Origin of the sequence: Alcaligenes endophyticus (assembly GCF_026344035.1) — a bacterium.
GTDB classification, from domain to species: domain Bacteria; phylum Pseudomonadota; class Gammaproteobacteria; order Burkholderiales; family Burkholderiaceae_B; genus Alcaligenes; species Alcaligenes endophyticus.
Genome location: NZ_JAPKND010000010.1, coordinates 1 through 57428, shown reverse-complemented (window position 1 = coordinate 57428; position 57428 = coordinate 1). Strand labels below are relative to the sequence as shown.

Below are 57428 nucleotides of genomic sequence, written 5' to 3'. Positions count from 1 at the left end.
GGGTTCGATACGCTCTACAGATAGGCTTGCAATAGCGTCCACAATGGCATTGAACACGCAAAATGCGAGCAATAAAGGAGGTTCACCTACCGCTTTGGACCGATGAATAGAGTCCATCCGATTGCGGTTTTTATATAAGGCCACATGGAACTGAGTAGGGCAGTCACTGACGGCGGGGATCTTATACGTAGAGGGGGCGTTTGTACTTAGTCGACCTTGGTCGGTCCAGACTAGTTCTTCAGTGGTTAGCCAACCCATACCTTGGATAAAAGCTCCTTCTACTTGGCCTAGATCTAAGTCTGGGTTAATGGATTGGCCCACATCATGCAGTAGGTCGGCGCGCAATAGTTTGTGCTCGCCTGTTAGGGTGTCCACCACGACTTCGGCTACCGCCGCACCATACGAAAAATAGAAGAACGGATGTCCTTTCATGCTTTGGGCATCCCAATGCAAGCCAGGGGTAGCGTAAAAACCGTCGGACCATAACTGAATCCGAGCTTGGTAAGCCATTTCCACTACCTCTGCAAAGCTAAAGGTTTGCTCACCCACCTGAACTTGTGCATTGGCAAAGACTTGCTGTTCTGGCGCGACGTGAAAGCGCTCACTGAGCATTTCTTGTAAGCGTGCCCGAATTTGTGCAGCAGCGTTTTGTGCCGCTTTACCGTTGAGGTCGGTACCCGTTGAGGCTGCCGTAGCAGAGGTGTTAGCCACTTTACTGGTATCAGTAGCGCTTACTTGTATGTGGCTTAAGGGCAGGCCGAGTTCGTGCGCCACCACTTGTGCCACCTTAGTATTTAAGCCTTGGCCCATTTCCGTACCACCGTGATTGACCAGTACGGTTCCATCGCGGTAAGTGTGAACGAGGGCGCCGGCTTGATTAAATGAGGGCATGTTGAAAGAGATGCCGAACTTAACCGGTGTAAGCGCTAGGCCTTTCTTTAAAATAGGGCTATGCCGATTAAAATCCTCAATCTGCGCTCTGCGCTCGCGGTATTGACTGCTTGCCTCTAGTTCGGCTACCAACTCATGAATCACGTTATCGCTGACCACCTGGTCATAGGGCGTGAGGTTTCTATCTTCGGTGCCGTAGAAGTTGATTTTACGCACATCCAAAGGGTCCAGCTTGAGATAGCGAGCAATGCGGTCGAGCACGACTTCCATGAGTAGTGCGCCCTGAGGGCCCCCGAAACCGCGGAAGGCGGTATTGGACTGCTGATTAGTACGTCCGCACAGAGCACGTAGATCGGCGTGCGCCAGGTAATAGGCGTTATCGAAATGGCAAATTGCACGGGTGGCGACAGGGCCGGAAAGGTCAGCGGAGTAGCCAGAGTTCAGGGTCATGTCTACGTCTGCGCCCAATAATCGACCTTGCTCATCAAAGGCAATGTCGTACTCGTAGTAAAAGCCATGACGTTTGCCAGTGATCATGAAGTCGTCTTCACGATCAAGACGCAACTTAACGGGGCGTTGCAGTTTCGAGGCAGCAATACTGCTTAGGCAGGCGTACAGAGCAGATTGTGATTCTTTACCACCGAAGCCACCGCCCATTCTGCGGCATTCAACAAGTACTTTATGTACACCAATGCCTAATGCGCGTGCCACTAAAGTCTGCATTTCACTGGGGTGTTGAGTGGAGCTCCAGACGTGTAGGGTGCCTTCGTTAGGGATGGCGTAGGCGATTTGCCCTTCCAAGTAAAACTGCTCTTGGCCGTTACACTCAAACTGTCCTTGTAGACGATGAGGGGCTTGTGCTAGGGCAGCCGCCGCATCACCTTGAACTAAACGCATGGGGGGCAGTACGGCAGTGTTTGCTTGTTTGGCTGCTCGTGGGCCAAGGATAGGCGGGAGAGGCTCGTACTCGATGCTTCCCAAGCGGGCTGCTCGACGCGCCTGTTCGTGACTTTGTGCAATAACCGCGAAAATGGGCTGCCCCATATAATGCACCATGCCGTCAGCCAAAATAGGGTCGTCCTTAAGAACCGGGCCGCAGTTGTTGTCGGCTGGTATGTCAGCGCAGGTGAGAACCGCGACTACTCCCTCGGCTTGGCGCACTGCGTCAAGATTCATCGCTAAGATACGTGCATGAGCGTGCGATGAGAGCCCCAGCGCTGCATGTAGGGTGCCTTGCCGCTCGGGTATGTCATCCGTGTAATGGGCCTGCCCCGTGACATGTAGGCGTGCAGATTCGTGCAGCGCGGTTATGCCTACTTGACGAAATGAGTTAGGCATGGAGGGTTGAGGACGGGTCGTGCTCATGCTTGCCCCTCTTGGTGAAATGATACGTTTTGCTTGGCAAGACTAAATACATTTAGCTGGTGGGCGGCCAGTGGTGCGTCTGGCCGCGTCTCCAAATAAAAGCGATACAGGAGGTTTTGTGCGCTCAGCAGGCGATAGGGGGCCGATGCGCGCATATCGCTTAAAGGTTGAAAGTCTTGTTCTAATGCTTGCATTCCAAATTGGGCAGTGGCTTCGTTCCAATGTTGACCTTGGAGAGTGGCTTCGCAGGCGTGCGCTCGTTTTGGCGTGGCAGCCATCCCGCCATACGCGACACGCGCCTGTTCGATATTACCTTGCGCATCGAGCTTGACGGCATAAGCGGCACAGACGGCAGAAATATCTTGGTCATGCCGTTTAGACAGCTTATAAGTGCGGAAACGCCAGTGCTCGCGGTCAAGCGGAATGAGCAGGCCTTGTACAAACTCGCCAACTTCTAGCGCTGTCTTTTGATAAGCGAGGTAATAGTCCTCTAGGGGCATTTGTCGTAGTCGTGCGCCTTGGCGTAATACGATTTGAGCACGTAGAGCAATGAGCCAAGGCATGGAGTCACCAATCGGGGAGCCATTGGCTACGTTACCGCCTAAGGTGCCGGCGTTACGGATAGGATAGGACGCAAAACGATGACGCAGTTCGTGTAGCTCTGGAAAGTACTCAAGCAATGCATCGTAGGCGTGATTAAGCAGTGCCGCTGCGCCAATGTATAGCTCAGATCCTTGTTGCTCGATGCGGTGCAGTTCAGCGACGCGTCCGGTATAAATTAAATGGGGCAGTTCGCGAAACTGACGCGTCACCCAAAGTCCTATATCGGTGCTGCCCGCAAGCAGACGTGCGGCGGGATAATCAGCACGTAGCTGGGCAAGCTCAGTGAGCGTTTGGGGGGCGTGGAAGGTTTGTCCTTGATACTCGTAAGCTAAGGGGCCCGCTGCTTGCAATGCCTTTAGTTGCTCCGTCACGGTGGTCTGGTCAAATTCAGTGCAAGGATATTGATGCATGCGTAAAGCAGCATCAATAAGGGGGCGATAGCCGGTACAACGACACAAATTTCCACTGAGCACATCATCTATTTCTTGACGTGTGGGTATAGTTGCTTGTGCTTGGTGACGCAGGTAAAGCCCCCATAAGGACATGAGGAATCCTGGAGTACAAAATCCACATTGTGCGCCATGCGCGTCCATCATGGCCTGTTGTACAGGATGCAGTGTACCGTCAGCCGCAGCCAGGTCTTCAACCGTGTATAGCGCTTTTCCGTCTAAGGTAGGGAGTAATTGAATACAGGAGTTGACGGCCCTTAGGGCAAGGTGACCGTGTTCGTCTAATTCCCCCAGCATGACGGTGCATGCACCGCAGTCCCCCTCGGCACAACCTTCTTTAGTTCCAGTGCAACGGACATCTTCGCGCAAATACTGCAAAATAGTGCGCGTGGTTGGGCTGTGCTGGACTTCTTGAGGCTGGCCGCGAAAAATAAAACGTATGGCTCTTTTTTTCATGGCATGACTCTTATGTTTTTGATCTATGATGAAGATAGCATTGCAGTGGCCAGAGTGTATTCACGGTGGGTGATGAGCATTATTCGCCCCAAACAGGGTAAATAGGCCAATTTGTATACTGCAATGTATAACATGACAAAAACAGCACGAAAACACATCGATATACATTTATTGCGTGTCCTACACACTTTGCTGCAATGCCAAAGTGTGTCTCGCACCGCGATTCGTCTGGATATGTCGCAACCGGCAGTAAGCAATGCTTTACGGCGGTTACGTGACATTACCCAGGATCCGATTTTATTACGCGCCAAGCATGGCATGGTGCCGACTGAGCGCGGGCAAGGCTTATTGGCTTATGCTGAGCAAGCGCTTCAAGCAATTAGCCAGATTGAGTCTGTGCCAAAAGAATTCGATGCTTTGCAGACGCAACGTATTTTTCATCTTGGAGCACCAGATTATTTAGATGCCACTTTTATTCCTGAAATTATAGAGCGCATGGTGCGTCTGGCCCCCGAGGCAAAACTCATCGTGCATCCTTTAGGGCCTGGTTATGACTATGAGCAGGCCTTAGAGTCGGGCCAGCTCGACGTGGTGATAGCTAACTGGCCCGCACCACCTGTGCGATTGCATAGGGGACGATTATTTGACGATGAAATTGTTTGTTTAGTGGGTAAGCAGCACCCCTTAGCTGAGCGGGGGATGAGCCTGCAACACTATGCTCAAGTGCAACACTTAGTGCCTTTTTTGCATGCCCAAGGCCAGCAAAGCATTATTGACCAAACGTTGGCTCAACATGGCATACATAGGCAAGGGCAAATTAGCGTACCGTATTTTGGCTTAGTGCCTTATATATTGATGCGTACGGATTTGGTCTTTACAACGGGGCGGCAGTTTGCCGAACATTATGCTCGCTTGATGCCGTTACGTGTATTGGCCCCTCCTCTTGTGTTTCCTAGTATGAGCTTTTATCAATTGTGGCATCCGCGTACGCATACTGCCGATGCCTGCATATGGTTTCGACGTTTAATCAGCAGCACCGCATCGGCTCTGCACAGAGATTAATTTTTTGGTGGAGTAAAAAAGTGAGTAAACAGGTAGACCTTAATTGCGATATGGGCGAGAGCTTCGGGGCTTGGCGTATGGGTCAAGATGAAGCCGTGATGGGGCTGGTTAGCTCGGCCAATATTGCCTGCGGTTTTCATGCGGGAGACCCTGGCACGATGAGGGAGACGGTGAGTTTGGCGTGTAAACACGGTGTCAATATTGGTGCGCATCCAGGCTTACCTGATTTAATGGGCTTTGGACGTAGGGAAATGCAGATTACTCCGCAACAGGCATACGATTTAATGGTGGTACAAATTGGTGCTTTGCAAGCAGTCGCTCGTAGTCAAGCAAGCCAGATACATCATGTTAAAGCGCACGGCGCCTTGTACAACATGGCTGCGCGCGATCTTAAGCTAGCGCGGGCTATCGCCCAAAGTGTGAAAGACGTCGATCCCAGCTTGCAGTTGTATGGCTTGGCAGGAAGTGCGCTTGTGGAGGCGGGCGCACAGGTGGGTGTTCGAGTGGTGCAAGAAGTTTTTGCCGATCGAGCTTACCAGCCCGATGGGGCTTTGGTTGGGCGTCAGCATGCTCAAGCAATGATAGAGTCCCGCGAAGCTGCCTTGGAGCAGGTGTTAAATATGGTGCTCGATAAACGAGTAAGGGCGATTGATGGCTCATGGCTGACCGTGCAGGCAGACACTATTTGTTTGCATGGCGATCAGCCAGGAGCGTTAGAGTTTGCGCAGTTCTTACACCAAGGCCTAACCCATGCAGGAGTTAGGATTTCCCCCCCTGCTCCGTAGCGCTATGCTTAGGAAGTTGTTTTAACGATTTTCCAGGGGGCGTGCGAGCGAGCTCTTCTAGCTCCCTTTCGCTCATACTGCGGTACATCTCCAGTGCCGCACCATACAGCTTTTTCACGGGCGCCTGACGACGCTTTGCTGCAAGGGCTGCACCGGCGGCTTTTTGCTGTGATTGCGATTGAGCAGGCATAGTCAACTCCCACTAAGAATGTATATCTTTGAGTGTCAAGGAATATGTCATTTAGTGCAGTGAGGAAGTTTATGTAAATGTTGCCAATCACGATATTGTCTATTGTAGCTAGTCTGTTTTCAGAGATTTTTTCTTTGGCGCCAACGATCTAGGTAATAGATTGCTAAGCCTAGAATTAGGCCCCAGAAGGCACTACCTATACCCAGTAAGCTCATGCCCGATGCCGTACATAAAAAGGTCACCATGGCGGCTTCTTGTTGGGCGCTTTCTGCCAAGGCGCTTTGAATACTGGTAGTGATAGTGCCCAACAGCGCTAAGCCAGCGATGGCGGCAATTAGTTCTTGAGGGAAGGCAATAAACAAAGCGACCACGCTAGCGCCAAAGATACCCGCTAAAAGATAAAAAACGCCGCCCCACATTGCTGCCTTATAACGTTGCTGTGGGTCCGGGTCTACCTCTGCACTCATGCATAAGGCAGCGGAAATTGCAGCTAGGTTGTAAGCAAAGCCGCCAAAGGGGGCCAGTAGCACACCGACTAAACCGGTCCAGCTAATAAGAGGGCTAGTGGGAATATGGTAGTTATGAGCTTGTAATACGGCTACGCCCGGTACATTTTGCGAGGTCATCGTCACAAGAAATAACGGCAGACCTATACCTAGCAGTGCAGTCCATGAAAATTCGGGCGCATCAAATACGGGCGTGGTAATTTGCCAACTAAGGCTTTCTGGATGCAGCAGACCTTGAGCAGCCGATAAAGCGATGCCGCTTAGTAGTGCTAAAGGAATGGCATAGCGGGGGAAGTAGCGCCGACCCAGCAGAAACACAAACAGCATGCCCAAGCATAGTAACCACTGGCTTTGAATGGAGCTAAATAGGTTCATGCCAAAACGCAGTAGTATTCCAGCGAGCATGGCTGCCGCTATGCTACGAGGCACATACGCCATAATTTTTTGAAATCCCCCGGTTAGGCCACACAGTAGTGTCAGCACAGAGGAAAATAAAAAAACACCATAGGCTTGGGGGATGCTGAGCCCTTCAAGGCTCACGGCCAGTAAGGCGGCACCTGGTGTAGACCAAGCGATTAAAACAGGAACCTTATAGCGCCACGACAGGCCAATGGATAACACGCCTAGGCCTAGGCCTAGGGCCCACATCCAAGAACTTATTTGTGCCTGAGTTGCACCTGCTAGTGCCGCTGCTTGAAAAATAATCGCTACTGAGCTCGTGTAGCCGACTAAAACAGCAATGAATCCGGCAGAAATATGAGACAACTGCAAGTGTGTAAATAGAGATTTCTTTTTGGCCTGTATAGTCACGACGTGGTTCACTCTGTGCGAAGATGCCACTGCGTGAAAGAGACGGAGTGACGTGTAGTAGTTATATGTACCTTAGCGTAAGCTGGCTAAAGGTAGCGGTAAAGCGTTAATCGTTAGCGTGTTCAGCACGCGCTCGTTGCTTGGTTGTATAACGGCGACGCGCCACGATAAGAGTGCGTACTTTGTCATATATCAAGTTGTAGATAAAGGTGTAGGGTAGGAAAAATAACACTAAACCTATATCCAATATCAAAGCTTGCCATAAACTGCTATTAATCCACCAGGCAACCACGGGTACAACCAGAACAATAAGACCCAGTTCAAAACTGCAAGCATGAATGAGGCGCACCATCATCGTGCGCTCAAAGCCCATACGTTGTTGCAAGCGGTCAAAAACCCAGTTGAAAATCATATTCCATAAGGTTGCCATGCCCGAAATAACTGCAGACAGGGCAGCCATGGAGCCGGCTGATTTTCCTGTAAGCCACATGGCTAAAGGAGTGGCAAACGCAATACCCAATATTTCAAATAACACAGCATGAAAAAGTCGTTCTTTGACGCTGCGTTGGTAAGCGGATAAGTGCGTGTTTTGGGTACTATTGACTGGTTGATCAAGGCTAGGGGTGTGGGAAGGGGGCATGATAGCAATAAGAAACAAATACAAGCGTTAGCGCAATGATAAAGGACTTGTGGTGCTTATGTGGCGGGCTAATAAAGAGCTGAACCCTTCATGCGTTTTAACGAGTAGGCATGGATAATCAAACCACCCAGAGCCAAGCAAGCACCTACCCAAGCGGTAGAGGTCCAGCCTAAGCCGGCGCTAATGGTCAGCCCACCTAGCCATGCACCCAAAGCGTTCGCAACGTTAAAGGCAGAGTGATTGAGTGCGGCAGCCAGTGTTTGAGCATCGCCGGCCACATCCATAAGGCGAGTCTGCAAAGCAGGGCCTAGAGCCACTATCATGCCTACTAACAGTAGGGTGAAGGAACCCAAATAAGCATGGTGCGCGCTCCAAAGGAAAAACAGCATGGTGACCATGGCGTACACGAGTAAACCACGTATGGTGAGCTCAAGGTTTTTATCAGCCAAACGGGAACCCAGTACGTTACCTAGGATAGTGCCCAAGCCGAACATAGCCAAAATAAGTGGGATGCGCACTTCGGGAACATGCGCCAGGTTCATCATCGTGGGCTTAATGTAGCTGAAGATGGAGAACATGCCGCCAAAACCAATAGCGCCTATGCCTAGGGTTAGCCAAACCTGGCTCCGCTTGAGGGCGGAGAGTTCACGCAAAGGGCTGGCTTTCGGGTTGCCTGGAGTATAGGCTAAGCCTAGTTGAAGCAACATCATGGCGAGCACCGCAAACCCACTTACTAGTACAAAAGCCCAACGCCAGCCCGCCCATTGGCCCAGGGCTGCGGCCAATGGAACGCCTACCAAGGTCGCTACGGATAGGCCTAGCATTACCATAGCCACAGCTTGCGTGCGCTTGTGGTAGGGGACTAAGTCCGCAGCTACCAGTGAAGCAACGCCGAAATACGTGCCGTGGGGCAAACCTGAGAAAAATCTAGCGCCCATGATGCCCGCATAGCTAGGCACTAGCGTACTGATGATATTGCCCAATGCATATGCAAACATTAAAACGAGTAACATGCGTTTGCGTGGCCAGCGAGCGCCCAGCACAGCCAGCACAGGAGCGCCAACCACTACCCCAAGTGCATAAGCACTGATTAAGTGACCTGCTGAAGGGATACTTATTTTTAAGTCTGTGGCAACATCAGGTAATAGCCCCATGATAACGAATTCGCCGGTGCCAATAGAGAAGCCACCCGTGGCTAGGGCGAATAGTGCCAGTGGCGCGGTCCAGGGAGAGCTGACTAAGGAAGGGGAACGGGAGGTAGCAGGGCTAGGCATGAAGACAACAACACAAAGAAGCCGGTTTTACGTACGGGCTAAAGGCAAAGCGTAGCAGATGTTAGCCTGGCTGTCGCCCCGTTAGTGGGGCCATTGTTTTAGCAAGCCATGGATCTAAGCAGTTCAAGACGGTTGCCATCATGGCGCAACGTTGTTGCACTAAGCCTCTTGGAGGCCTGTTAAGCTCAGGGCTACAGGCTTATCATGTCGGGAAGTTTTTAACATGTTGTATGACCCTTTTTTCTATTTCTGCGCGGTTCCTGCTATTTTGTTAATGGGCCTTTCTAAGGGAGGTTTTGGGGGTGGTCTCGGAGGTTTTAGCCTACCCTTATTATTGCTGGTTATGCCTCCATTACAAGCTGCGGCGATTATGTTGCCCTTGTTGTGTCTAGCTGATCTAACGGGGTTTAAAGCCTACTACGGTAAGTGGAGTTGGCGCATTCTACGGATTATTTTGCCTGGGGCCGTAGTGGGTACTTTGATAGGCTGGGTATTATTTGAGTATTTGCCGGCGGCGTTGATGTTAGTACTTATCGGTTTGATTTCCGCTGGCTACGCTCTTTATCAGTTATTCGGACTTAGTAAACGAACAGCAGAAAAAAGTCGTGGCAGCCAATGGCAGGGTTGGTTTTGGTCAGGGGTGTCAGGCGTCACCAGTTTTGTCGCCCATGCTGGGGGCCCCCCTTTGCAGATTTACATGCTGCCATTACGCTTACCCAAAGAGACGTTCATTGCGACCACCAATCTTTTTTTTCTGTTGGTCAATCTGATTAAGTTGGGGCCTTACTTCCTATTGGGGCAGTTCAGCAGCAGTAATTTGTGGCTGTGTGTGGTGTTAGCACCTTGCGTGCCGATTGGTGTATACAGTGGCATTTATTTGCAACGACGGGTAGATATCAACACCTTTTATATGCTGTTGCAGGTGTTTTTATTCTTAACAGGTAGTTTATTGATTTATCAAGGGTTACGCAGCCTTTGAGCATCAACTGGCCAGCGCCGTCGTTTTCTATTAAAGGGGTGGTATGAAAGTAGCTTTAGGACAGTTTGCCGTAGAGATAGAGTCTGAGAAAAATTTATTAACTTGCTTGGATTTGATGCAAAAAAGCCAACAAGCAGGGGCGGACTTACTTGTTTTACCAGAGGGTATTTGCTCGCGGAATATAGCCGACCCGGAACTCGTGTTGAAAGCTGCTCAAGCCATCGATGGCCCTTTCATTACCCGCCTGGCCGAGGCAACGGTTCACAATGCCCTAACAGTTGTGTTTTGTATGCATGTTCCCGTTCCTGATAAACACAACAAGGTTTGGAATGTGCAGGTGGTATTGGCGGGAGGGAAAGTGGCTGCAGCGTATAAGAAATTGCATTTGTATGACGCTTTTGCCACACGTGAGTCCGACTATGTAGAGCCCGGCTCAGACGTTCCACCATTGCTAACTATAGCCGGCTTTAAAGTAGGCTTAATGACCTGTTACGACTTGCGTTTTCCTGAGCTGGCACGACGTTTATGTAGCGATGGCGCAGAGGTATTGTTATGTCCTTCTGCTTGGCTTAAAGGGCCTTTGAAGGAACATCACTGGCACGTGTTAAATACTGCTAGAGCCTTAGAAAACACGGCTTATGTGGTGTCCGCAGGGGAGTGTGGCCCGCGCAATATTGGCATGAGCATGGTGGTTGATCCTTTGGGAGTAGTGGTGGCTCAAGCAGCAGAAAATCCGGCTTTATTATTTTGTGAGCTTGATAAGGCGAGGGTGGAGCACGCACGACGTGTACTTCCCGTGCTTCAAAACCGTCGGTTTATTCGTCCAGAATTACAAACCAAAAAAACAGCCTAAGCCAGCGTGGCTAGCTAGGGGGGCTTAAGCAAACGCCCCCTGATATATAAGGTTCCGGTTTTTAGGCCGGAATGCTCAGGCCCTTTTGTACCGCAGGGCGGGCTAGAAAACGTTCTAAAGTAGCAATCACTGTTGGATAGGCGTCTAGTCCAACGAGCTCACCTGCGGCATAAAAGTCACGCAAGGTGTTGACCCAAGGAAAAATGGCAATATCAGCGATGGTGTATTCATCGCCGAGCATCCATGTTTTGCCTTGCAGGTGGCGCTCAAGCACGCCGAGCAATCGTTTGGCTTCATTGACATAACGCTCTTTGGGCCGCGGGTCGTCAATTTCTTTGCCGGCAAATTTATGAAAAAAGCCTAGCTGGCCAAACATAGGCCCAATGCCACCCATTTGAAACATGATCCATTGCAAAGTTTCGTAGCGACGAGCTGGGTTTTGGGGTAATAAGCGCCCAGTTTTCTCGGCTAAGTAAATAAGTATCGCTCCGGACTCAAAGAGCGGCAAGGGCTGGTTGTCAGGGCCGTGAGGATCCAGTATGGCAGGAATTTTATTGTTAGCGCTGAGTGAAATGAACTCAGGGCTAAGCTGATCTTGTGTGCTGAAACTGACTGTATGGGCTTGGTACCGTAGACCGACTTCCTCCAGCATGATAGATACCTTAACGCCGTTGGGTGTAGGCAAGGAATACAGTTGTATTGCCTGGGTGTCAGTGGCAGGCCATTTGCGAGTAATGGGGAAAGCATCGAGTCCGGACATGCGCCACTCCTTAATAAAAAAATAGTGTAAGGAACATTCTCGCATAGCGGCGCGACACTGTCTTGGATGCACCCAGAACGAGCTACGTCGTGTTAACGGGAAAGAAAAGGCGGCGGGGCGACAGGCTCGACGGGGCGTTGAGGTTTGATAGAGTGCCCTAGGTTGTTTCCCATACGGTTACTTAAGGTGGCAGGAGTAGGCATGCCTAATCGGTTCGGCGCTTGCTCAATAATACTTTCAGAATTGCCTCCTCGGGGGCGCATCGCCTCTTGTTGTGCTTTTTCTTGTAGTTTTTCTTGCAGACATGCGTAAGACATCGTGCGCTGCCCATCTACCTCCACATCGACACAACTTGAACTTGCTTTAGGAGCTTGAGCGAGAGCTGTTGCGACGTTCATAAATAAAACTGGATAAAGTAATAGAACTGTCAATGATTTCATAAGGCGTTTTTTCTGCAAGAGGGTGAGAGATATTTTGAATGTTCGGGAGCTTTATTAACAGTATTGAAAAACTTTTCCAATAGCATGATTGGATATTTTACTGGTTTCGCAGCAACCAGTCTTCAAATGTAGGCTTGGTTTGAAGCAGTACGTACGGTTTTCTTAATGTCGGTGTGCATAGCATGCAAATTACTGAAAAATAAAGACAGTAGTATGACAACTGAATCGAATGTTCTGAATTGAGCTCAACGCATCCTTGGTTTTGGGATTAATACATGAGTAATCTAGTCAAACGCGTTTCGATGCAGGAATTAGATACGCGCTTATCAAAAATTGTAGACGAGGCGCGGGAGCGCCCCGTTGCCGTCACACGATATAACGCACCGTGGGTTTGGATAGTCGCCCATAACGTGTGGGTTGATATAGAAAAATTAAAAAATGTGGTACCTGAAGATCATCCAATGGCTGAGGTACGCCGCATAACGGACAACATCATTCAACAATATAATCGCGCTTTCGAAGAACCTGACGCCAGCATAGATAGTTATATGAACGGCGAGAGCATGTTCCGCTGCTTGTTGTTGCAGAGCTTATTTCCCATGAGCAATGAAGACAGAGTGTTCGAAGAGCTACGTTTCAATCTGTTGTATCGCTGGTTCATCGGTATAGAAACGTTCCGCGAACCTTTAGATGCGAGGCCTCGATTTATTAGTCGACTGAGAAATATAAAAAAAGATCCACTAGTGATTGGTTTGTTATTGAGATGTTTGGATGAAATAAAAAAATATCCAGTATTAAATGAAAAATTTCCAGTGGATCAGGAAAGGATAAATGAATGGAAGTCGTACTTATTGGAAAGTAAAGAGGTAAAAAAATAGTCACCTATTAAGTGACATTTTTTGAGAATATGTTTTTGCTGTTTGTTCGTTGTTTTAAAAAGAAAAAGCTCATGAGCTTTTTTAATAATGCGGACGTATTTCTTCTCTACCATAGCATCTTGTTTAGATCTGTTAGATCTGCTTTCATTTTTCTTGGCAACGGTGCCAAAACTGTTTTAGCTATCCTGCGAGCCCTTTCATGCAGCCATTTAACTGTATTAAGCATTATTTTTTGCCGCCTGCTAGTTTAGGTTCCATACTTGAGCCGCGGGCAGTGGTAGCCAGTGTGCTGCTTACCTTATCAGCGTGGTCTGCTCCAGCTCAGGCACAGCAAACGGTCACTATTAACGAATATATCGTGCGTGGAAACACGGTCCTAGACCAACGCTTGATAGAACAAGCTGTTTATCCCCATCTAGGCGAGGGGCGCACCCTAGATAACATCGAGCAGGCACGGGATGCCTTGCAGCAAGCCTATCAAGAAGCCGGTTATCAGTCTGTTTATGTGGATTTGCCTGAACAGCAGGTAGAGCACGGTATCGTAATCCTCCAAGTAACCGAGGCAAAAGTCGGTCGCTTACGTGTAGAAGGGGCGCAATACAATTCGCCATTGGCAATACGCGATGCAGTGCCGGCTTTGGCGGAAGGTCAGGTGCCAGACTTCGAACAGGCCCAAAGCCAATTGGCTGATTTGAATCGCGGTTCGCGCCAAGTGATGCCTTTGGTGCGCGAGGGTGCTTTGCCTGGCACTCTAGATGTAGACCTACGGGTAGAAGATAAAATGCCTTGGAATGGGTCCGTGGCATTTAACAATGACTACAGTGCTGATACCACTAAAACTCGTGCCATTGTTTCTTTAGGACACGATAACCTTTGGCAGTTAGGCCACTCCGCCTCCTTAACTTACTTTACCGCCCCCGAACGCAAGGGCGATGCTAGCGTTATTTCAGGCTCCTATACCTTACCCACCTCTAAACATTGGGATTTGCAGTTATCTGGCTATAACTCCAATAGTGACATAGCCACCATAGGGGGCACTAATGTGTTAGGTAAAGGTCACTCCTACGGAGCACGATTTACCTATAGCCCTGATTTCCAAGCGCCGTGGTTTCATAGTTTCTCAGCAGGGTTAGACTACAAACGATTCCGCGAAGAGCTACGTTTTGGTGGCGATAGTGATCAGGTTCCGTTGACCTATATCCCTCTTAACTTAGGTTACAACGGTTATCGCTACTCTGAGGGTTCGCAAAGTTCCGTTGCGGTCGATATCGTCGCCAGTCCGCGCAGTATGTTCGGCATAGGTAGTGACGATGAAGAGTTTGACTATAAGCGCTATCGCGCCGACCCAAGCTTTGCCTTACTCAAGCTAAATCTTAGCCATACCCAGAGCTTACCCCGCGATTGGCAGATGTACGCACGCCTAGGCGGGCAGTTGGCTTCTGGTCCTTTGGTCTCCAACGAGCAGTTTTCTGCAGGCGGAACAGGTACGGTTCGAGGTTATCTAGCTGCCGAGCGCTCAGGCGACGAGGGCTACAACAGCTCTATTGAATTACGCACCCCATCTCTATCCAAATGGTTAGGTAGCAACGTAAATGAATGGCGCTTTTATGCCTTCGCTGATGCGGCTCGTGTGCGTTTACTCGACCCCTTACCCGAGCAGGAACACGATTTTTCTTTAGCCAGCATAGGGCTGGGCACACGTATGCAAGTGTTGAATTGGTTATCTGCCAATTTTGACTGGGCATATCCCCTAAAAGACGGCGCTTATACCGAGCGTCACAAGCCACGGTTGCATTTCAGCGTCCGTGCCAGCTTCTAACTTAATTGATTTCATACCGAATTCGGAGCTTTCGAATCATGCAACGCTACATCATGCTCTTGCTGGTTTTTCTTGCCAGCCTTTTGCCGGCGGCCGCACAGGCCTGGTGGCAGCCCGACTGGGATTATCGCAAGCCCATCACTATAGATGCGTCGTCCGAAGGGGCTAACCTGTCTAGTTCTTTGGGTCGCACTCCTGTGCTCGTACGTCTGCACACTGGCAATTTTGTTTTCGATGGAGTCAATGAAAATGGCTCTGACCTGCGCTTTGTGCTGCAAGACGACAAAACCGTATTGAATCACCAAATTGAGATGTTCAACCCCTTGTTGGGTATTGCCATGATCTGGGTAGACGTTCCCGAGATTCTAGCGGCTGAGCAGCAGACAATCTGGATGTATTACGGCAACGCAGCCGCTCCACAGACCTCCAATGGGCAGATTAGTTTTGATCCTAATTACACGTTGGTTTACCACTTTAACGGTGCGGCGGATGCGCCACCACGAGACAGCACCGCCTATGCTAACCACGCTCAAACCCAACCCACCTCCTATATTGATGGTGTAGTGGGCCGTAGTGCGCAGTTTGGTGGGGAAGCCGCTTTAATGCTGCCTGCTAGTCCTTCTTTAGCTATGCCAGCGGGCGCACCGTTTACGGTCAGCACGTGGGTTCGCCCAGACCAGCTCATCGGTGAGCAATTGATTTTTGCTCGTCGGGAAGGGGCAGCCTCCTTTTTGCTCGGTTTAGATCAAGGTGTGCCATTTATCGAGGTTAATGAGCAACGTGCTCAAGCAGGGCAAGCTATCACACCTTCTCGTTGGGTTCACGTAGCGGCCAGCACTGACGGTGCTCAGGTGCAGTTGCTTATCGATGGCAACGTGGTGGCATCCTTAGCGGGTGGTTTGCCCGCCTTTAATGGTGTTACTGCTGTGGGGGGTGATGTACTCCGGGCTGCAGCGGTGGTGCCAGAAAGCGGTGCGAACGGGGATGCAGCTCAAGAGGCTCCTGCTCCGAAAAGCTACGCCAATTTTGTTGGCGCTATAGACGAACTACGTTTGTCTAAGGTGGCCCGTCCCGTTCCGGCTCTAGCTGTCGACGTTTTATCACAAGGTTCAGAGTCGCGCTTAGTGGTATATGGCGAGGATGAGCAGCAGTCAGGTTTTGGTTTTGGAGCCTTAGGCTACCTGCTCGGTGCTGTACCGCTAGATGCTTGGATTGTATTGGCTGTGTTAGCCATTATGTTGGTCCACTCCTGGGTCATCATGATTGAAAAAAGCCGTACGGCTACACGTTTGGAAAAAGGGAATGCAGTGTTCCGTGAGCGTTTTGCTCAATTAGGCACACAGCTAGAGGCATTGGCTGATGCTAAACCGGATGCCTCTACCCAGCAGGCTTTAGATAAAGCTCCTTTGTGGAAGTTGTATACCACAGCCATACACGAAGTGCGTAAGCGTAAAACCGAAACAGGCTCAACCGTACTCAGCCCAGCTGCTTTGGATTCTATCCGTGCAGCCATGGATAGTGTACGCACCTACGAAGCCCAGTCTTTGTCCTCACGTATGGGTGCTTTATCCAACGCGATCGCAGGCGGACCCTACATAGGTTTGTTCGGTACTGTCCTAGGAATTATGGTGGTGTTCTTGGGTACAGCGATGGCTGGCGACGTCAACATCAATGCCATTGCTCCCGGTATGGCAGCGGCCTTGTTGGCGACTGCAGCAGGGCTGTTTGTCGCGATACCTGCATTGTTTGGATACAACCGAATTTTAGGTAGAAACAAGGCGCTTGGTGCCGAGATGCGTGTGTTCATCGAAGAGTTCACCACCCGTTTAGCAGAAAGCTATGGTAGCGGTGCCGTGACTGAACAGCCGAAAAAAGTAAAAGACACAACATCTTTAGCACCAGGTTCAAACCTGCACGCTCAAGCACCTAGTATTCACCAATAAGGAGCCCAGCATGTCCCGATCCATGGTTGATGAAGATGAAGATGATGTGGTGGATGGTATCAATATTACGCCGTTAGTTGACGTATTAATGGTGGTCTTGGTGATGTTTATCTTGACGGCTACTGCTCAGGTGGCAGGCATACAAGTGAATTTACCTAAGGCCAGTTCCACCGTGTCACTTTCTATTTCGCAAACGAAGGCTATTTCGGTTAACGAGGCTGGGCAAGTGTTTTTAGATGCTTACCCCGTAACTTTACCCGAGCTAGAAGAACGCTTGCGTACCGAGAAAGCCTTGAGTCCTGATTTTCCCGTCATCGTTCGCGGTGATGCTGAAGTGCAGTATCACCGCGTAGTGGAAGTGCTGGATTTATTGCGTCGACTGGAACTGTCCCAAGTGGGATTGGTTACCGGCAAACCAACTTGATCATTTAAAGCAGTGAATCATGTCGTCAAACTCTCCTGATCCTTTCAAGAGCTCCTCTGACACCAAGGCCCCGAAAAAGGGCCTAGGCAAGAATGCGACTATTGTAGTGATAGTCGTGGTCATTGCGGTGCTGGGCTATGTGGTGTGGAAATGGGCCAATAGCATGGCGGGTATCAAGCGTGAGGCGCCCGCCATCAATGCCATTATTCCTTTGCCGCCGCCTCCGCCACCTCCACCTGAACCCGAAACACCTCCTGAGCCAGAAGAGCCGAAGGAAGAGGAGTTGGTAGAGCCCGAACCAGATCCTGAACCTACGCCCTTAGATGAGCCCACCCCTGTTGAGGATGACACGCCTCCTACGCCTACTGACAGCAGCACGGAAGCCATGCAAATGGATTCCGATGCACAGGCCGGATCGGATGCTTTCAATATTTCGGCAGGCTCAGGACGAGGCATGGCGGGCTCAGGGGGTGGCCGTGCTGGTAATGCTACTTACAGCCAGTACCTGGGTTATGCCTTGCAGAAAGTACTGCGCGATGACGAGCGGACTCGCATGTTGGCGTACCGCATGCGTATCAACCTGTGGCTTAGCGATAACGGCAACATTGATCGCGTTGAACTGGTTAATTCCAGTGGTGATGCCGAGATAGACCAAAAGGTGGTGGCTGCTTTGCGTGACGTCAAGCGTCTTGAAGAGCGCCCGCCACCCTCCTTAGATATGCCAGTGCGTATTGCTCTGAGTAGCCGTCGTCCTTCTTAAATAAATATCTTTACTCTGCTTAAACCTGGAGTTCCGTACAATGAAATATCAACCACATCGATTGAGCCTGGCTTTGGCTGCTTGCCTGATGTGCTCATCGGCCTTGGTTGCTGCTCAGCCTGTAGCCAGCGATAACGCCACAGCCAATTTGATTCGCCTGCTCGTTGAGCAAGGGGTACTGCAACCTGAACAAGCTGCCTCTTTATTAAAACAAGCCCAGGATGAAGCCTCTAGTGCGACCAAAGGTTCCGTCGCGCAACCAGGAGATGTGCGCGTCCCCTATATTCCTGTCACAGTACGTGATCAGATTCGTGAGGAGGTTAAGGCCGAAGTTATGGCTACCGCCAAACAAGAGAACTGGGCGGCTCCGAACACCTTCCCTGATTGGGTTTCTCGTATCACCGTAGATGGTGATGTGCGAGTACGCTGGGAAAATCGCGGCTTTAGCAGCAAAAATAGCCCCTACATTGTTGACGTGGCTAAGCTGAATCAGTCCAGTCCGTTCCTATTTGGTGTTTACGATGCGAATGGTAATCAAACAGGCAACGTCAGTGTGCCTTTGCTCAATACCCGTAAAGATCGTAATAATCAATACCGTTTCCGCGCTCGTATCGGCTTTACGGCCAATATTAGCGACCAGTGGTCGGCCGGTATACGCCTAGCTAGTGGCAGTAATAAAAGCCCAGTTTCTACCTCAGATAATTTTGGTGGCGGCTTTAGCAAAAAATCTTTTTGGTTAGATCAGGCCTATTTGCGATGGAGCCCTACCGACTGGGCACAACTTACGGCCGGTCGTGCAGACAATCCCTTTGTTAGCACCGATATTCTGTTCTCTAAGGACTTGAACTTAGATGGCTTCTCTGCAGCATTTAAACGTCCACTGAATAATACAGACATTACGTTGCGGAGCACCTTGGGCGCGTACTTGATCGACAATACTTACAACTCAGGCATGAGCAGCGTTGCTGACTCTGAAGGTGAAACGAAAACGAAGTGGTTATTAGGCGCTCAAGTGGGAGCTGACTGGAAAATTAACCACGAACAAACCTTAAGTGCCGACCTTGCATACTACACGTACCGTAACATTGCAGGCGTACTCTCTGAGCCTTGTGATTATTTAGACACTAGTTGCAGCACAGACTGGTCTAGCCCTAGCTTTATCCAAAAAGGGAATAGCTTATTCCTTATTCGTGATGTGATTCCGCCTATTTATCAAGCCGGTTCCACTTACCAAATGTTGGGCTTAGCTTCTCGCTTTAACCTTTTAGATCTAAACCTTGGGTGGAAAGGGCGTGTCGGTAACGGTTTAGGGTTACAAGTGTCGGGGAACTATATACGCAATTTGGCCTACAGCAAAAACAGTATTGAAGATCGCGTTCGTCACTCTGAGCTGGTGACAAACATTGAGAATGGCCACTTCCGTTCGGGGGGGAACGCATGGACCATACACACCGCTTTAGGAAAAGATTATCGCGTGCGTGATCGTGGCGACTGGCAGGTATTTGCTGGCTATAAGTACATACAGCCTGATGCAGTACCCGATGCGTATAACGACTCCACTTTCCACATGGGTGGTACTAACGCCAAAGGTTATTACTTAGGTGGCGCTTATGCCATAGAAAAAGATGTGGTGGCACAGTTACGCTGGATGAGCTCTCGTGAAATTTACGGTAGTCCATTGTCCATCAATATTATGCAACTCGAACTTAACGCGCGGTTCTGATATGAGACTTATACATCCCTTATCTAAACAGTCGTCCTTGTCCTTGTTGCTGGCAGCTGCATGTTTAGTCGGTGGTTCCGTAAATGCGCAAAGCATGGAAGAGCGACTGCGTGGCGAGCTGCGCACCACTACGCAACAATTGCAGCGCATTCAGTCCGAGCAGGCTCAACTCAATGCGGCTAAGCAGGGCGCTGAGGCACAGCGTGACGCTCTTCAGACTGAGGTGGCTGCATTGAAAAAAGCTCTGGCTACAGCGCAAGGGCGTTCGGATACCTTAATCGAGCAGCAGGAACAATTGCGCAACGAAGCCAATAGTCGCTTATCGGCTAGCCACCAGCAACTTACACAGGCACGTAGCGCTTACGACAGCCTTGCCGCTCAGGCACGTCAGTTTGAGGTACAAAGCCAAGTTTTGGCTAAAGACCTTAAGCAACGCGAGCACGAGTTAAGTGTTTGCTCTTTGAAAAACGAGCAACTGTATAGCGCAGGTCGTGAAATTTTAAATGCATACGAAAATTTTAGTACGGGCGATTTATTGGCCTTGCGTCAACCTTTTTCCAGCTCGGCTCGTGTTGCCTTTGATATGAAGGCGCAAGAGATGGGTGACGCTCTTTACGAGCAGAAGTTTGATCCTAGGGCTGTGCAACAGCCCCAGGTCACCCCTTGATGGCGACGAGCACCAGTCGTCTTCTTTAACTAGGACTTATATATATATGGACAAGACTTCCCTTATTAACAGCGTCAATACCGCACAGCTGACCGTTTTGCTTCAGGAAATGGGCTATCGGGTTACCGAAGCCAAGCAGGGGGATACGGTACATCTGTTGAGTGCCGCTCAGGGTATTGGCTTTACTGTTCGTCCCGGTAATCCGGGGCTGGAAGAGCAATCCTATCTGGACTTCACGTTTTCTTGTGTCATACGGGTGGAAGGTAACTTAGCCAGTAGTCTCATCAATCGTTGGAACGTGGAAAAGCGCTTTGCGCGCTTGGCCTTACAAGGTGAGTTCTTGACCTTGGAAATGGATTCCGTGGTAGCGGGTGGCGTGACGGAGTTAAACATACGCGCACAAATTGAACTTTGGGATCGTTTATTGCAAGAAATGATTCTTTTTCTGCGTGGTAATCCCGAAGCTGCTGTAGGGCAAACAGCCTCACAACCAGTGGAAAATACCTTAGCGGCAGTCGAAGACGATTTGGCTACTGAGGCGAACGAGGAAGAGGGCAAGGATCAGCAGTAAGCCCTTATTAGAAAAACAGGCTCGCCTTGGGGCTTGAGGTGAGCCTGTCATTTTGCTGTATATATTTAATCTGGACATATGATGACGCATCGTACATTTTGGACCCAAGGTATGCCACGTTTGGCTGTTGCGCTAAGCGTGCTCAGTCTAGTAGCCTGTAAAGATTCAAACAGTGCTTCCAGTGGGCCGTTGGCGGCAAGCCCAACCCTCGTTGCACAGGCGTCTGAGCCCGCTGCACAGCCTGCAAATCAGGCCAAGCAAGATGACCCCGTGATTGCCGCGCTGGGTGAGGCCAAGGTGCACAAATCTGAGCTCAACGCTCTTTTGTCGGCCTTATCACCTGATCAGCTTGAGCAGTTAAAATTAAATCGAAGTGGCCTAGAGCAATGGTTACGGGAGCGTTTAGCTGAAAAGGCTCTATACCAGCAGGCCCTCGCCCAGCGTTGGGACGAGCAGGCTCGTATTCGCCAAAGTCTAGAGCTTGCAAAACAACAGCTCGTTGTGCAAAGTTATTTGGCATCGGTTAGTCAGGCTCCAGAGTCTTATCCTAGTGATGCAGAAATTAAACAAGCATACGACAGCAATCAAGCTGCTTTGCAAGTACCAGCACAATACCGTGTCGAGCAACTGTTCTTTCCTCTCACTGGGCAGGCCGAGGTAGATGTGTCGATGAAGCGGATGCTCGATGAGGCCAGCCAACAAGCTAAGCAAGGTAAAAATGGCTTTTCAGCGATAGGCAAAGATCTGGAACAGCGTAGCCAAGGTATGGTGACTCGCACGGAGACTCCTTTGGTACCGTTAACGCAGCTCTTACCAGAAGTGCGGGTGGTGCTAGAGCGCTTGAAAAAAGGCCAGGTCTCAGATCCTGTGCGCTCCCAATCGGGTTGGCATCTTTTGCATGTACTCGAGGTTCAGGAATCACGCCCTGCCAGTTTCGAGGAGGTTCAGCCCGAGTTAAAACGATTATTGCGTCAGCAACGACAGCAGGAAATCGCCTTATCTTATTTGAATGGCATGCTGGATACGGGCACGGTAAGTATTAACGGTGCTGAGTTACGTCAGGTGTTGGGTGAACCCGCACAGCTCCCTGGTTCTGCCCAGGCCGCTACCGCCCAGCCTTGATAGTTATCGAGATCCGTCATGACAGAGCATATGTGGAAATCCGCCTTTCATAGTTTGAGTCAACAGTTAAGCAGTTGGGGGCTACGTACTAGGCAGCTAGGCTTAGGGGCAGCACTGTGTTTACCCTTCACTGTAGTGTGGGCGGATACGGCTGCTCCCCATTGGATTAATTACGCACAGCAGTTTAGTGCTCAGCTTGAGCAGTATGTGCATAACCAAGATAGCGACGTGGCTGAACGCTTAGCAACGTGGGCAATCGATCATAACGAGGCCCAGCTTGGGCCGGTACAGGCGCAGTTTTGGTTTACGCGCGATGGCTCGGTGCGTGAGTTAAGTGTTGAAAGCTTACAAAATGCTCAGGCGGATGCTGATTTATATCTGCTTTTACAGGGCATACAGGCTAGATTTGCGCCGCCTCCAGATATGCCCCAGCCTTTACGTGTACGTTTGCAGTGGTCTTATGACTAAAAAAATGGCACGTTTTTTGTAATGGGTTGTACTGCCAGCTACGCACGACGGTTTATCGCGATGAGCGTAAAGGATTGAGCAAATCGCGTAAACCGTTATGATCCAGCTCGTAGGCCAATGCAAGAAGCCGTCCTATTTCGCCTGCCGGAAAGCCCTGCCGCGCAAACCACTGCAAGTAATTACCCGGAAGATCAGCGAGTGCGCGACCTTTGTATTTCCCATAAGGCATGCGCAGTGTGAGCAGTTTTTCTAGGTCGGCGTTAGGATCAGAAAGAGTGTTAGTGGACATGTCTAGGGCAAACGTTTATACGGTGCGTAAGTGTTCCTGAAAGAACGCCAAGGTACTGCGCAGGGCTTCTTGATAGGCCAGTTCTTGATATTGAAAACGATGCGAGCAGCCAAAGCCATGGTCGGCCTCGGGGTAAACATGAATGCTGACAGCGGGTTGGCTTAAGCGTATAGCCGCGATAGCGTCGCTCGGGATAGAGTGGTCTAGCTCTCCAAAGTGCATTTGCACCGGCACGTTCGCTTGCAAGTCTTTGTTTTCAGCAATGCCACCACCATACCAGCACGAGGCTGCACTTAAGCCTTGTAGTTGGCAAGCCGATAACCAGCTAAGCGTTCCACCCCAGCAAAAACCTATCACTCCAACGGCCTGATGGCCTAAAGCCTCTATGGCTGACTGAATGTCCAGCAAGGCTTGTTCTTGGGTAATTTGCGCGCGTAGTTCTAGCCCTTTTTGTATGTCCTCGGCACTGTAGCCTAGTTCTACTTGGACTTGCGCTCGATCAAACAAGGCGGGTGCTATCACGTCATAGCCTTCTTGGGCAAAAAGCTCACATTGCTCTTTGATGTATTGATTCACACCAAAAATTTCCTGTAGCAACACCAGCCCTTTTTTAGCCCCAGGGTTATGGCAACGGTAGGCACTGAACTGATGATTGTCGCTGCTTTTTAATTGAACGAGCATGAGTGTCTCCTGAAATAACGGGAAAAGGTAGTGTACATACAGACCGTACAGCGGACCTTGCTGTAGTAGTGATACAGTTTAGCCTTATTCCTTAGATCCGTTTATAGAGCGTAACAGATGAACACAGTATTGCAGGATGAGATTTTCTGGTCGTTGGTAATGCCTTGGGCCTTGTTCATAGGTTTATTCGTCATTCCTCGTAAACCGCTTTGGTTCAGGCACTATGTATTTCCCGGAATTTTTATAGTAATGGGATTGATATTAGCGTTTACCTTGGCTAAAGGGATAGGCATCATGAGCCTGGTATTAGGTTTAGTAGCGTGGTGGGCGACCGGTGAAAGCAAAGGCCGCCCTTGTGCTCACGCAGGTAAAAGCCCGTAACGCGACAGCATATTGCGTTCTGCTATCGCTAGCCCTGTACTCATGCCTAAGCCTGTGTGCATGAGACTAATCCAGGTTTTTTCATCGGGCTTGAGTACAGAGTAAGGGCCTGGGCCTTTAGCTCCGTAGATACCCTGCCAACGCTCTATCACTTTAACTGGGCTTGCTAATACGGCTTGTGCCAGTTCAAGCAACATTTCATCTGTACGCTCTTGGTTAAACGGACTGGCTTGCGGCCCGTAGTCATGTGAGTCGCCAATAATCAAGTTGCCGTCGTGGCTGGGGCTGATCAACAGGTGTATGCCCCGCTCAAGTAGCTCAGGAGCTTGATTTTCTACTTGGCGACGTAGCTCTTGAGCGGCGGGTAAGTCGCTGAAAGCACCATAATGCAAACAGGATAAGCCAGTCAATAAGGGTCTGTCTAATGTTTGCCAAATAGGATTTTGAGCCCGTATTTTGAGCATTTGTAAACGGCTTACAGACAACGACAACTGCTCGAGTTGTTGCTTGTGTAAGCTAATATAATCGTGCCCCGGACAGATAAAAATAGTATCGGCTTTGAATGAGCCCGCTGTGCTTTCTAGTTCACCCTGTGCGGCAGCGTGTACATGCACGCCAGTTAGTACGTCCACACCTATGCTTTCCAGATGATAGGTAATCGCCGGTAAGGCAGCGCGAGAATACAGTTGTAAATCCTCTAAGCCTTGTAATGCTCCGTGGTGGTGTGCCAAACGCCCTGCGAACAGTTGTCCGACTTGTTGGGCTGTGAGCAACTCGCATTTCATCTGTAAAGAAGGGGCGCGTTCTACTACGTAGTTCTCTAGGGTTTGCATTTCTGCGTGATTACGCGCCAGAAATAAGGATCCCTGGTTGCGTACTTGAAAATTGGCCACTTGGGCTAAGCGTAGCCATAATTCGCGGCTTTCTCGTGCCAATTCCAACATGACGCCGGGTGCCTGACCTGTAATCAGCACTTGGCCAAAATTGCGAATACTGGCGCCTTGTGCTTGATGGCTGCGTTCTAGTAAGGCTACACGTAAACCTCGGCGGGCGGCAGCCCAGGCGTGTCCTACGCCTAGTATGCCGCCGCCTACGACTAATACATCGTAGTGCTTCATGGATTAGTTCTTTGCTTCAGATTTACCGTCGAAACGCTTTGTCCATTCGTCGACAATACGCTCTCGATTTTCTGCTGCCCAGACAAAGTCGTTGTTAATTAAACGAGTGTTTAGGTCAGCGGGTAAGTGCGGATTGGAGGTGGCGATGGCAGGAATGGCCAGAACAGCGAAGTTTGTTTTGTAAAGATGATTAGCTTCTTCGCTAGCCGAGAAATCTGCCAGTTTTTGTGCTGCCTCAAGATTTTTTGTGCCTTTCATAATGGCAGCGGCTTCGACTTCCCAACCTAAGCCTTCACTGGGGAAAACGAGTTCAAGAGGAGCCCCATCTTGTTTGAGTCGTGCACCGCGATAGTCGAAAGAGACGCCAATGGCGTATTCACCCGAAGCGGCTAAGTTACAAGGCTTGGAGCCTGAATGTGTATAGGCGCCTATATTTTGGTGTAGTTTGTCCATGAACTCCCAACCTTTGTCTTCACCAAAAAGTTGCAGCCATGCGCTCACGTCAAGAAAACCCGTTCCAGAGGAGGCGGGGTTAGGCATCACAATTTTGCCTGCATAGACAGGTTTCGTGAGGTCTTCCCAAGTGCTCGGGATAGGCAAATTGTGTTTCTTGGCTTCTATGGTGTTGACACATAGAGCGGCGGCGTAACCGTCCATGCCAACCCAAGCTGGCGGGTTGTTAGTATCACGCATTTTAGGGTCAATGCGCTCTAGGCCCTGGGGAGCATAAGGGGCCAACATGTCTTTGGCAGCCATGAGCCCTAGGGCTGAACCTGCCAGGCCCCAGATTGCATCAGCTTGTGGCTGATCTTTTTCAGCTAAGAGTTTCGCGGTAATGATGCCTGTAGAGTCGCGTACCCATTGAATGTTGATATCAGGGTGCTTTTTTTCAAAAGCTGCTTGGTAAGCCTTGATTTGATCGGCTTCTAGAGCTGTATAGACGGTTAACGTGGTGTTCGCATGCGCGGCACCTACGGTTGTGAAAAGGCTGGCGATGAGGGTATTGAGTAAGAGTCTGTTCATAAGTAACTCCGTTGGAGGTTGCGGGTAATAAGGGGTTTAAGGGCGTTCGCCCTGTTCCAGACGTGTTTGTATATCGCGTATGACGGGTGGTAGGTCGGCGACGCTATCAATCAGATAATGAGGCCGGGCAACTTCTAGTACTTGGCTTGCCTGTGCGCGTACTTGTGCAAGCTCGTTTTCATGTAAATCCTGGATGGCGTCCCAGCTCAGTCCGCATGCGTTTCCTGATAAAACTAGCCCTACGGTCCACATGCCGGCTGCGTGCCCCTCTTGTATGCCAGGAACCGTATCGTCAATTTTTACGCAGGCGGCTACGTGGCTAATGCTCAGTTGGCTTACGTTTTCTAATGCCATGGCAGGCCAAGGGCGGGCTCGGCTAACTTCGTCGGAACAAACGACTAAATCCAGTTCCAAGCCTTGAGCTTCGGCATGGGGGAGCAGTTCATTCATGACCGAGCGTGGGTAGCCAGTGCAAGAACCTAATTTCAGACCTTGTGAGCGTGCCCAGAGTAGCGACGTGCGGGCACCGGCTATAGCCTGTGAGTGATGGGCGACACGGGCTATTTGCAGTGGGAGGAACGCGGCATAAATGCTGTCAATGTCTTTAAGCAGAATAGAGCGCTGGTGTTGTTGGTAGAACTGTTCTTGTATCGGGGGCAGGTGTAGCAAATGTTGGATGTGATCCCATTTGCCTTTTCCCATCGCACTGCGAGCCTGCTTGAGGTTAAGTTCTAGGCCAAAATGAGCGAAGGCCTCAACGAGAATTTGAGTAGGAGCAAAAGAGCCGTAGTCTACTAATGTGCCTGCCCAATCAAAAATCAGGGCTTCCACTACGGCAGGGGTTGGCGCTTTTTTTGTGTAGCGATGAGGGGAGGGTGATCTTGGCATAAGTATGGGTAGGTGGTTTAACGAGGTTGAGGGGCACGCCAAGCTTGTGTACGACGTAAGCTGGCTTTGCTAAGTAGGTGTATCAGCACGCAGAACGTGCCAGAGCTGAGCATAATGAGTGTGCACATCGCGGCGGCAGGCCCAATTGAGCCCGCATCATCCATATTCAGTACGGCCACAGACGCTAAGACTGTTTTGGGGCTGTAAAGAAACACGACAGCGGATACTGTGGTCATAGCAGAAACAAATAAGTACCTTGCTACAGCCAGTAAAGCAGGCAGACACAGCGGTAAGGTGATGCGGGCAAGGGCATCGAAACGAGAGGCTCGCAATGAGGCTGAGGCTGCGTCTAGTTCGTGCGGGATAGCTCGTAGAGCGGTGGTGAAGGTAAGGTGAGCGCTGGTGTACAGGTGAACAATAGTACAAAGTACTAGCAAGCCCATGGAGCCATAGAGTCCGTTCAATGGATTGCTGGGAGCATTGAAAAAGAAAATGTAGCCTAGGCCTAGCACCAAGCCGGGGATAGCCATGGGTATTAGGGCAAGCATACGCAGAAACCCTTGTAATGCCTGAAAACTACGTATGGTGCTAGGGAGACGCTCAAGCAACCACGCGCCTAAAAAAATGAGGCCTGTGCCAGCCATAGCCGTGTAAAAACTCATGCTCAAACTATTGCGCCATGCAAGCCATCCACCGCCGTCCATATTGTCAAAGTCATAGGATTTAAGGCTCAAGCCTAGGTTGTAAGGCCAGAAGGTGATGAGTGAGGCCCATACCGCCATGCCTACAATAATTAAAATGGCTAAGCACAATAGTCCAGTAATGACAGTGAAGGACTGATCACGGCGGGCAAGAGGAAGGGGGCAATAAGCGTTGAGTTGCCCCTGCTTTTGATTTGCGTTACGCCGGCGTAAGTGCTGATCCAGAAGGAAAGTAAATACGGCAGGTATCAGCAGAAGCATTCCAATAGCAGCTCCTTTTGAGAACTGTAGTTGGCCTACGACGGCTTTGTAGGCTTCCATAGCAAGCACGTTATAGGAGCCACCCACCACCTTAGGAACACCAAAGTCGGTGACTGTTAGCGTGAAGACCAAGCAGGCAGCTGTAAAAATAGCATAGCGACTGGCCGGTAAGGTGACGGTGAGGAAGCGTCGTCGAGCATTTGCCCCCATTGCTCGTGCTGCGTCATACAAACGCGCATCAGCCAACGCTAAGCCGGTACTTAAAATCATAAGAGCATGGGGGAAAGTATAGAAAGACTCACCTAGTACGATGCCCCAAAAGCCATAAATACTGCCCTCTCCTAGTAGGCCACGTAGTAGACCTTGATTTCCGAAAAGATAAATGAGTGAAAGGCCTGGCATTAGGGATGGTGCAAGTAATGGTAGTAAGCCGATGCTGCGATAGAACGACGCACCGCGAAGGCAGCAGCGTTGCAGGGCAAAAGCGAAGGCATAGGCACTAGGAATGACGATTACTACCGTGCTTACGCCCACTAACAAGCTGCGGCCGACCATGGGCATAAACCCAGCGCTGGTTAAGATAGTAAAAAAAACACTGCCGCCACTTAGCTGACCTTGTTCGTTTTGCAGCGCACGCCAAAGTACGGCCAGCATGGGTAGCACTAAAAACAGCGTGAGTAACACCAACAGCAAGATGAATAGCGTACTAAGTAAGGCTTTATCCAGACTGGGCGCCCATGGGCGACGGCTTATCCCCTGATCGCCGTTTGATTTAAGCGTGAGCATACAGAGCCTCGGCAGGGAGCTGGATATGACAGCGCGGAGCAGCGTGAGCGTGAGTGAGTCTATCGCCCAGTTCGGCAGAAATAAGGGCTGTTAAGTTCAGTCCATTCATGCCATCGGGACGAAGATGGAGTCGATAATGTCGACCTAAAAAAACGCTGTCAGTGATATGAGCCAACAATAGATTTTCTGTGGCTATGTCTGGAGCACGTTCAAAAACACGGATGTTTTCAGGACGAATGAAAAGCTGACCTTGTGACTCAACAAGCGTTTGTTTGACCGCGAGGGATATCTGTTCCACTTGAGCTTGCTGGGCGTGTTGCTTGGTATAAGGCAGCCAATTGGCCTCGCCAATAAAACCCGCTACAAAAGCATTGGCGGGTTGTCGATAGAGTTCTTGCGGTGTGCCGTATTGGATCAGTTGACCTTGATGCATCACTGCAATTCTGTCAGCCATCACCATGGCCTCTTCTTGGTCGTGCGTCACCATCAGTGTAGTGATGGCCAGTTTGCGCTGTAGCAGTCGTAGCTCGTGTCGTAAGCGTTCGCGTACCTGAGCATCAAGCGCTGACATGGGTTCATCGAGTAAAAGCAACGAGGGTGATGGAGCCAGTGCCCGAGCCAGGGCTACACGTTGTTGTTGTCCACCAGATAGCTGTGCGGGGTATTTTTGATCGCTACCGGTTAGGCCCACTAGATCAAGCATCTCTGCTACTCGGCGCTGTACAGCGGTATTGAGTCTTTTTTTGGGGCTTAATCCATACGCAATATTCTGACTGACGGTCAAATTGGGAAACAGCGCATAGGATTGAAACAAAATACCGTAGTCGCGCTGTTGGGGGGGCAGTCGAGTAATGTCGCGGCCTGCCATGGTGATTTTGCCTGCATCGCTGTGCTCTAAACCCGCCAAGCAACGTAAGAGAGTAGTCTTGCCGCAGCCCGAGGGGCCCAGCAGACAAACCAGTTCGCCTGCTTTGATATCGAGTGACAATTGATTCAGCGCAGTGAAGTGACCAAACTGCTTGTGTAACGAATCGATGGAAATAAAGGTGGGGCTAGAAGCCATCCTGTTTACCTGATCTGAGTAGGGGATGGCTGGAAGTATGGCGCGTCAAGGTGGCGTGTTTATGACAGATGCTCTAATTCTTGTAATACACAGATTAGATAATTTGTCTTTTACTCTTTCTGCGGGATCTTTATGCTGGCTTTAGAACTTAAGTCTTTCCATGCTATTGCTTGTACTAACTCGATCACGCGAGCGGCTAAGGAATTAGGTATTAGCCAGCCAACAGTGACCTCTCATTTGCGTCAACTCGAAGCCAAGTATGGCATTGAGCTTTTTTATAGGCGTGGCAAGGGAGTGTACTTAAGCGAGGAGGGTGAGCACCTATTGCCGCAAGTGGAGGCCCTGTTGCGGCAGGCCGCTCAAGTGGACTTCCAACTGCGCGATTTACGCGATTTAAAGAAAGGTAAGCTTCGTATTGGTGCTACCGGACCTTATTACATCATGGGGGTTTTACAGCAGTTTGTGCGTACCTATCCCGGCGTTGAATTAACCTTAAGTATGGACAACTCACAGCGCGTATTGGCCTCACTAATGGATTATCAGCTTGATGTGATCGCCTCATCCTTTTTAGTTGAGGACGAGCGTATGCAACGTATTTTGTTGGCCAGTGACCCTTTAGTGGTGGTGGTACGTGCGGATCATCCTTTGGCGCATCAGCCGCGGGTCAGTACGGCAGAGCTAGTCAGCTATCCATTGCTGTTACGCGAGTCTGGGTCCATGACACGCGACTTGTGTTTAAAAGTATTTAAACGGGCAGGGCAGGCGCCCCACCGCGTACTAGAAATGGGCAGTCGTGAAGCCATAGGCTGGGCGATTGCCCGAGGTATGGGGGCGAGCTTGCTACCTTTACGTGAGGTGCCTCCCCATACCGAATTACGCACCATCCCCTTAGCTGATATATCTATGCACTCTTACGAATATGTCTATTGCTTAAAAGAGCGTGTACATGGTCATGCTATACACGCTTTTTTAGAGCTAGTGCAACACAGTGTGGTGCAGGATCCGCACTTATAAAGCGGCCAACGCTTGTTGGAATTGGGCGCGTGCACTTTGCCACGTTTCCCGCGCTTGTTGTAGCTCTTGGCGGGCAGCTAAGATCAGATCCTCTTGGCTAGCCAGTTGCTCGGTGAAGCGTTGACCTAAATTACTTTGTTCGCTGACAGCAGTTAGATTTTCACGGATACGCAGTTGTTCAGCGCTCGCCTCTTCAAGTTGAGTCTGAGCTTGCGTATACACAGCATGAGCTGCCTGCACCTTTGCGTGTAAACGCAGCAGTTCAGGTAGGGCTTTACTCAGCTCGTCGTTGAGTTTGGCTTGGCTCCAGGCTTGTAATGTGTTGTCGTCGATGTCATCTAGGCGTAGTGACTGCGCCTCGGTACGGCTAAAGGTAGCAAGCACCTGTTTAGTTGCACCCGCTGGTACTGGCACGCGTAATCGATAAGACTGTTGGGTAGTTTCTACCTTGGCATCGCTGCTAAATTCCCAACCCGAGCGGCGAGGTAGCTCAAGCACGACAACGCTTGCTTGATCTTGGGCGCCTTTGATATCGAAACGCAGGTCTATGCTTTGTTGCCAAGCTGTTTTGGCAACACCATCACTGACCTTAGTGTGTAAGATTTCGTGCCGTTCCTGCTGTTCTTGGCGGATGTGTATTTTATTATTTTGGGCAAAATAAATAAGTCGCGATTCACCAGTCGGTAGACCCGCCAACTCGGCATCACCAACATGGCCTGTTTGCGCATCAAACACGGTCATGATGCCAGGCGGTAGACTGCTATCGAGCGTGTTATTAAGGTAAATAGCCGCGGTTGGATGGCTGCTGCTTTGGCCTTGTCGATACACCGAGACACGTTCTGCTTGTAGGGAGCTATCAATGATTGGCACGGATACGGTTTGCCCTTGCGGAACCGTTACCGGATCAGCAATCGTAAATTGCACTTGAGTCTGACTTTCTTGGCTAAGCGCCGTTGCTAAGCTGGGTGCCTCATAGTTTCTAACGATACTTTTGCTACGTGCCGCCATGGCATTTTTTTGTCTTTCTTGATGCGCGGCGCCCGCTGCCATGGCAGGGGCAGGCGCCACGGCGGAGTCAAACATAACTTGTTGACGGTCGGCCTCGGGTGCTTCGCTGCTTCCTACGGCAATGGGTAAGTAGGGCCTATCGTGCCAATATTGCTGTAGTAGCGCTTGTTGAAATAAAACGGGCGCACCCGAGTTCAGGCTTAATTGGATTTGATTCCAGTCTTGTCCGGTGGTGTTCTCGAGTACAGCCCAAGCTTGTAAGCGGGTTTTTTCTTTTTCGATTAACAGTCTATAGGTGGTTTTCCACACTGGGGCAGCAATCAGGTAATTGAGCTCAACAACAGAGCCTTGAGGCTGCTCCAGGTTGACGTTTATAGCGCGTTGATTATCATTGGTTTGCTGTGCCAAGATAACGCTTGCTTGTTGTAGTTGGGCTTGAACTTTTGGGTCTAATACTTGCAAGCTGCTATCAGCGGCTAAGCGCAAGGTGTGCACTTCCCCTTCATTCACTAGCAATGACAACACCGTTTCAGATGTTTGTCCGTTATGTTGTGTTTCAACGCCTAATACCTTGCCTTCTAGGCTGCGCCCATTGGAGTTCGCGCGCACGCGTACACCGCGTAGATGTTCTGCTAAAGTGGCAATGGAGCTCAAGCTTTCAGCGTTAAAAGGCATCCCTGAAAAGCTGCTATCTAAGGGGGCCAGACCGGTGAGAGTGATGCTGCTAATTTGGTTTTTACCATCAGTGACCATCAATGTTTTCAGCACATCATTGACCTGATCAAGGGGTACGGTGAAGCTTAAAGGGCCTTTTTCAGGTAGATCAAGTTGGCGGACGATGTCAGCTAAACCGGCAGTAGAAAGTGTTACTTTACGAATGCTGTCTGCCCAGCTAGTTGGGTGAATCAGGCATAGACTAAGGGCAAGGCTTAAGTAAGTGGGTGAAAAGCGTAGCGGCTTACGTGCTGACATAACATCACTCCTAAAAGGGGAACGTCTCATTATCTCGTATTGGATCGTATTTAGCTCACTGGTGTGTAAGTAAATTTTGTGCCAAATTTTTCCCAGAGTGATAGTGCTCAGTAGACATCGAGTTTCGCGTGCTTCTCTGCTAGTATCCGGCATGGAATCTTTATAGTAGCGTTAGGAAACGATATGCGAGTCGTGTTCGACAGGGACCATGTTTTAGCTGCAGTGTTAGCCTTGTTGTGGGGGGGCGTTTTGCTTCGGCCTCTATGTTGGTGGGGGCTGGGTTTATTGCGTGAACTGGCGCAACACCAGCCTCAGCAGTTCGTCACACATAGTTATACCAGCAGAGTCATACTGGTCACCTTGCTATTTGTGTTGCTTCCCATAACAGGGTTGGTTTATGGGCTTGATTACCGTACTCTTGCTGCCGCTACCTTCTTAGTGGCAGTGCTTGTGCTGGCTTGGATCGATTCGGAAACCGGCTACTTGCCTGATGCCCTAACACAGCCTTTATTATGGTTGGGGTTACTGGTCAATGTGGGAGAGATGTACACTACCCTTGAAATGGCCGTGTTAGGGGCAGCATGTGCGTATGGTTTTCTTTGGTTGATCAATGCCGGTTTTATCTGGTTACGCAATAAACAGGGCATGGGGCATGGCGACTTTAAGTTATTAGCCGCACTAACCGCTTGGTTTGGGTTGGCTACCTTACCCACCTTACTGCTCCTTAGCTCGCTAGGAGCCTTATTATATGCAGCATTGATCTGGGCAATCGGCCGCTGGTATCAAGGTCGCTATTTACATTTTGGGCCTTACCTAGCAGCGGCAGGGGTATGCCAGCTATTTTTTCAGTTTTCTCCGTATCAGTAGCCTGTTTGCCGGTCTATAACGCCCTCTAGGGGAAGGCCTGCTTGCTGCGCATGTATGCGTTGCGCTATTTGCTGGATGGCTTTTGCAGCATGGGTGGGGCCTGAAATATGGGGAGTGATGCGAATTGCTGGATGGCTCCAAAAGGGATGTTCGCTTGGTAAGGGCTCAGTACGGAACACATCCAATATGGCGCCAGCCATATGCTGGCTGTCTAACGCTTGTAATAAGTCATTATCAACCACATGGTGGCCTCGACCAATATTAATGAGAGAGCTGCCGGGCTGTAATTGTGCCAGGTTCTCAGCATTCAAAATATTCGTGGTGTCGGGGGTTAATGGTAATACATTGATCAGAATTTTTGTCGATCGTAAAAACTCCTTTAACCCTGTTTGGCCATGGTGACATGTTATGCCTTCTGCTGTTTTGGCAGTGCGTGACCAAGTATGAACGGGATACCCCAAAGCATGGACGACGTCTGCTATCTGCTGGCCTACACGGCCAAACCCCATGATTCCAACGGGCCATTTCTCAAAGTACGGATAGTCAGCCGTTCCAGACCATACCTTTTGCTGTTGTAGGGCTGTGTATTGGTCTAGCCGACGGGTGATCTGGGCAATAGCATGCACTACATACTCAGTCATTTTCAACCCCATTTCGGCATCATCGAGGCGTACAACGGGTAGGTCGGCCGGTAAATATTTATTGTTAAGTAGTGCGTCGACCCCTGCCCCCATGTTGAATACGGCTTGTAGATCTTGCACTGAAGTAAAAAACTCTTCGGGGGGGAGCCAGACAATAGCGTAATCAGCACTAACTGTTTGATCGGGTTGCCAGAAAATTGCCTCAAACTCCACGCCTTCGGCCTTAAGCTGGGCCGCCCATTGATGGGCTTTATCTGGATTGGGGTAAAAAAAGACAATTTTCATCTGCATCACATTTTATTAAAGTTGGTTAAACAACAACGCCCACCGCGATGATAGCGGTGGGCGTTGTATAGGGTAACACTTAAATGGCGTTTGACTGCTCCATGTAGTTACGCCACACGCGCGGTAAAATACCGCCATGGCGCCAGTACTCTACGTCCTCTGTGGTGTCCAGTCGCACAGTGAGCGGAACCGTTAATTGACTGCCATCGGCTCGTGTAATGCGACATTGAACGGTTGAACGTACACCCACATCTTGAGCTAGATTCAAAATGTCCAAAGTTTCTGAGCCATCCAAGCCCAGCGTTTCCGCATTCGTGCCTTCCTTAAACTGCAGGGGCAACACACCCATGCCCACCAGGTTGGTACGGTGAATGCGTTCAAAACCCTCGGTAATCACTGCTTTTACACCTAGTAAGGCAGGGCCCTTAGCTGCTGAGTCGCGCGAGGAGCCGCAACCATAGTTCTTACCGGCAATGACGACCAAAGGCACATGGCGCTCTTGGTATTGTTGCGCAGCCTCAAAAATGCGCATCACTTCGCCGTCGGGCATGAGCTTTGTGACGCCGCCTTCCACGCCAGGGACAATTTTATTGCGCAAACGAATGTTGGCAAAGGTGGCTCGCTTGACGATTTCATGATTCGCGCGACGAGTGGTGTAGTTATTAAAGTCTTTTTGTGCCACTCCTTTAGACTGCAAAAAGTCAGCAGCAGGCGTGCCTAGGCTAATTGAGCCAGAAGGGGAGATATGGTCAGTAGTGATGGAGTCACCTAAAATTGCCAAGGGGCGCATACCGACCAGATCTGTGATTGGCGCAGGCGTTAAACGTAAACCATCAAAGTAGGGCGGTTTGCGTATGTACGTGCTGTCAGGTTCCCAAGGATAGTTACCATCACTTTCGCGTGCTAAGGCATCCCAAGGTTCACCACCATCATACAGTTCGCTGTAGCGGTCAATAAACAACTGACGATCATAGGCGCCTTCTATGGCTTGGTTAACCTCTTGGGTAGTGGGCCAAATATCTTTCAGGTAAATCGGATTACCGTCTGGGTCGGTGCCTAATGCATCTTGAGTGAGGTCTACACGCAAATTACCTGCTAGGGCATAGGCCACCACGAGGGCTGGCGAGGCTAAGTAAGCGGCACGGACGTTGGCGTGGATACGACCCTCAAAGTTACGGTTGCCCGATAACACGGCAGTGGCGATGAGTTTTTCAGACTCAATCGCTTCCACAATCTCGGCGGGTAATGGGCCAGAACCTCCGTTACAGGTCGTGCAACCAAAGCCGGCGATGTTAAAGCCTAAAATATCAAGGCTGTCTTGTAATCCGGCACGCTGCAATACATCAGCGGTAACTTGACTACCTGGCACTAAAGAGGTTTTAACCCATGGTTTGCTGCGTAAGCCTAATGCAGCGGCCTTTTTTGCTACTAGTCCAGCCGCCATCATATTGGCGGGATTGGCGGTATTAGTGCAAGAGGTGATGGCTGCGATCACGACATCGCCATCGCGCAGCATGATGTCAGTACCTTTGACGGGCACAGCACGTTCTGGATTGTATGTTTTACCTGAGATTTTCTCTACGTGAGCGGGGAAATCGTGGGAGGCTTGGTCTAATGGAAGATAGTCCTCTGGGTTACTTGGTCCAGCGATGCAAGGCTTGATCGTTGATAAATCGAGTGTAATGACAGTGTCGAAAGTCGGTGCAGGAGTATGCTCGTCACGCCAGAGTTTTTGCACTTTGCAATACTGTTCCACTAGGTCAATTTGTTCCTCGCTGCGACCTGTAGTGCGCATATAGTTTAGTGCGGCTTGGTCAATAGGGAAGAAAACTGCCGTAGCTCCGTACTCTGGAGCCATATTAGCAATCATGCCTCGGTCACCTAGTGACAGTTCATCAACGCTTTCACCAAAGAATTCGACAAACTGTCCGACTACGCCGAGTTCGCGCAGTTTTTGTGTAATGACTAATACTAAGTCAGTAGGGAGTACGCCATCTTGCAGTTTTCCTTTGAGCTCTATACCCACTACCGCCGGTAAAGCGATGGTGACAGGTAGGCCAACCATTACAGCTTCGGCTTCAATGCCGCCTACTCCCCAGCCTAAAATACCTAAACCGTTGACCATAGGAGTGTGGCTGTCGGTGCCGACGCAACTGTCTGGGTAAACCAGTGTTTGGTCCTGATCTTCTTTACTCCAAACCACTTGGCCAATGTTTTCAATATGCAGTTGGTGCATGATGCCTTTGCCTGGGGGAACCACTTTAACCCCGTCAAAGGCGCTAGCACACCAACGCAGGAAGGCAAAGCGCTCGCCGTTGCGCTGATATTCACGTGCTAAGTTGATGTCGGCCGCTTGCGGATTGGCCCAGCTATCGACTTGTAAAGAGTGGTCAATAATGACGTCGATAGGCACATGTGGGCGCACTAAAGAGGCGTTGCCGCCCGCATTTTGCACTCCCTCACGCATGGCCGCCATGTCGAGCAGCATCACGAGCCCCAAAATATCTTGCCCAAACACGCGCGCAGGATAAAAAGTGATGCCGTCGCCGACTCGACGTTGGAGTAAAGACTCTATCTCTGAACTGACATCACCGTCCCGTAAAGCTTGTTGGCGATAGAGGTTCTCTAGGAGTACGCGCAAAGAAAAGGGCAGCGTATCTATTTCTGGTACTTGGCTGATGGGCACATACTGTACGGTACGTGAGCCCAGTTGCAGGTCTTGCAAAGCGACGTGAGAGGTCATAGCAAACTCAAGTTAAGGGTTGGCCAAATTTCGGTGTAGGCTGAAAAAAAGGCTCAGGCAGGTTTATGTTCAAAGACAAAACAATTAGTTTGTATTTAGTTAGTATATAGTACAATAAATACCACTGGTATACACCAGCTATTTTCCGCTTTCAGGTTTACTGATGAAAAATGACTACAACTCTTTACACATCACTTTAGCGCATCGTTTGCTGGAGCATGTGCGCGCGGAAAACATGCAGGCTGGTCATCACATGACCGAGCAGTCGCTCGAAGAGGTATTGGGCGCTTCGCGTTCACCGATTCGCAGTGCGTTGTCCTATTTGCGCGATCATCAGGTTGTGGGGCCGCAGGAAGGTAGGCGTGGCTTGTATCTTTTGAAAAGTGCAGATGAGTTGGGCGAGTTTGATGAGCGCTTGAATATTAGCGTTGAAGAGCAAAATTATTTAACCTTAGCGCGGGAAAAAATGGCAGGTTTATTGCCTACCGTGTTGACGGAGAATGAGGTCATGCGCCGGTATGATCTGACGCGCGAACGCGCCCGGCGTATTCTGGCCCGTGCGGCGAACGAGGGTTGGATGGAGCAACGTGCCAGTAAAGGGTGGAGCTTTTTACCCATGATAGATGGTCCGCGTGCTTGCGAGGAAAGTTATGCATTACGCCAAGTGCTTGAGCCTGCGGCCATGCTGATGCCAGACTTTAGCATTGATAGCGAGGTGATTAATCGTGTGCGTAAACAGCAGCAGGCTTTAGCCGGTGGTGGCTATAAGCACGCTGGGTATGCCGAAATGTACAGCGCCAATGCCAATTTTCATGAGGCGATAGCCAGCCTTTCTGGGAACCGCTTTATTGTGCAAACCATTATTCGGCAAAATCAATTACGACGCTTGTTAGAGTATCAAGCATCGGTGGATAGGGAGCGCGTGCGGCGGCAGTGTCTTGAGCACATAGCGATTCTGGATTTACTGGAGCAAGGTGAACGGGAGCAGGCTGCCCAGTTATTGGCTCGGCATTTGGGTAATGCCAGTATTGAAAAAGTGGCTCAATTTAGCCGACTGGTCGACTAACCCAGTTGTCCTACGCGATTTTATTTTTATATACAGGTATACACCTGGGTCAGGAGAACTCTTTATGAAGCAAAAATCTATTCCTGCTGTCTTTATGCGTGGCGGCACCAGTAAAGCTCTAATGGTGCATAAGCGTGACTTGCCGGCTGATCAAGACGCGTGGGCAGATATTTTTACTGCTGCAATGGGGTCTCCAGACCCCTACGGGCGCCAATTAGATGGCATGGGGGGCGGTGTGTCTTCCTTGTCTAAGGTGTGCATTATTGGCCCCTCCAGCCATCCAGATGCGGATGTGGATTACACTTTTGCACAAGTGTCAGTGAAAGAGAAAAAAGTCGACTATCGTGGCAACTGCGGCAATATGAGCTCAGCGGTGGGGCCTTTTGCGGTGGATCAGGGCTTGGTAAAAGTGACTGGTGACACCGCTTGTGTACGTATTTTTAATACTAATACCCAAAAAATTATCCACAATACCTTTGCGGTTGAAGACGGCCAAGCTAGGTACGACGGTGACTTAAGCATTCCAGGGGTGGGCGGTACAGGCTCACCGATTCGTCTTGATTTTCTCTCTCCTGGTGGCGCAAGTACGGGCAAACTTCTGCCTACGGGTAATTTGGTAGACGTGCTCAATGTGCCCGGATTGGGTGAAATTGAAGTCTCGATGATTGATGCGGCTAATGCAGCGGTGTTTGTACGTGCTCAAGATGTAGGCATGACCGGACTAGAGCTGCCAGACTACCTAGAAAGCCACCCTGATATATTGGCACGCTTAGATGCTATCCGCGTACAGGCGTCGGTTGCCATGGGGATCGCACCCGATGTGGAAAGCGCCAAGCAAATAAAGATTGTGCCCTTTGTAGCCATCGTTTCACCGGTGGCGGATAATCCCACTTTATCGGGCGAAGTGGTGCCCGCCACGGAGATCGATTTGGTGGCGAGGGTGATTTCCAATGGGCAGCCGCATCGTGCACTACCATTGACTATTTCATTGTGTACCGCGGTAGCGGCGCGTATGACTGGGAGTTTGCCTGCTCAATGTTTGTCATCAACGGTAGAAGCCGAGGGGCCGCTGCGTTTAGGTATGCCTTCTGGCGTTTTAACGGTGGGTGCGCAAGTGGAGCAAAATGAAGGGCAATGGCAGGCCGTAGCGGGATCCTTCTATCGTACCGCCCGACGCTTATTTGACGGACAGGTCTGGTTCTCTGGCGACGCCTTGAAATAAAACAGAGGGTAGTAATGCAGGAGGCGATGCTGGCCGGCTGGCCACATCGCAGCCTTTCAGCTTTAGTAGTACAGAAATAATCGCTCACTATTCTTATTCTTGGTTATTCTTATGCTAATTAGCATGTGTTTATGCTGGCACAGAGAGTATAAGATTTAAGGGATAATCCGAAATGAGAGTGTCTGACTGCTTGTCAGGTTTCCGAACATGGCTATTTCGTGCCTTGTTTGGCCTGATGTTAATAAGTGCGAGTGTGCAGGCCCTAGAGTTATCCTTCGCTGAAAGTCAAACTCAGTTGGACCTTTCTAGGCAGTCCATACAGCAAATCCAAGAGCAGTTAAGTTCCCCTCTTACTGTTGACGATGTGGACTTGGCTAGTCTGCGCAATGAACTCATTGCCACCCACGAACGTATGCAGATCCTAGCCTTAAGCCTTGAGCCTGAGCTTAATGCCGTACAGGCTCGACTCAATGAGCTGGGCAAACAGGACGAGGAAGTAGCTGAGACTGATGCCTTGCGCGTGCAGCGGCAGCAGTTGCTAGGTACGCAAAGCCAGCTGGATGGACAGCTTAAGCAGGCCAAACTCCTGGCGATAGAGGCGACTCAACTACAGGATCAAGTTATACAGCGGCGCCGTTTTTTATTTCAGCAGCAGTTAGGCATGCGCACCCAACCCCTAGTCAGCGTCGGGTTCTGGGAGACAGTACAGCGCGATGTCCCCACAGACTGGCAAAAACTCAGTGCGGTGTTCCAAGAGATCAAGGCAAGTTTTAAAGAGGTTTCCAAATGGGCTTGGCTTGTCGCCCTTGGTGCCGCTGTGGTGCTGGTGGGGGGGCTGGTTTTTATCGCCATGCGCTTACCCTTTTTTGCCATTACGCATACCAAACCCTCACGCCTGCGGCGCTCTTTTCATGCGGTAGGCCTTATCGCGGTGTACACCCTCATTCCAGGCGTGTTATTTACGATTATTGATCAATTGTTGCGCTCTAATGTGGGGCTGTCGGACCAACTCAGTAAACTGATGGCCCAGTTAGTATGGGCGGCTTACTTAGCGGGCTTCGTATCAGGCCTAGGGCGTGTGCTTTTGGCTCCTAACAGGCCTAGCTGGCGTTTGCCTCCTATCCCGTCTAAGCTAGCTGAGCGTTTAAGCCCTTTGCCTTATATATTGGCGTTTTTGCTTGCTTTAGGATGGTTAAGTCAGCAAGTATTAATCTTAATTAATGCCAGCCTGAGCACGACTTTATTACTCAATAGCATCAATATTTTGTGTTTGAATGCACTGATTGGCTTTGTCGCCTGGACGCTAGGCCGTAGCGTTCAGCGTTCACGCCGTATCGACGCGGACCCAGGGGCGGAGTGGCTTCCCCCTTGGTTTATGACGGTGCCTATCGTCTTAATGATGGCTGTGACGAGTAGCTTCCTTGCTTTTTTCTTAGGCTATAACGCCCTAAGTGGCGTCATCGTGCAAGAAGTGCTTTGGTTGGTGTTAGTGGTTGGTAGCGCCTATGTGGTTTTAGCTCTGCTGACCGACATCGGCGATAGCCTGATGTTATGGGTGCGTGAGCGGTCGCAGGAGTATCACTGGCCAGTGTCGCAGTTTAGAACGCGCAGCCAGATCACTTTATTGCTAACCGGGGCAGTGCGTGTCTGGGTAGTAGTGATGGCGGCTACCCTAGTTTTTTTACCCTTTGGCGAGCACCCCGGTGATTGGGTGCATAAACGCTTAGGGTTTTTGCTTGAAGGCTTTAATGTAGGGCAGTTGTACATTAAACCTTCGGCGTTGTTATCGGCTTTATCGGTGTTGCTGCTTGGCGTGTTGGTAGTGCGCTTGTTACAGAAATGGTTGATGGAGCGTTTTTTGCCGGTTACCAGCCTGGACCCAGGTATGCGGGGTTCTACCGCTAATTTATTTAGCTATGTCGCTTATTTTTTCGTGTTTGCCGCAGTCTTGTCTTCCCTAGGGATAGGTTTAGACCGTATGGCCTGGATTATTTCCGCCTTGTCAGTAGGGATAGGTTTTGGCTTGCAAGCGGTGGTGCAAAACTTTGTGTCGGGTTTGATCCTCTTGGCCGAGCGACCCATAAAGGTGGGCGACTGGGTGAGTGTGAATGGAGCCGATGGTAATGTGCGGAAAATTAACGCCCGGGCAACAGAGATCGAGATGTTCGATCGATCTACCTTAATTGTTCCCAACTCTGAATTTATTACTAAGTCGGTCCGTAATGTCACCCTCAGCAATCCTTTGGGATTAGTGAAAATACAGCTGACCTTGCCCATTAGTACGGATGCAAAAAAAGTACGCGAAATTATGCTGACTGCCATGAGTGAGCAAGCAGAGGTGCTGGAGCAGCCTGCACCAGCAGTGTCTTTAGACGGGTTTGATGCCAATAGCGGTTTGGTGTTTGGGGCATCTTGCTACGTGGCAAGCCCACGTCAAGTCTCGAATGTGCGCAGCGCTATTTTATTTGAAACCCTAGACCGCTTTCGTCAGCAAGCGCTGGCTTTGCATCCCACACAAGTCATGTCTTTACAAGCAACAGAGCCTACGCTGAAGTCTTCCGTAGTCACCGCAGAAGTTCACGAGAAAAAATATGCTAAGTAGTCAGTCAAGTAGTATTTCACTTCGATTCAGCGGAAAGTGGAACGGGCTCACCCTCGCCTGTATCTGTTTTTGCTGGTTGCTGATTTTAATTAGCCCAGTGGCGGCGCAAAGTTATGATTGGGGCTTAGAACGTGATCTACTAGCACAATTGCAAAAAGCCCAAGATGACGTGCGACTGTTACAAAGACGCATTGAAAAAGAAGAGGTGACGCAGCGCATGGCTGATGTGCAGCGGGCTGATGATCAACTACAAGAGGGCTTAGAGTTGGCACGGCAGTCTATACGGCAACTGGATAGGCAAAATCAGATACTCTCTGCTCGCTTACAAGAAGTCGGTGAAGAGCCGCAGGGGCCCGAAGAGCACAATGCCATACGTCAAGAGCGCAAACAGTTACAGAAGTCTATGGCTACCTTGCAAGCGGAATTGCGCCTTGCGCGTTTGGTCCAAGTCGAAGCGACGCAAGTGCGGCAGTTATTGCAAGAAACTCGTCAGCGCTATGAAGGCGATAAACGCTGGCGAAGGGAGCCGTCATTGCTGTTTATGCAGTCATGGCCGGAACTGAGGAAGGCTTGGCCAAGCGATCTACTTGGTTTGAAAGCCTACTATCAAGAATGGGAGGCTACCTTAAAAGAGCATAGCTGGCGCACAAGTAAAGGTTCTTTATGGTTGCTTGTGGCGGTAGTGGTTGCAGGTTATTGGATGCTACGTCGGATGCCATCTTGGGCGGTTAGGTTTGTTCCAGGCAGTCGATTGCGTCGTTCGGCGTTGGCTTTGGCTAATTTGCTGGTATTTGGGACTGTCTTAACAGTCGTTTCGCGGCAAGGGGTGCTATTGCTGCTTGGGCGCCCCGAGTTATCTCTTGGGCAAATTGAACTCGTGGGCTTGGCGGTTATCGCAGGTACGTTTGGGGCGGTGGTCGTTGCCTCGTTACGCGCGGTGCTTTTACAGCCGCGCAGTAGTTGGCGCTTACTGCCTTTATCCGACTGTACGTATAAGCGTTTGCGGTTTTTCCCTTGGCTGTTCTTACTGCTGATCTATCTGGATATAGGGTCAGATTTGTTTGATAGCGCAGTCGACGTCTCGGCTATTTTCACCATTTCAGTGGAATCGGCTTGCGTTTTGTTATGGTTGTTAGTGTATGGCTATGGGTTCTGGGGCTTGCGTGCTGAGCGTCTGTGGCATTCCCCTGAGCCAGGACAGGCTATTTCGTGGATGCGTTGGCTCTATCGAGCCATGCTAGTGGCTTACTTCCTTGCTTGGGGAGCGTATCTAGGGGGGTGGATAGGCTTAGCTGACGACATTCTGACTCACTTTGTGGGGTGGGTGCTAGTGCTTGGGGTACTGGCCTACTTACTGGTTAGCTTGTTAGAGGATTTAGGCGACACTTTACTTGCTTATGTGCGATCTCGTGCTGTTAGTACAGATCCTGCAAGCCAAGAGCGAAGTCGCGTGCTAGGACAATGGATTATTGCTTTGTTCGCGATTGCTCGGGTCGTGGTTTTAGGCTTGTGCTTTTGGTTGATTAGTTCGGATTGGCTCGTGGCGCCTAAAGAGTTACTAGAGTCGGGTTTGGGAAGTGCCAGTGATGCCTTGCGTTTAAGCGCTGTGCAGTGGCGCCTTGACTTGTGGCTGCTGGCTCTCGCTGTGATGATACTGGGCGTGTTAGTGGTGAATCTACTGCGTAATTGGTTAATGCAGCGATTTATGCCAACCACCCGCTTGGAGCCGGGTCTGCAGCGGGGCATAGTGGGAACACTGACTTACACCTCTTATTTTGCGCTGTTAGTGGTCAGCCTGACCATGCTAGGGGTGCCTGTCAATGCGGTGACTTGGGTCTTTACAGCACTTAGCGTAGGCTTGGGTTTCGGCTTGCGTGGAATAGTACAAAACCTTGCATCGGGTCTAGTGTTGATGCTCGAGCGTCCATTTAAAGTCGGAGATTGGGTTGAGGTCGAGGGTGGGGAGGGGAATGTGCGTGAAGTACGCTTTCGTGCCACGTATGTAGAGCGTTTTGATAACTCATTATTAGTGGTGCCCAATGCTGAAATGGTGGGGCGTCCCGTGCGTAATTTAACCTGGCAGCCCGATATAGTAGGAGCAGTGGATATCAAGCTTTTATTACCTTTGGATGTGGATGCTGACCTAGTCATGCAGATCCTGCATGATGCCGTTGCCGAGCAACCCGAGGTATTGGCTGAACCCGCAGCACGTTTATTTTGTGATGGCGTGCAAGGAGATGGTTTGCTATTTGGGGGACGTTGTTTTATTAGTAATGTGCGTCACCAAAGAGCGATACGTAGTAGCTTGTTGCTAGGCATTTTACGGCGTTTTCGTAGCCACGGAATTAGCTTGCATCAGGCTCAACGACTAGTGACTCATTTTGATCCTGAGGCAACACTCAACGCGCCTTTACCTCAGGACATCTAAACAGACCATACACAATCTTTTTTATCTTACATTGTGTCTTTATCACTAGCATCTAGAATGGCCTGTAATTGCGCTTGCTTACGTGTTGCTTCGTAATATAAGGAGCGATAACGCAGTAAACGGTTGCCAGCCAGCATGAGTGCGGTAACGATAATGGTGAATACAGCCAGCAGCAAGGATGCAGAGGACGTATTGAGCATCACCACATCAAGCATTTCACTGTCGGTGCCCAGGAAGCGAGCCGACCACATGCCTAGGTAGTGTAAGCCTGCTATCGCTGTTCCCATCAGCAGCGCACTGAACATTATGCGGGCTTTTTGTGAGTGGTGGTGGGGGGCCGTTTTCAGGCGCACACTTAAGGACAAGGTGGCAAAAATAATGGCAAGCAGAATAGAGGCAAAAAACGTATAAGGCTCGTAGCGCAGGCTGGCTGTCATCCGCATGGCGCTCATACCACTGTAATGCATGACGGCTATGCCTAACGCAATAAGAAAACCACCTAGGAAAAGCTGTAAACGGCTGAGATTATGGCGCGATAATAATTGTAGAGCCACCCACGAAGCCCCCACACTAGGCAACATGGATAATAAGGTGATAGGGGGATCATAAATTACAGGGGTACAGAGCTCAAAGGCAAGCATGCCGATGAAATGCATACTCCAAATGCCGCCACCTAATGCGAGGGTGCCTGACAAGATGGCGATTTGCCGATGAACGGGGTTCTTTGCTATATGAGCTAGGTGGGCTGCTTGTAACGCCATGCCAGAGGTAAAAACAGCCATGACCAATGACAGGGCCACCAGCGTCACATCGTAGGTGTGATTGACGAATGGGCTGCTGTGCTCTGAGCTGAGGAAAAACTGATTTAATAGCGACATGGCCGATATTGCCTGTAACGGACGCAAGGTGGTAGCTTAGCAAGTAACGGCTGCTACCCTAAGGTGTAATAAAACTGCTCGCTACAGTAGGGTGCCTGTCAAGAACAGTGCAGCGACAGAGAAATAAATAACTAAACCAATAACATCCACTAACGTGGCCACTAAGGGGGCTGAGGCACTGGCGGGGTCAAAGCCTACGCGTTGCAATAAAAAGGGTAGCATAGAGCCTACGCACGACCCAAAGGTTACTATGCCCACCAAGGCAACCCAGATAGTGAACGCAATCAGCAGCGAGTATTCGCCGTAGTCAAATAGTCCCGCATGCTGCCAAACCTCGATACGTAAAAAGCCTACCGCGCCCAATAAAGTGCCTAAAATGAGACCAGTGGGTAGCTCGCGTAATAATACACGCCACCAGTCTTTAAGGTGTACTTCGCCTAACGCTAGGCCACGTATTAGCAGAGAGGTGGCTTGTGAACCAGAGTTCCCTCCTGAGCTCATAATGAGCGGAATAAACATGGCTAACACCACCGCTTTTTCGAGTTGGAATTCGTAGTACTGCATGGCGCTGGCAGTCAGCATTTCACCTAGAAACAGGGCCGCTAACCAGCCTCCGCGCTTGCGTATCATGAGCCAAAAGTTAACGTGTAAATAGGGCTTACCGATGTGCTCTGCTCCCCCAAAGCGGCTGATGTCTTCGGCGGCTTCTTCCATGAGTGTATCGATCACGTCATCGACCGTCACAATGCCGATAATAGTGTGCTCCTCGTCTACTACGGGTACGGCGAGGTAATCGTGTCTACGGATAATTTGTGCGACAGCTTCTTTGTCGGTCAGCGCCCGAACGACCACCGGCGACTCGCCCTTCCATAGGGCGATTAGCTCAGCATTAGGATCAGCGCAGACTAATTTACGTAGGGGCACGACAAACTGGAGTTGCTTCTGCTCATTGACTACATAAATAGCATAAACAGTTTCGCGCGTGCTTTCTACTTCGCGTATATGTTGCAACGTGCGTTCTACTGTCCAACCTATAGGGACTTGTAAGAACTCGGTGGTCATAATGCCCCCGGCTGTGTCGGCCGGGTAATGCATTAACCTAAGTACTGAGCTGCGAGTCGGTTGACTAAGATGCGATAAAATACGCTCTTGCTCTTTGTGGTTAAGGCTTTGAAGTAAGTCGGCAAGCCGGTCTTCGGCGAGCGTTTCTAGGGGCGCCCAGCGCTGGTGGTGGGCTAAGTCCAACAAGATATTTACCGCATGGTGTAGCTCAGGGAATTCGAGGGTAGCAACTAGGCTCTCATCATCCATTAGGCGGGCGGCGCTAATCGCTTGTTTGCTGTCTAGCTGATTCAATGCCACTACCAGATCGGCCGGGAGGGTTAGCTGATTAAGAAATGCGGGCTTGCCGTGATGGTTGAGCATATGTAGGAGACTCCGTTGAGCTTGAGGGTACTACAGGAAAAAGAACCACCAAGTATCGTTCTTAGGCAAGTGGCCTAGGTTTTCAATTGTACCCAAGCAGGCTTGTTTCCTCGACTGCTTGAGCGGTGCATTATTCGCCGGCGCTTCTCTTGATGGGCTTAAGGGGATTTGAGTCTGGCGCTACGGTTTATTCAGCAAGGGTGCTATAGTGGCACGCTTATGCGGTGGGTCAAGTCGCGGGCCCTAGTTAATACGTTTTAGTACAGAGAACACCATGAGCAAAAGCATCGTATTTGAGAAGGGAAATTATCGTTTCGTCCCTACCGGCGTTAGCCGTTATTCGGCTGGAGTAGCCGCCGAACCAGGCTATGAAATATGTCGAGTGGTATTTTCTGAGGTTCTACCTCTTAAAGAGGGGTTTGATTTAATTCAGGCCGTATTGGAAGCTGAGGAGCGTCCTCTGACCGCGTTGTGCGCGTGTGAGCTGCGTTCCCCAGAGCCGGCCAGTAATGCTGCCTTTGATCAGTTTAATGAGCTGTACAGCCAAACCTTACGGAGTTGGGGCCTAGAGAAGTCAGGTCATAACCCAGTGGCTCGCAGCAATGTATCGCCTGTATTGGATGCACCCGAAGAGCCAGGCCTGTATGCGTTTAGCTACACCGTTGAGTCTGATATGGAGTACGACACGTTTGTGGTAGCGGGCAGTTGCGAGGTGCCCGAGGGCCCTGGAGATTATCAAGAAAATATCGTTGCTTTTCAGGATGTCTCAGAGGCCGGTTTGTTAAAAAAAGCACAGTGGGTCTTAGGCGAGATGGAACGCCGTATGCAAATTTTAGGTTTTTCGTGGGCAGATTGTACCGCTACGCAAGTTTATACCCGGCATAATATTTACCCATTTTTAGCCAGCGAGTTGGGCCGCCGCGGATCAATAGCTAAAGGCTTAACCTGGAATTATGTACGACCGCCCGTAGTCGATCTGGAATACGAGATGGATTGTCGCCGGATTATGAATGAACGTATCTTGATGGTAGATGAGTGAGGCGCAAGCAAACATTAATTGATGTCTAGTGGAATAGTAACGGGGCCGTCATTGACCAGATGAACCTGCATATCTGCCGCAAATATGCCATGTTCGACCTTAGTTATGTGCCCACGAGCCTGCTCAATTAAATACTCAAACAGGGGTTTAGCCAACTCGGGCGGGGCTGCCCGGCTAAACCCTGGACGAGTGCCGCGGCGAGTGTCTGCAGCCAGCGTAAACTGGCTGACTAATAGTAGCTCGCCCTGAGCCTGCTTTATGTTCAGGTTCATCTTCCCTTCGGCATCGGCAAATATACGTAGTTTGCACAGTTTCTCTATGAGTAAATCTGCTGTAGCACGTTGGTCCGTGGGCTCAGCACATACCAGCACCAACATCCCTGCCTGTATACGCGCAATTTCTTTTTGATCGATGAGTACGTGCGCTTGAGTCACGCGTTGAATAAGAGCTTTCATGGCCGCTGAATAAACAATAGAAAAAAGTGGTGATGGGGCTGGATTACTTGATTTGGGGACTAGTGCACCGAACTCGAGAACAGATTAATCACTAGTACACCTGCCACAATGAGGCTGATGCCAATGATGGCAGGTAGATCAATTTTTTGCTTAAAAACGAGCCAGCCAATTAGACTAATCAGTACAATACCTATGCCGCTCCATAGCGCATAAGCAATTCCAACCGCCATTGAGCGTAATGTCAGGGACAAAAAGTAGAAGGCTACGCCATAGCAAAATAACGATCCCACAGAGGGATATAAGCGGGTGAACTGTTGTGATTGTTGTAAAAGCGTAGTGCCTATGATTTCAAAGGCTATGGCACAAAAAAGATGCAGATAGCTTAATGTGTTAGAGCTCATGGTGTGAACAGCACGGTAAAAGTTACGTCAAACGTTTATCTAAATACACAATAAACGTGGCCAAAAGTTGCGGGAAAAAGTAGGTCCAAACCGCGTAGGCCACGAAGTACAGGACGGCAGAAAAAAACGTGGTGTTATACCATGACACAAAAAAGCCAATAACCGACAGCCCAAAGCAGAGCATCATGCACGTCACGAGCAGCAGGCCATTTGCGCCGGAAATTTTACGATCTAGGAACTCTCGCCAAGCAGCCAGTATTGGCAAGACGATGAGTAAGGTAATAATAATTTTCTGTATGATCAGCATGTAGGCCTAGTAAGAGACAAACTGGAGCAATGGCTGTTGGACCTAGTATAAATTGAGGCGGCTTCAGTCGCTAAACCTTCGTATCAGGCTCAGGAAATTGTCCGTCTACGTACCACCAACGTTGCTGCTCAAACACAAAACGACTGATTTCATGTAGTCGGTGAGCCTGTCCGTGCAAACGGCTTCGCGCCACAAACTCTACATTTGCTTCGTTTGCGCTGATGACGCGATATTGTCGTATGCTTAACCCAAGCCACTTTAGTTGGGGCGGATTGACACTGATATCCGTCGGGCAGGTGCTAGGGTGCCACGTGGCCCGTATATAATCGACCAGATCTAACACATACGCGCTGTAGCGTGAGCGCATGAGTAGCTCAGCATTTGGTGGTATTTTCCCTTGATGCCAAGGTAGACAGCAGTGGGCGTACTGTTTTTTTGAACCACATGGGCATGCTTGATGACTATGATGTTTCACAACGGGGCTACGGTAGATTGAGGCTTTTATTCACAAGCTTGGGCGTGCTCAACAATGAGTTGTATCGATACCTGACCATTCCATTCGTTTTGGTCTAAACGATAAGCGACTTCGACCTGTTCGGGTAGCAGTACGTTATGGTTGAACCAGATTGCCTCATAATGCATCCCTTGACGCTCTAAGCTTAGTTTTAAATGTTTGTTTTTGAGTAACCGCTGTTGACGGATAGTAAAGTTGTCGCGAAAAACCGGAGCTGGAAACCCCGCGCCCCATACTTGCTGCTTTAATAAGCCAGCGACATGTAGGGTGGCAAATTCAGGCTCTAACGATCCATCAGTGTCGATAATAGGGTCGAATTGGTAGCGTCCAGTTAGCTCTTGTACAGCCTCTTCAAAAGCTTGCACGAAGACATCATAGTTGTCTTCCTCTAGGCTTAAACCAGCCGCCATTGCATGACCGCCAAACTTCAAAATTAAACCAGGGTAGCGCTTAGAGACTAGGTCTAAGGCGTCTCGCAGGTGCACATCAGGAATCGAGCGGCCAGAGCCTTTTATCTCCCCAGACTCAGCCTGAGCAAAGGCTAGGCTAGGGCGCCAGTACTTTTCTTTCAAGCGCGAAGCGACTAAACCTACGACTCCTTGATGCCAATCAGGATGGTAAACGCAGACCGTCGCGCTGGTATCCGGTAAAACTTGCTCAACGATTTGTTGTGCTTCGGCATGCATGGTGCTTTCTATGGCACGGCGATCTTGGTTCATCTCATCAAGCTCTTGCGCCAACTGCAGAGCCTGCTGCTCGTCATCGGTGAGCAAACAGCGTATGCCAAGCGACATATCAGCCAAACGTCCGGCCGCATTAATACGTGGTCCTAGCGCAAAGCCAAGATCGAAGGCATTGGCTTGGCGCGGATCGCGGCCGGCTACTTGAAAGAGGGCTCGAATGCCGCAATGGATCTGCCCCCTACGCATGCGCTCTAAGCCTTGAGTGACCAATAGACGGTTGTTGCTATCCAAGCTGACGACATCAGCCACTGTTCCCAATGCAACGAGGTCGGCTAAGGCATCTAAGCGTGGGCCGCCATTGCTAGGGTATACGCCACGTAGGCGTAATTCGGCACGTAGCGCAAGCATTAAGTAAAAAATGACTCCCACGCCGGCCAAGTTCTTCGAGGGAAAGCTGCAATCGGGGTGATTGGGGTTCACGATCGCCAAGGCGTCGGGTAGCTCATCGCCGGGTAAGTGGTGGTCGGTAATCAGTACTTGCATACCCACCGCATTAGCCGCTTCAACTCCTTCAATACTGGCGATGCCGTTATCCACGGTAATCAGTAAATCGGGTTTGCCGGCAGTATGTTGGAGCGCCAGTTCGACCACTGCGGGTGAAAGGCCATAGCCCGTCTCAAAGCGATTAGGCACTAGAAAGTCGACAATGGCTCCCATGCTGCGTAACGCTCGTACACCCACTGCACAAGCCGTCGCCCCGTCACAGTCGTAGTCAGCAATAATGAGCATACGCTGTTTGTTGGCGATGGCATTGGCCAAGTGTTGCGCTGCTTCGGCAACTTGCGAAAGCTGTTTGGGTGGAATTAAGTTCGCCCAACTGATATGCATTTCTAACGCGCTAGTGACACCCCGTGCGGCTAAAAGCCTAGCCATTAAGGGGTGTATGCCGTCAGCTTCTAGTTCTGCGCTTTTTGCCGGTACTGCCGAGCGGTTATTCAGGATAGGGGTGACCACCAGCGACTCCAAGGTTGAGGTTTGGAAAATAAACGTAAGGGCCAAGGCTTTGCTTGGGGGAGTGTGCAGATTATGTAGCGCTCGCGTCCCAGTAAAACGAGGCGTTCAGGAGGGTGTGCCCCCTGTTTAGCAAATAGCTCGTTCTCGAGTTGTTTTAACTGCACAAGCCAGTCTCCCCAGTCACGCGACTGGAAGCTTGCTTGAAGTTGATCTAGGTGTTTGACCGGACTGCTTGTTTCGGTGGAAGGAGCAAGTTGCGCTATGCTGCCTCCCCCATAGAGCCAAAGGCTGTTGATGGGCAACAGCCCCTGTTGCTGTCGCTCAATATTGACCGGGTGGCCGAAGCTAAACATTTGAAATTCGTTCGCTAATTTACGCCAAGGGCGGGTGACTTGATCTTGCGTCCACCAGTTATTTACATTACTTGATGCAACGAGCTCAGGACTGGCCGCTGCCGTAGTAAACTCGCTAGGTACTTGTACTTGCCAGTGATCGGAGGTGCAGCTTGAAAAAGTAAAGCCCGTGTCTGCCAAAAAAGGCGCAAATGAGTCAAATAAGGCTTGGCTATGGGTCGTGCTAATCATGAGTTCACGAGCCGGCACTAACATGGCGCCATCACGCGATGGGGCAATGTGAACTAATTGAGCTAGCCAGATGGGGCTTTGCAGTGGTTGCTGTAACGGGATTTTGCTCCTTTGCAACAACAAAGGAGCTAGACCTGCGCTAAGATGCTGAGCCTGGTGTACATGAAATTTTGCTTGTTGTAGCGCATAGTGTTCGGCGGGCGTACACAAGTAAAGGCTGGGGTCTACAGTATGCTCTTGGGCTTGGTATAGGCCTAGCCACTGACATAATGTAGGTGCGGTGTCCTGCATGTATCGGATAAGTTCGCGTGCTTCCGCAGGATCGGGGAGCGCGCCGGATAGTACGATCTGCATAGGTTGATTGTAATGTTTTCTTAGAGGCGGTAGCTGCTCGAATGGCATATGAATTTTGGATAGGGGCGCGTTACGCAGGTCTGGCCAGAGCTAGACGCGGTTCGAGTGGGCGGGCGGATCGTTTCGTTTCATTTATTGCGGGCAGTTCCATGGTGGGCATCGCGCTGGGCGTGGCAGCTCTTATCGTGGTGTTGTCTGTCATGAATGGCTTTCAGGTGCAGGTGCGTGATCGCATGCTTTCCGTGTTGCCGCACATTGAAGTGCTGGTGCCTAATACAGACCATACCCAAGTCTTGGGCCAATGGAAAGAGATGGCACAGTTAGCGGGAAAAAATAAACATGTACAAGGTGCTGCCCCGTATGTGGCGGCCCAAGGTATGTTAGTGCGTAATAATAGCCTGCAAGGAGCTCAAGTGCGTGGCTTAGACCCACAGCTAGAGTCAGAGGTGTCGGATCTTAGCCGACAAATGATCCGCGGGCGCTTAGACAATTTGCAACCGGGTAGCTATGGCATCGTGTTGGGTGAGCAGTTAGCGAATAGTTTACGCTTAAATATTGGTGATACCTTAATGCTCATGGCTCCCCAAGGCTCTATTTCACCTGCGGGTTTTTCACCTCGCATGCGCCAGTTTACGTTACTAGGAGTCTTTTCATCGGGCTACTATGAGTATGATGCCAGTTTAGCCTTTATAAACGTAGAAGATGCAGCGAAAGTCTTTCGTGATGTGGGGGTGAGTGGCGTGCGTCTACGTATCGATGACATGCACCAAGCGCCGCTAGTGGGGCGCGAAATTGCTCAACAGATGCCTCCCCGTGTACGAGTGGCAGATTGGACGGAGAACAATCGTACTTGGTTTGCTGCTGTGCAAACCGAAAAACGTATGATGTTTTTAATACTTACCCTAATTGTGGCCGTAGCCGCCTTTAATCTGCTGTCCTCATTAGTGATGGCGGTAAAGGATAAGCGTTCCGATATTGCGATTTTGCGCACCATCGGAGCCACGCCACGGGAAATTGCGCGCATTTTTTTGGTGCAAGGCTCGTTAATTGGAGTAGTGGGTACTTTGCTGGGAGTGGGGTTCGGTGCCCTGATTGCCTACAATATTGATGTGATCGTACCGTTCATTGAAAACTTGATGGGACAAAAATTCTTGCCCGAGCAAATTTACTTTATCAGTGAAATGCCTTCCAACCCGCAAGTTAGCGATATTGTGCTAATCGGAGTGGTGTCATTAGTGTTGTCTTTCCTAGCCACCCTCTATCCCAGTTGGCGTGCGTCCACACTGCAACCTGCACAGGTTTTGCGTCATGATTGAAGCCACTCAAAAAGCGGTAATTACGGCCTCTGGCCTAAGCGTGCATTACGAGGAAGGGGGCGTGCATACGCAGGTCCTAACTGACGTCAGCCTTGAGGTCTATCAAGGCGAAATGGTGGCCATTGTCGGTGCTTCCGGCTCTGGAAAAAGCACCTTGTTGCACTCATTGGGTCTGCTTGATGTGCCGTCCAGTGGCTCCATTAGTATCAACGGAACCGCGACAGACCATCTGAATGAAACGCAGCGTAGCCGTTTACGTAACCAGGTTCTAGGGTTTGTGTACCAGTTTCACCATTTGCTACCCGAGTTCGATGCTACTGATAACGTGGCTATGCCCTTAATCGTGCGACGCATGAATCGCAACCAAGCTCGTGTCGAGGCTCAGTTATTGCTAGAGCAAGTAGGGTTGAGTGAGCGCATGCACCACTTTCCGGGGCAGTTATCCGGAGGGGAGCGACAACGGGTGGCGTTAGCGCGGGCTTTGGTGACTAAACCCGCTTGCGTACTAGCAGATGAACCCACAGGCAATCTAGATCGGTATACGGCAGAGGGAATGTTCTCTTTGCTTAGTCGGGTGAATCGAGACTTGGGTACCGCTTTTGTTCTAGTAACGCACGATCCAGCCTTAGCCGCGTTAGCGGATCGACAACTGCTGATGGAAAAAGGGCGTTTGGTGCAAGACTCAAGGGGTTAAAAGTATGTTGATCGACACGCACTGTCATTTAGATGCCGCCGAATTTGCTGCGGATCGCTCTGAGGTGATAGTGCGGGCTCAGCAGGCGGGTGTACAAGCGATAGTGATACCCGCCGTGGCTGTAGTGAATTTTGAAACGGTACGCACCTTAGCGCATAGCGTCTCGGGCGGGTATTACGCTTTAGGTATACATCCTCTGTATGCTTTACAAGCCACGCAAACAGACCTAGAGCATGTAGACCAGCAGCTCAGCAGACATCGGCACGACCCCCGCTTAGTAGGGGTGGGTGAAATTGGTTTGGACTATTTTGTTCCTGAATTATGTACAGAGGCTGCCAGAGCGCATCAAGAATGGCTCTTTGAGCAGCAACTAAAGCTGGCTCAGAAGCACAATTTGCCTGTCATAGTGCATGTGCGGCGCTCGCAAGACAGAGTGCTCAAGTTTCTGCGTCAATACACAGGTTTAGGAGGGATTGCTCATGCTTTCAATGGCAGTGAGCAACAAGCCGAACAGTTCATCCGGTTGGGCATGGCCTTGGGTTTTGGCGGAGCCATGACGTTTACGCGGGCCAAACAGATACGCCGGTTGGCGGCTAGCCTGCCGAGCGAGTCTATCGTATTAGAAACGGATGCACCGGATATACCCCCCGCGTGGTTAGGTCGTGATGGCCTGGGTCAAGCGCAAGGTAGTGCTACCCGCAATGAGCCAGCAGAGTTGCAGAAAATAGCGCAAGAGCTTGCTTCTTTACGCGGCCAACCCTACGAAACGGTAGTCAGGGAGAGCGCTCAGGCGGCTATTAGGGCCTTGCCTGGTCTGCGGCATGCATTCAGTCTTACTGCATCGAACTCGTAAAGCGTTCTACTGTGCAGTAGTAATCCCTTAGGCTGTTTCTCTTCACCGTCTCTATCCTCTTGTCACGCTGCTGATTACGCTAGGCTTTTCGGAGCAAAGCGATGCAGGGCCGTTTAAAGGTAATAGCATTTTTGTCAGGAGCCGGATGGGTACACACATGGAGTGAGGTGTACCCTTCAGCTTGGGTTTGGCTGGTTAATGTTGGCGTGGCGGGCCTAATTTTGGGTTGTTGTAAGCGCAAGCCCGTGCTGACAAAATGGCTGGTTTTGGTGGGCTGTGGCTTGCTTGGGGCTGCATATGTTAATACGTTAGCCGCGTGGCGTTTAGGCGAACAATTACCGATCACTGACATTAACAAAGTCAGCAAAGTACAGTTGCGCATCACCTCTTTACCGCGCTTGCAACCTGACTCGCGTCAATTTCAAGCGCAGGTGTTGCAATCGCAGCCATCGGGGCTGCCGCAAGAAATCCTAGTGCATTGGTCTAGCCCCAGCCGCAAAGGCCCTTACGCTATGCCTCAATATTATGATTTTCCAGAAATTGTGCCGGGGCAGGTATGGTCCATGAGCCTGAAGGTTAAACCCGTGCATGGTGCGCGAAATCCGCATGCCTTTGACTACGAGCAGCATTTGTTTGCTCAAGGAGTTCGCGTTTTAGGTAGTGTGCGGGGGCAACCCGAGCTTTTGCATGAGCATGTCGGCTGGCGTCCGGCAGTGTGGGCCGAGCGCTGGCGTTATAGGGTGCGTGCTCGCATGTTGCCCCATGTGAGTAAACATCGTTATGGAGGCGTATTGCTGGCGTTGGCCATGGGCGATCAAGCAAGTATTAGTCCCGGTGATTGGGAGCTATTTAATCGGGCTGGACTCACCCATTTGGTCTCTATTAGTGGATCCCATGTGACCTTAATTGCTGTCATGCTAGCGGCTGTGGTGTCGTGGGTGTGGCGGCGGTGTAGGTGGCGTAACCGTCCCTGGGCAGAACGTTATCCTGCCCAGCATATCGCGTCGTGGACGGCATTGTGCACGGCGTTTTTGTATTGTGTTTTGGCTGGCTGGGGTGTGCCCGCTCAGCGAACTTTTTTAATGTTGCTCGTGGTGGTGCTAGCTCGTTTGTCGGGTTTGGTGCTGGGGGCTTCACGCGTGTTGTTGTTAGCGGCTTTTGTCATCGTGCTCTGGGATCCCTGGGCTTTGTTGAGTAGTGGTTTTTATCTGTCGTTTGCGGCCGTCGCAGTTTTGCTATTTAGGAACTATTGGCAGGGCCTAGCCTTACGGGTCTATCAAGGTTGGCAGCGTGCTGGACATGGTTTATATCAAGCCGTGCGTTTGCAGTTGTTGATTACTGTTGCCTTGTTCCCTTTACTGGCTTACTTGTTTCACGAAATATCTATCGTGTCCCCGGTGACGAATGCGTATGCTATTCCTGTTATCGGTAGCGTGCTCACTCCTTTGGCCCTTTTGTTGGCTTTATTGGCTGTGTTGCCGAGCGGAGACTGGGCTGCTGACGGGGTGGCGCGTTGTGCAGCCTACCTCCTCGATTATGTGATGCTACTAACGGAGTATTTAATCAGTGTTAAATGGGCCGTTATCGTGTCAGCGGCCGCACCCTTTTGGGCCTTGTTATGGGCCGTATTGGGCGTAGTGGTTATTGGTTTGCCCCGCGGTGTTGTGCCTCGCGTAAGTGGTTTGGCCATGCTGCTGCCTGCTCTATTTTATCGGCCTACATTACCGGCTTATGGTCAGTGGCAATTAACCGCTTTAGATGTCGGGCAGGGAGCCGCAATCGTATTGCGCACACAGTCGCAAGTACTGCTGTATGACGCCGGCGTGCGCTATAGCCCCAATTCTGATGAGGGCTTACGTAGCATCGTGCCCTATTTGCGCTCCCAAGCCATACCAGAGATTGACGTGTTGGTGCTGTCGCATGCCGATTTAGACCATGTAGGGGGGGTCAGTAGCGTGCTGCAAAAGTATGCCGTGACGCAAAGCTGGGCGGGTTTCGATGTGGCTGCCTTTGTGAGTCGTGAGGAACGCCTTTTGCAGCGTCCGGCAGGCACTGTGCGCTTGCCGGCGAACATGCAACTGTGCCAACGAGGAGTGCAGTGGGAGGTAGACGGCGTCCGTTTTGAGTTCTTGTGGCCCAGTCGGCCAGAAACAGACACCTTAACGCCATCGCTAGGGCAGCAGAAGAATAGTCAAAGTTGCGTTTTATCGGTACAGGGAAAATATCATCGGGCTATGATCCTAGGCGATGTGGGAATTGCTGAAGAAGAGCAGATGGTTGCTGCTGGACTGTTACCTCACGAGCTGGTGCTGGTGGGGCACCATGGTTCCCGCAGCTCATCGAGCCAGGTCTTCGTGCAAGCGACGCAAGCGGCTATCGCTATCTCTCAAAACGGACATTGGAATCAATTTTCCCATCCCGACCGCTTGGTGCA

At 50.3% G+C, this 57428-nt stretch carries 52 protein-coding genes (1 of these 52 running past the window's edge); 26 read left to right on the top strand and 26 right to left on the bottom strand.

The annotated features are described in order from the left end of the window. Positions 1-2256 carry the 5' portion of a xanthine dehydrogenase molybdopterin binding subunit gene (gene xdhB / locus OSH01_RS15095; RefSeq protein ID WP_376918092.1) on the bottom strand. It extends 78 nt beyond the left edge of the window, so 2256 of the gene's 2334 nt are visible here — the first part of the coding sequence; it begins with the start codon at positions 2254-2256; its stop codon lies off the left edge, out of view. Then, on the bottom strand, positions 2253-3764 hold the full coding sequence (gene xdhA / locus OSH01_RS15090) for a xanthine dehydrogenase small subunit (RefSeq protein WP_266124958.1): 1512 nt from the start codon (positions 3762-3764) through the stop codon (positions 2253-2255). The genes xdhB and xdhA overlap by 4 nt, the downstream gene beginning before the upstream one ends. Positions 3765-3896: 132 nt before the next feature. On the opposite strand from xdhA, the gene OSH01_RS15085 reads away from it, so the two are divergent. Beyond that, positions 3897-4826, top strand: a complete 930-nt coding sequence (locus OSH01_RS15085; protein WP_266124957.1) for a LysR family transcriptional regulator — start codon at positions 3897-3899, stop codon at positions 4824-4826. 20 nt (positions 4827-4846) lie between these two features. After that, the gene (locus OSH01_RS15080; protein WP_266124956.1) at positions 4847-5611 is read left to right on the top strand and encodes a LamB/YcsF family protein; all 765 of its coding nucleotides are present in this window, start codon (positions 4847-4849) and stop codon (positions 5609-5611) included. On the opposite strand, the gene OSH01_RS15075 is transcribed toward OSH01_RS15080, so the two are convergent. The 4 genes from OSH01_RS15075 to OSH01_RS15060 all read right to left on the bottom strand — a co-directional run bounded on the left by OSH01_RS15075 (position 5586) and on the right by OSH01_RS15060 (position 9031). Next, entirely contained in the window at positions 5586-5801 is a 216-nt protein-coding gene (locus OSH01_RS15075; protein ID WP_266124955.1) for a DUF3008 family protein, read from the bottom strand. The genes OSH01_RS15080 and OSH01_RS15075 overlap by 26 nt on opposite strands. Positions 5802-5920: 119 nt before the next feature. After that, the gene (locus OSH01_RS15070) at positions 5921-7117 is read right to left on the bottom strand and encodes a benzoate/H(+) symporter BenE family transporter (protein WP_266124954.1); all 1197 of its coding nucleotides are present in this window, start codon (positions 7115-7117) and stop codon (positions 5921-5923) included. Positions 7118-7223: 106 nt separating this feature from the next. Further along, entirely contained in the window at positions 7224-7757 is a 534-nt protein-coding gene (locus OSH01_RS15065) for a multidrug/biocide efflux PACE transporter (RefSeq protein ID WP_266124953.1), read from the bottom strand. A 68-nt stretch (positions 7758-7825) separates the two neighbouring features. After that, positions 7826-9031 (bottom strand): MFS transporter, encoded by a 1206-nt coding sequence (locus tag OSH01_RS15060; protein ID WP_266124952.1) that lies wholly within the window; start codon positions 9029-9031, stop codon positions 7826-7828. A 223-nt stretch (positions 9032-9254) separates the two neighbouring features. On the opposite strand from OSH01_RS15060, the gene OSH01_RS15055 reads away from it, so the two are divergent. Beyond that, a complete protein-coding gene (locus tag OSH01_RS15055; RefSeq protein WP_266124951.1) occupies positions 9255-10010 on the top strand; it encodes a sulfite exporter TauE/SafE family protein in 756 nt (251 codons plus the stop codon). A 43-nt stretch (positions 10011-10053) separates the two neighbouring features. Next, positions 10054-10863 carry a deaminated glutathione amidase gene (locus tag OSH01_RS15050; protein ID WP_266124950.1) on the top strand — a complete coding sequence of 270 codons (810 nt, stop codon included), beginning with the start codon at positions 10054-10056 and terminating at the stop codon, positions 10861-10863. A gap of 61 nt (positions 10864-10924) precedes the next feature. Here the strand turns inward: OSH01_RS15050 and OSH01_RS15045 are convergent, their stop codons facing one another. Continuing rightward, positions 10925-11623, bottom strand: coding sequence for a glutathione S-transferase family protein (locus OSH01_RS15045; protein WP_266124949.1), 699 nt, complete (start codon positions 11621-11623; stop codon positions 10925-10927). A 92-nt stretch (positions 11624-11715) separates the two neighbouring features. Then, a complete protein-coding gene (locus OSH01_RS15040; protein ID WP_266124948.1) occupies positions 11716-12021 on the bottom strand; it encodes a hypothetical protein in 306 nt (101 codons plus the stop codon). 317 nt (positions 12022-12338) lie between these two features. Here OSH01_RS15040 and OSH01_RS15035 point away from each other — a divergent pair, with 317 nt between their 5' ends. The 10 genes from OSH01_RS15035 (at position 12339) to OSH01_RS14990 (ending at position 22438) form a co-directional block, all read left to right on the top strand. After that, positions 12339-12941, top strand: coding sequence for a transposase (locus tag OSH01_RS15035; protein WP_266124947.1), 603 nt, complete (start codon positions 12339-12341; stop codon positions 12939-12941). Between the two features lie 199 nt (positions 12942-13140). After that, entirely contained in the window at positions 13141-14760 is a 1620-nt protein-coding gene (locus OSH01_RS15030) for a ShlB/FhaC/HecB family hemolysin secretion/activation protein (protein ID WP_266124946.1), read from the top strand. 38 nt (positions 14761-14798) lie between these two features. Beyond that, on the top strand, positions 14799-16703 hold the full coding sequence (locus OSH01_RS15025) for a DUF2341 domain-containing protein (protein WP_266124945.1): 1905 nt from the start codon (positions 14799-14801) through the stop codon (positions 16701-16703). A gap of 10 nt (positions 16704-16713) precedes the next feature. Further along, the gene (locus tag OSH01_RS15020) at positions 16714-17127 is read left to right on the top strand and encodes an ExbD/TolR family protein (RefSeq protein WP_376918093.1); all 414 of its coding nucleotides are present in this window, start codon (positions 16714-16716) and stop codon (positions 17125-17127) included. A 19-nt stretch (positions 17128-17146) separates the two neighbouring features. Continuing rightward, positions 17147-17887, top strand: coding sequence for an energy transducer TonB family protein (locus OSH01_RS15015; protein ID WP_266124944.1), 741 nt, complete (start codon positions 17147-17149; stop codon positions 17885-17887). Positions 17888-17927: 40 nt separating this feature from the next. Continuing rightward, positions 17928-19610, top strand: coding sequence for a putative porin (locus tag OSH01_RS15010; RefSeq protein ID WP_266124943.1), 1683 nt, complete (start codon positions 17928-17930; stop codon positions 19608-19610). A gap of 1 nt (position 19611) precedes the next feature. Then, positions 19612-20277 (top strand): DNA repair protein, encoded by a 666-nt coding sequence (locus OSH01_RS15005; protein ID WP_266124942.1) that lies wholly within the window; start codon positions 19612-19614, stop codon positions 20275-20277. A gap of 46 nt (positions 20278-20323) precedes the next feature. Beyond that, entirely contained in the window at positions 20324-20848 is a 525-nt protein-coding gene (locus OSH01_RS15000) for a YbjN domain-containing protein (protein ID WP_266124941.1), read from the top strand. Between the two features lie 78 nt (positions 20849-20926). After that, on the top strand, positions 20927-21970 hold the full coding sequence (locus OSH01_RS14995) for a peptidylprolyl isomerase (protein ID WP_266124940.1): 1044 nt from the start codon (positions 20927-20929) through the stop codon (positions 21968-21970). 18 nt (positions 21971-21988) lie between these two features. After that, on the top strand, positions 21989-22438 hold the full coding sequence (locus tag OSH01_RS14990) for a hypothetical protein (protein ID WP_266124939.1): 450 nt from the start codon (positions 21989-21991) through the stop codon (positions 22436-22438). Between the two features lie 52 nt (positions 22439-22490). Here the strand turns inward: OSH01_RS14990 and OSH01_RS14985 are convergent, their stop codons facing one another. Next, positions 22491-22727 (bottom strand): DUF3820 family protein, encoded by a 237-nt coding sequence (locus OSH01_RS14985; RefSeq protein ID WP_266124938.1) that lies wholly within the window; start codon positions 22725-22727, stop codon positions 22491-22493. Positions 22728-22742: 15 nt separating this feature from the next. Next, positions 22743-23408 (bottom strand): dienelactone hydrolase family protein, encoded by a 666-nt coding sequence (locus tag OSH01_RS14980; protein ID WP_266124937.1) that lies wholly within the window; start codon positions 23406-23408, stop codon positions 22743-22745. Positions 23409-23525: 117 nt separating this feature from the next. On the opposite strand from OSH01_RS14980, the gene OSH01_RS14975 reads away from it, so the two are divergent. After that, entirely contained in the window at positions 23526-23789 is a 264-nt protein-coding gene (locus OSH01_RS14975) for a hypothetical protein (RefSeq protein WP_266124936.1), read from the top strand. On the opposite strand, the gene OSH01_RS14970 is transcribed toward OSH01_RS14975, so the two are convergent. The 5 genes from OSH01_RS14970 to OSH01_RS14950 are packed head-to-tail and all read right to left on the bottom strand — an operon-like array spanning position 23768 to position 29629. Continuing rightward, positions 23768-24907 carry a TIGR03364 family FAD-dependent oxidoreductase gene (locus OSH01_RS14970; protein WP_266124935.1) on the bottom strand — a complete coding sequence of 380 codons (1140 nt, stop codon included), beginning with the start codon at positions 24905-24907 and terminating at the stop codon, positions 23768-23770. The genes OSH01_RS14975 and OSH01_RS14970 overlap by 22 nt on opposite strands. 3 nt (positions 24908-24910) lie before the next feature. Then, positions 24911-25930, bottom strand: coding sequence for a putative 2-aminoethylphosphonate ABC transporter substrate-binding protein (locus tag OSH01_RS14965; protein ID WP_266124934.1), 1020 nt, complete (start codon positions 25928-25930; stop codon positions 24911-24913). 36 nt (positions 25931-25966) lie between these two features. After that, positions 25967-26818: a phosphonoacetaldehyde hydrolase gene (gene phnX, locus OSH01_RS14960; protein ID WP_266124933.1), complete on the bottom strand. Its 852-nt coding sequence runs from the start codon at positions 26816-26818 to the stop codon at positions 25967-25969. Between the two features lie 17 nt (positions 26819-26835). After that, complete coding sequence (locus tag OSH01_RS14955; protein WP_266124932.1) at positions 26836-28566, bottom strand: putative 2-aminoethylphosphonate ABC transporter permease subunit; 1731 nt, start codon at positions 28564-28566, stop codon at positions 26836-26838. Further along, entirely contained in the window at positions 28553-29629 is a 1077-nt protein-coding gene (locus OSH01_RS14950; protein WP_266124931.1) for a putative 2-aminoethylphosphonate ABC transporter ATP-binding protein, read from the bottom strand. The genes OSH01_RS14955 and OSH01_RS14950 overlap by 14 nt, the downstream gene beginning before the upstream one ends. 132 nt (positions 29630-29761) lie before the next feature. Here OSH01_RS14950 and OSH01_RS14945 point away from each other — a divergent pair, with 132 nt between their 5' ends. Beyond that, positions 29762-30643, top strand: coding sequence for a LysR substrate-binding domain-containing protein (locus tag OSH01_RS14945; protein WP_266124930.1), 882 nt, complete (start codon positions 29762-29764; stop codon positions 30641-30643). On the opposite strand, the gene OSH01_RS14940 is transcribed toward OSH01_RS14945, so the two are convergent. After that, positions 30638-32623, bottom strand: coding sequence for a DUF4139 domain-containing protein (locus OSH01_RS14940; protein WP_266124929.1), 1986 nt, complete (start codon positions 32621-32623; stop codon positions 30638-30640). The genes OSH01_RS14945 and OSH01_RS14940 overlap by 6 nt on opposite strands. Before the next feature lie 183 nt (positions 32624-32806). Here OSH01_RS14940 and OSH01_RS14935 point away from each other — a divergent pair, with 183 nt between their 5' ends. Continuing rightward, the gene (locus OSH01_RS14935; RefSeq protein WP_266124928.1) at positions 32807-33490 is read left to right on the top strand and encodes a prepilin peptidase; all 684 of its coding nucleotides are present in this window, start codon (positions 32807-32809) and stop codon (positions 33488-33490) included. Here the strand turns inward: OSH01_RS14935 and OSH01_RS14930 are convergent. Together OSH01_RS14930 and acnA are read right to left on the bottom strand one after the other, a co-directional pair. Then, complete coding sequence (locus OSH01_RS14930; protein ID WP_266124927.1) at positions 33484-34416, bottom strand: 2-hydroxyacid dehydrogenase; 933 nt, start codon at positions 34414-34416, stop codon at positions 33484-33486. The genes OSH01_RS14935 and OSH01_RS14930 overlap by 7 nt on opposite strands. Before the next feature lie 79 nt (positions 34417-34495). Continuing rightward, positions 34496-37159 (bottom strand): aconitate hydratase AcnA, encoded by a 2664-nt coding sequence (acnA, locus tag OSH01_RS14925; RefSeq protein WP_266124926.1) that lies wholly within the window; start codon positions 37157-37159, stop codon positions 34496-34498. A 163-nt stretch (positions 37160-37322) separates the two neighbouring features. Between acnA and OSH01_RS14920 the strand changes: the two genes are divergently transcribed. From OSH01_RS14920 to OSH01_RS14905, 4 genes are all read left to right on the top strand, one after another. Further along, a complete protein-coding gene (locus tag OSH01_RS14920) occupies positions 37323-38225 on the top strand; it encodes a GntR family transcriptional regulator (protein WP_266124925.1) in 903 nt (300 codons plus the stop codon). A gap of 64 nt (positions 38226-38289) precedes the next feature. Further along, positions 38290-39447 (top strand): 2-methylaconitate cis-trans isomerase PrpF family protein, encoded by a 1158-nt coding sequence (locus OSH01_RS14915; RefSeq protein ID WP_266124924.1) that lies wholly within the window; start codon positions 38290-38292, stop codon positions 39445-39447. A 172-nt stretch (positions 39448-39619) separates the two neighbouring features. Further along, a complete protein-coding gene (locus OSH01_RS14910; RefSeq protein ID WP_266124923.1) occupies positions 39620-42049 on the top strand; it encodes a DUF3772 domain-containing protein in 2430 nt (809 codons plus the stop codon). Then, a complete protein-coding gene (locus OSH01_RS14905; protein WP_266124922.1) occupies positions 42039-44477 on the top strand; it encodes a mechanosensitive ion channel family protein in 2439 nt (812 codons plus the stop codon). Before OSH01_RS14910 ends, OSH01_RS14905 begins: the two co-directional genes overlap by 11 nt. 26 nt (positions 44478-44503) lie before the next feature. On the opposite strand, the gene OSH01_RS14900 is transcribed toward OSH01_RS14905, so the two are convergent. Together OSH01_RS14900 and mgtE are read right to left on the bottom strand one after the other, a co-directional pair. Then, positions 44504-45355 (bottom strand): MHYT domain-containing protein, encoded by an 852-nt coding sequence (locus OSH01_RS14900; RefSeq protein ID WP_266124921.1) that lies wholly within the window; start codon positions 45353-45355, stop codon positions 44504-44506. An 81-nt stretch (positions 45356-45436) separates the two neighbouring features. Beyond that, the gene (mgtE, locus tag OSH01_RS14895; RefSeq protein ID WP_266124920.1) at positions 45437-46780 is read right to left on the bottom strand and encodes a magnesium transporter; all 1344 of its coding nucleotides are present in this window, start codon (positions 46778-46780) and stop codon (positions 45437-45439) included. A 274-nt stretch (positions 46781-47054) separates the two neighbouring features. Here mgtE and cnbZ point away from each other — a divergent pair, with 274 nt between their 5' ends. Further along, complete coding sequence (gene cnbZ, locus OSH01_RS14890; protein WP_266124919.1) at positions 47055-47819, top strand: 2-amino-5-chloromuconate deaminase CnbZ; 765 nt, start codon at positions 47055-47057, stop codon at positions 47817-47819. A 14-nt stretch (positions 47820-47833) separates the two neighbouring features. On the opposite strand, the gene dtd is transcribed toward cnbZ, so the two are convergent. From dtd to OSH01_RS14860, 6 genes are all read right to left on the bottom strand, one after another. Then, the gene (dtd, locus tag OSH01_RS14885; RefSeq protein ID WP_266124918.1) at positions 47834-48274 is read right to left on the bottom strand and encodes a D-aminoacyl-tRNA deacylase; all 441 of its coding nucleotides are present in this window, start codon (positions 48272-48274) and stop codon (positions 47834-47836) included. Positions 48275-48333: 59 nt separating this feature from the next. Then, positions 48334-48675, bottom strand: coding sequence for a DMT family transporter (locus OSH01_RS14880; protein ID WP_266124917.1), 342 nt, complete (start codon positions 48673-48675; stop codon positions 48334-48336). A gap of 22 nt (positions 48676-48697) precedes the next feature. Beyond that, positions 48698-48982: a hypothetical protein gene (locus tag OSH01_RS14875; RefSeq protein WP_266124916.1), complete on the bottom strand. Its 285-nt coding sequence runs from the start codon at positions 48980-48982 to the stop codon at positions 48698-48700. Positions 48983-49052: 70 nt separating this feature from the next. Continuing rightward, positions 49053-49457, bottom strand: a complete 405-nt coding sequence (locus tag OSH01_RS14870) for a YchJ family protein (protein WP_266124915.1) — start codon at positions 49455-49457, stop codon at positions 49053-49055. Between the two features lie 26 nt (positions 49458-49483). Further along, positions 49484-51193 (bottom strand): single-stranded-DNA-specific exonuclease RecJ, encoded by a 1710-nt coding sequence (gene recJ / locus OSH01_RS14865; protein ID WP_266124914.1) that lies wholly within the window; start codon positions 51191-51193, stop codon positions 49484-49486. Then, complete coding sequence (locus OSH01_RS14860) at positions 51175-52131, bottom strand: hypothetical protein (RefSeq protein WP_266124913.1); 957 nt, start codon at positions 52129-52131, stop codon at positions 51175-51177. Before OSH01_RS14860 ends, recJ begins: the two co-directional genes overlap by 19 nt. A 41-nt stretch (positions 52132-52172) precedes the next feature. Between OSH01_RS14860 and OSH01_RS14855 the strand changes: the two genes are divergently transcribed. The 4 genes from OSH01_RS14855 to OSH01_RS14840 form a co-directional block, all read left to right on the top strand. After that, positions 52173-53447, top strand: coding sequence for a lipoprotein-releasing ABC transporter permease subunit (locus tag OSH01_RS14855; protein WP_266124912.1), 1275 nt, complete (start codon positions 52173-52175; stop codon positions 53445-53447). Next, positions 53440-54141: an ABC transporter ATP-binding protein gene (locus tag OSH01_RS14850; protein WP_266124911.1), complete on the top strand. Its 702-nt coding sequence runs from the start codon at positions 53440-53442 to the stop codon at positions 54139-54141. The genes OSH01_RS14855 and OSH01_RS14850 overlap by 8 nt, the downstream gene beginning before the upstream one ends. 4 nt (positions 54142-54145) lie before the next feature. Beyond that, the gene (locus tag OSH01_RS14845) at positions 54146-54994 is read left to right on the top strand and encodes a TatD family hydrolase (protein ID WP_266124910.1); all 849 of its coding nucleotides are present in this window, start codon (positions 54146-54148) and stop codon (positions 54992-54994) included. 101 nt (positions 54995-55095) lie between these two features. Continuing rightward, positions 55096-57428, top strand: a 2333-nt coding sequence (locus OSH01_RS14840) for a DNA internalization-related competence protein ComEC/Rec2 (protein WP_266124909.1), incomplete at its 3' end; no start/stop codon positions are given.

Bases quoted from the DNA above. Each gene is read 5' to 3' on its own strand.
- OSH01_RS15075 (WP_266124955.1), bottom strand. From the start codon at position 5,801: ATGCCTGCTCAATCGCAATCACAGCAAAAAGCCGCCGGTGCAGCCCTT.
- OSH01_RS14910 (WP_266124923.1), top strand. From the start codon at position 39,620: ATGAGAGTGTCTGACTGCTTGTCAGGTTTCCGAACATGGCTATTTCGT.
- OSH01_RS14850 (WP_266124911.1), top strand. From the start codon at position 53,440: ATGATTGAAGCCACTCAAAAAGCGGTAATTACGGCCTCTGGCCTAAGC.
- OSH01_RS14970 (WP_266124935.1), bottom strand. From the start codon at position 24,907: ATGAAGCACTACGATGTATTAGTCGTAGGCGGCGGCATACTAGGCGTA.
- OSH01_RS15065 (WP_266124953.1), bottom strand. From the start codon at position 7,757: ATGCCCCCTTCCCACACCCCTAGCCTTGATCAACCAGTCAATAGTACC.
- OSH01_RS15055 (WP_266124951.1), top strand. From the start codon at position 9,255: ATGTTGTATGACCCTTTTTTCTATTTCTGCGCGGTTCCTGCTATTTTG.
- OSH01_RS14930 (WP_266124927.1), bottom strand. From the start codon at position 34,416: ATGAAAATTGTCTTTTTTTACCCCAATCCAGATAAAGCCCATCAATGG.
- OSH01_RS15050 (WP_266124950.1), top strand. From the start codon at position 10,054: ATGAAAGTAGCTTTAGGACAGTTTGCCGTAGAGATAGAGTCTGAGAAA.
- OSH01_RS14875 (WP_266124916.1), bottom strand. From the start codon at position 48,982: ATGCTGATCATACAGAAAATTATTATTACCTTACTCATCGTCTTGCCA.
- OSH01_RS14920 (WP_266124925.1), top strand. From the start codon at position 37,323: ATGAAAAATGACTACAACTCTTTACACATCACTTTAGCGCATCGTTTG.
- mgtE (WP_266124920.1), bottom strand. From the start codon at position 46,780: ATGCTCAACCATCACGGCAAGCCCGCATTTCTTAATCAGCTAACCCTC.
- OSH01_RS15045 (WP_266124949.1), bottom strand. From the start codon at position 11,623: ATGTCCGGACTCGATGCTTTCCCCATTACTCGCAAATGGCCTGCCACT.
- OSH01_RS15040 (WP_266124948.1), bottom strand. From the start codon at position 12,021: ATGAACGTCGCAACAGCTCTCGCTCAAGCTCCTAAAGCAAGTTCAAGT.
- OSH01_RS14905 (WP_266124922.1), top strand. From the start codon at position 42,039: ATGCTAAGTAGTCAGTCAAGTAGTATTTCACTTCGATTCAGCGGAAAG.
- OSH01_RS14845 (WP_266124910.1), top strand. From the start codon at position 54,146: ATGTTGATCGACACGCACTGTCATTTAGATGCCGCCGAATTTGCTGCG.
- OSH01_RS14975 (WP_266124936.1), top strand. From the start codon at position 23,526: ATGAACACAGTATTGCAGGATGAGATTTTCTGGTCGTTGGTAATGCCT.
- OSH01_RS15000 (WP_266124941.1), top strand. From the start codon at position 20,324: ATGGACAAGACTTCCCTTATTAACAGCGTCAATACCGCACAGCTGACC.
- OSH01_RS14935 (WP_266124928.1), top strand. From the start codon at position 32,807: ATGCGAGTCGTGTTCGACAGGGACCATGTTTTAGCTGCAGTGTTAGCC.
- OSH01_RS14990 (WP_266124939.1), top strand. From the start codon at position 21,989: ATGACAGAGCATATGTGGAAATCCGCCTTTCATAGTTTGAGTCAACAG.
- OSH01_RS14915 (WP_266124924.1), top strand. From the start codon at position 38,290: ATGAAGCAAAAATCTATTCCTGCTGTCTTTATGCGTGGCGGCACCAGT.
- OSH01_RS14900 (WP_266124921.1), bottom strand. From the start codon at position 45,355: ATGTCGCTATTAAATCAGTTTTTCCTCAGCTCAGAGCACAGCAGCCCA.
- xdhA (WP_266124958.1), bottom strand. From the start codon at position 3,764: ATGAAAAAAAGAGCCATACGTTTTATTTTTCGCGGCCAGCCTCAAGAA.
- OSH01_RS14980 (WP_266124937.1), bottom strand. From the start codon at position 23,408: ATGCTCGTTCAATTAAAAAGCAGCGACAATCATCAGTTCAGTGCCTAC.
- OSH01_RS15035 (WP_266124947.1), top strand. From the start codon at position 12,339: ATGAGTAATCTAGTCAAACGCGTTTCGATGCAGGAATTAGATACGCGC.
- phnX (WP_266124933.1), bottom strand. From the start codon at position 26,818: ATGCCAAGATCACCCTCCCCTCATCGCTACACAAAAAAAGCGCCAACC.
- OSH01_RS14860 (WP_266124913.1), bottom strand. From the start codon at position 52,131: ATGCAGATCGTACTATCCGGCGCGCTCCCCGATCCTGCGGAAGCACGC.
- OSH01_RS14955 (WP_266124932.1), bottom strand. From the start codon at position 28,566: ATGCTCACGCTTAAATCAAACGGCGATCAGGGGATAAGCCGTCGCCCA.
- OSH01_RS15030 (WP_266124946.1), top strand. From the start codon at position 13,141: ATGCAGCCATTTAACTGTATTAAGCATTATTTTTTGCCGCCTGCTAGT.
- acnA (WP_266124926.1), bottom strand. From the start codon at position 37,159: ATGACCTCTCACGTCGCTTTGCAAGACCTGCAACTGGGCTCACGTACC.
- OSH01_RS14855 (WP_266124912.1), top strand. From the start codon at position 52,173: ATGGCATATGAATTTTGGATAGGGGCGCGTTACGCAGGTCTGGCCAGA.
- OSH01_RS15005 (WP_266124942.1), top strand. From the start codon at position 19,612: ATGAGACTTATACATCCCTTATCTAAACAGTCGTCCTTGTCCTTGTTG.
- OSH01_RS14965 (WP_266124934.1), bottom strand. From the start codon at position 25,930: ATGAACAGACTCTTACTCAATACCCTCATCGCCAGCCTTTTCACAACC.
- OSH01_RS14995 (WP_266124940.1), top strand. From the start codon at position 20,927: ATGATGACGCATCGTACATTTTGGACCCAAGGTATGCCACGTTTGGCT.
- cnbZ (WP_266124919.1), top strand. From the start codon at position 47,055: ATGAGCAAAAGCATCGTATTTGAGAAGGGAAATTATCGTTTCGTCCCT.
- OSH01_RS14940 (WP_266124929.1), bottom strand. From the start codon at position 32,623: ATGTCAGCACGTAAGCCGCTACGCTTTTCACCCACTTACTTAAGCCTT.
- OSH01_RS15010 (WP_266124943.1), top strand. From the start codon at position 17,928: ATGAAATATCAACCACATCGATTGAGCCTGGCTTTGGCTGCTTGCCTG.
- OSH01_RS15020 (WP_376918093.1), top strand. From the start codon at position 16,714: ATGTCCCGATCCATGGTTGATGAAGATGAAGATGATGTGGTGGATGGT.
- OSH01_RS14985 (WP_266124938.1), bottom strand. From the start codon at position 22,727: ATGTCCACTAACACTCTTTCTGATCCTAACGCCGACCTAGAAAAACTG.
- OSH01_RS15015 (WP_266124944.1), top strand. From the start codon at position 17,147: ATGTCGTCAAACTCTCCTGATCCTTTCAAGAGCTCCTCTGACACCAAG.
- OSH01_RS14880 (WP_266124917.1), bottom strand. From the start codon at position 48,675: ATGAGCTCTAACACATTAAGCTATCTGCATCTTTTTTGTGCCATAGCC.
- dtd (WP_266124918.1), bottom strand. From the start codon at position 48,274: ATGAAAGCTCTTATTCAACGCGTGACTCAAGCGCACGTACTCATCGAT.
- OSH01_RS15085 (WP_266124957.1), top strand. From the start codon at position 3,897: ATGACAAAAACAGCACGAAAACACATCGATATACATTTATTGCGTGTC.
- OSH01_RS14945 (WP_266124930.1), top strand. From the start codon at position 29,762: ATGCTGGCTTTAGAACTTAAGTCTTTCCATGCTATTGCTTGTACTAAC.
- OSH01_RS15060 (WP_266124952.1), bottom strand. From the start codon at position 9,031: ATGCCTAGCCCTGCTACCTCCCGTTCCCCTTCCTTAGTCAGCTCTCCC.
- OSH01_RS15025 (WP_266124945.1), top strand. From the start codon at position 14,799: ATGCAACGCTACATCATGCTCTTGCTGGTTTTTCTTGCCAGCCTTTTG.
- OSH01_RS14950 (WP_266124931.1), bottom strand. From the start codon at position 29,629: ATGGCTTCTAGCCCCACCTTTATTTCCATCGATTCGTTACACAAGCAG.